The sequence below is a fragment of the Pseudomonas sp. R11F genome (assembly GCF_050312575.1).
Lineage (GTDB): Bacteria > Pseudomonadota > Gammaproteobacteria > Pseudomonadales > Pseudomonadaceae > Aquipseudomonas > Aquipseudomonas palleroniana.
This window is the reverse complement of record NZ_JBNPJU010000010.1, coordinates 1-56,643: the sequence shown is the minus strand read 5'-3', so window position 1 is coordinate 56,643 and position 56,643 is coordinate 1. Positions and strand designations below refer to the sequence as shown.

Annotated in this window: 52 protein-coding genes (1 of these 52 only partly in view); 27 read left to right on the top strand and 25 right to left on the bottom strand. The window is 61.3% G+C overall.

The genetic code is table 11. The annotated features are described in order from the left end of the window. Together ACQRBV_RS02355 and ACQRBV_RS02350 are read right to left on the bottom strand one after the other, a co-directional pair. Positions 1–1,087: the 5' end (the start) of a putative bifunctional diguanylate cyclase/phosphodiesterase gene (locus ACQRBV_RS02355; protein WP_411984448.1), read on the bottom strand. It extends 1,178 nt beyond the left edge of the window; 1,087 of the gene's 2,265 nt are visible here — the first part of the coding sequence; the start codon lies at positions 1,085–1,087; its stop codon lies off the left edge, out of view. A gap of 138 nt (positions 1,088–1,225) precedes the next feature. After that, on the bottom strand, positions 1,226–1,591 hold the full coding sequence (locus tag ACQRBV_RS02350; protein ID WP_060753795.1) for a YkgJ family cysteine cluster protein: 366 nt from the start codon (positions 1,589–1,591) through the stop codon (positions 1,226–1,228). 253 nt (positions 1,592–1,844) lie between these two features. On the opposite strand from ACQRBV_RS02350, the gene ACQRBV_RS02345 reads away from it, so the two are divergent. Then, the gene (locus ACQRBV_RS02345; RefSeq protein WP_161549744.1) at positions 1,845–3,191 is read left to right on the top strand and encodes a spinster family MFS transporter; all 1,347 of its coding nucleotides are present in this window, start codon (positions 1,845–1,847) and stop codon (positions 3,189–3,191) included. Between the two features lie 107 nt (positions 3,192–3,298). Here ACQRBV_RS02345 and rapA read toward each other — a convergent pair whose 3' ends face one another. Continuing rightward, positions 3,299–6,145 carry an RNA polymerase-associated protein RapA gene (gene rapA, locus ACQRBV_RS02340; protein WP_060753793.1) on the bottom strand — a complete coding sequence of 949 codons (2,847 nt, stop codon included), beginning with the start codon at positions 6,143–6,145 and terminating at the stop codon, positions 3,299–3,301. Between the two features lie 219 nt (positions 6,146–6,364). Between rapA and ACQRBV_RS02335 the strand changes: the two genes are divergently transcribed. Continuing rightward, positions 6,365–6,706 carry a hypothetical protein gene (locus ACQRBV_RS02335; RefSeq protein WP_060753792.1) on the top strand — a complete coding sequence of 114 codons (342 nt, stop codon included), beginning with the start codon at positions 6,365–6,367 and terminating at the stop codon, positions 6,704–6,706. Here the strand turns inward: ACQRBV_RS02335 and ACQRBV_RS02330 are convergent. The 3 genes from ACQRBV_RS02330 to ACQRBV_RS02320 all read right to left on the bottom strand — a co-directional run bounded on the left by ACQRBV_RS02330 (position 6,703) and on the right by ACQRBV_RS02320 (position 9,314). Then, positions 6,703–7,884: an aminotransferase class V-fold PLP-dependent enzyme gene (locus ACQRBV_RS02330; RefSeq protein ID WP_411984449.1), complete on the bottom strand. Its 1,182-nt coding sequence runs from the start codon at positions 7,882–7,884 to the stop codon at positions 6,703–6,705. The genes ACQRBV_RS02335 and ACQRBV_RS02330 overlap by 4 nt on opposite strands. Then, positions 7,881–8,351, bottom strand: coding sequence for a RidA family protein (locus ACQRBV_RS02325; RefSeq protein ID WP_411984450.1), 471 nt, complete (start codon positions 8,349–8,351; stop codon positions 7,881–7,883). The genes ACQRBV_RS02330 and ACQRBV_RS02325 overlap by 4 nt, the downstream gene beginning before the upstream one ends. Before the next feature lie 90 nt (positions 8,352–8,441). Next, the gene (locus ACQRBV_RS02320; protein ID WP_411984451.1) at positions 8,442–9,314 is read right to left on the bottom strand and encodes a LysR substrate-binding domain-containing protein; all 873 of its coding nucleotides are present in this window, start codon (positions 9,312–9,314) and stop codon (positions 8,442–8,444) included. A 99-nt stretch (positions 9,315–9,413) separates the two neighbouring features. Between ACQRBV_RS02320 and ACQRBV_RS02315 the strand changes: the two genes are divergently transcribed. Together ACQRBV_RS02315 and ccoM are read left to right on the top strand one after the other, a co-directional pair. After that, complete coding sequence (locus ACQRBV_RS02315) at positions 9,414–9,620, top strand: hypothetical protein (protein WP_143038184.1); 207 nt, start codon at positions 9,414–9,416, stop codon at positions 9,618–9,620. 143 nt (positions 9,621–9,763) lie between these two features. Next, positions 9,764–9,880 (top strand): cytochrome c oxidase subunit CcoM, encoded by a 117-nt coding sequence (gene ccoM, locus ACQRBV_RS02310; RefSeq protein ID WP_017137226.1) that lies wholly within the window; start codon positions 9,764–9,766, stop codon positions 9,878–9,880. Positions 9,881–10,056: 176 nt separating this feature from the next. On the opposite strand, the gene ACQRBV_RS02305 is transcribed toward ccoM, so the two are convergent. Then, complete coding sequence (locus tag ACQRBV_RS02305) at positions 10,057–11,532, bottom strand: inorganic phosphate transporter (protein ID WP_411984452.1); 1,476 nt, start codon at positions 11,530–11,532, stop codon at positions 10,057–10,059. 329 nt (positions 11,533–11,861) lie between these two features. Beyond that, on the bottom strand, positions 11,862–12,062 hold the full coding sequence (locus tag ACQRBV_RS02300; RefSeq protein ID WP_003172389.1) for a hypothetical protein: 201 nt from the start codon (positions 12,060–12,062) through the stop codon (positions 11,862–11,864). 559 nt (positions 12,063–12,621) lie between these two features. Between ACQRBV_RS02300 and pcaR the strand changes: the two genes are divergently transcribed. The 11 genes from pcaR (at position 12,622) to pcaC (ending at position 23,521) form a co-directional block, all read left to right on the top strand. After that, a complete protein-coding gene (gene pcaR, locus ACQRBV_RS02295) occupies positions 12,622–13,464 on the top strand; it encodes a pca regulon transcriptional regulator PcaR (RefSeq protein WP_060753787.1) in 843 nt (280 codons plus the stop codon). Between the two features lie 144 nt (positions 13,465–13,608). Beyond that, complete coding sequence (locus ACQRBV_RS02290) at positions 13,609–14,949, top strand: MFS transporter (RefSeq protein ID WP_060753786.1); 1,341 nt, start codon at positions 13,609–13,611, stop codon at positions 14,947–14,949. A gap of 172 nt (positions 14,950–15,121) precedes the next feature. After that, positions 15,122–15,979 (top strand): CoA transferase subunit A, encoded by an 858-nt coding sequence (locus tag ACQRBV_RS02285; protein ID WP_198762039.1) that lies wholly within the window; start codon positions 15,122–15,124, stop codon positions 15,977–15,979. After that, positions 15,979–16,758 (top strand): CoA-transferase subunit beta, encoded by a 780-nt coding sequence (locus ACQRBV_RS02280; protein ID WP_090366317.1) that lies wholly within the window; start codon positions 15,979–15,981, stop codon positions 16,756–16,758. Before ACQRBV_RS02285 ends, ACQRBV_RS02280 begins: the two co-directional genes overlap by 1 nt. Then, entirely contained in the window at positions 16,755–17,960 is a 1,206-nt protein-coding gene (pcaF, locus tag ACQRBV_RS02275; protein WP_244701901.1) for a 3-oxoadipyl-CoA thiolase, read from the top strand. The genes ACQRBV_RS02280 and pcaF overlap by 4 nt, the downstream gene beginning before the upstream one ends. 18 nt (positions 17,961–17,978) lie before the next feature. Further along, entirely contained in the window at positions 17,979–18,683 is a 705-nt protein-coding gene (gene pcaH, locus ACQRBV_RS02270) for a protocatechuate 3,4-dioxygenase subunit beta (RefSeq protein WP_411984453.1), read from the top strand. A gap of 1 nt (position 18,684) precedes the next feature. After that, complete coding sequence (gene pcaG / locus ACQRBV_RS02265; RefSeq protein ID WP_060753781.1) at positions 18,685–19,251, top strand: protocatechuate 3,4-dioxygenase subunit alpha; 567 nt, start codon at positions 18,685–18,687, stop codon at positions 19,249–19,251. 186 nt (positions 19,252–19,437) lie between these two features. After that, positions 19,438–20,733 carry an MFS family transporter gene (locus ACQRBV_RS02260; protein ID WP_060753780.1) on the top strand — a complete coding sequence of 432 codons (1,296 nt, stop codon included), beginning with the start codon at positions 19,438–19,440 and terminating at the stop codon, positions 20,731–20,733. A 9-nt stretch (positions 20,734–20,742) separates the two neighbouring features. After that, complete coding sequence (locus ACQRBV_RS02255; RefSeq protein WP_411984454.1) at positions 20,743–22,107, top strand: 3-carboxy-cis,cis-muconate cycloisomerase; 1,365 nt, start codon at positions 20,743–20,745, stop codon at positions 22,105–22,107. A gap of 10 nt (positions 22,108–22,117) precedes the next feature. Further along, the gene (pcaD, locus tag ACQRBV_RS02250; protein WP_205344793.1) at positions 22,118–22,909 is read left to right on the top strand and encodes a 3-oxoadipate enol-lactonase; all 792 of its coding nucleotides are present in this window, start codon (positions 22,118–22,120) and stop codon (positions 22,907–22,909) included. Positions 22,910–23,128: 219 nt separating this feature from the next. Next, positions 23,129–23,521: a 4-carboxymuconolactone decarboxylase gene (gene pcaC, locus ACQRBV_RS02245; protein ID WP_060753777.1), complete on the top strand. Its 393-nt coding sequence runs from the start codon at positions 23,129–23,131 to the stop codon at positions 23,519–23,521. On the opposite strand, the gene ACQRBV_RS02240 is transcribed toward pcaC, so the two are convergent. The 5 genes from ACQRBV_RS02240 to ACQRBV_RS02220 all read right to left on the bottom strand — a co-directional run bounded on the left by ACQRBV_RS02240 (position 23,522) and on the right by ACQRBV_RS02220 (position 31,701). Next, positions 23,522–24,421, bottom strand: coding sequence for a polysaccharide deacetylase family protein (locus ACQRBV_RS02240; RefSeq protein WP_411984455.1), 900 nt, complete (start codon positions 24,419–24,421; stop codon positions 23,522–23,524). It abuts the gene before it with no gap. Between the two features lie 83 nt (positions 24,422–24,504). Beyond that, positions 24,505–25,755, bottom strand: coding sequence for an OprD family porin (locus tag ACQRBV_RS02235; protein ID WP_411984456.1), 1,251 nt, complete (start codon positions 25,753–25,755; stop codon positions 24,505–24,507). A 178-nt stretch (positions 25,756–25,933) separates the two neighbouring features. After that, positions 25,934–27,391 carry an AdeC/AdeK/OprM family multidrug efflux complex outer membrane factor gene (adeC, locus tag ACQRBV_RS02230; RefSeq protein ID WP_205344795.1) on the bottom strand — a complete coding sequence of 486 codons (1,458 nt, stop codon included), beginning with the start codon at positions 27,389–27,391 and terminating at the stop codon, positions 25,934–25,936. Then, positions 27,388–30,549, bottom strand: coding sequence for an efflux RND transporter permease subunit (locus tag ACQRBV_RS02225; protein ID WP_161549735.1), 3,162 nt, complete (start codon positions 30,547–30,549; stop codon positions 27,388–27,390). The genes adeC and ACQRBV_RS02225 overlap by 4 nt, the downstream gene beginning before the upstream one ends. Positions 30,550–30,552: 3 nt before the next feature. Beyond that, a complete protein-coding gene (locus tag ACQRBV_RS02220) occupies positions 30,553–31,701 on the bottom strand; it encodes an efflux RND transporter periplasmic adaptor subunit (protein WP_060753772.1) in 1,149 nt (382 codons plus the stop codon). A gap of 265 nt (positions 31,702–31,966) precedes the next feature. Here ACQRBV_RS02220 and ACQRBV_RS02215 point away from each other — a divergent pair, with 265 nt between their 5' ends. Further along, positions 31,967–32,599 carry a TetR family transcriptional regulator gene (locus tag ACQRBV_RS02215; RefSeq protein WP_060753771.1) on the top strand — a complete coding sequence of 211 codons (633 nt, stop codon included), beginning with the start codon at positions 31,967–31,969 and terminating at the stop codon, positions 32,597–32,599. A 317-nt stretch (positions 32,600–32,916) separates the two neighbouring features. Here ACQRBV_RS02215 and ACQRBV_RS02210 read toward each other — a convergent pair whose 3' ends face one another. Genes ACQRBV_RS02210 through ACQRBV_RS02200 form a run of 3 tightly spaced genes read right to left on the bottom strand, consistent with a single transcriptional unit; the run spans position 32,917 to position 35,506 of the window. After that, positions 32,917–33,972, bottom strand: coding sequence for an alkene reductase (locus ACQRBV_RS02210; RefSeq protein ID WP_104995748.1), 1,056 nt, complete (start codon positions 33,970–33,972; stop codon positions 32,917–32,919). A gap of 27 nt (positions 33,973–33,999) precedes the next feature. After that, on the bottom strand, positions 34,000–35,166 hold the full coding sequence (locus ACQRBV_RS02205) for an MFS transporter (protein WP_411984457.1): 1,167 nt from the start codon (positions 35,164–35,166) through the stop codon (positions 34,000–34,002). 13 nt (positions 35,167–35,179) lie between these two features. Continuing rightward, entirely contained in the window at positions 35,180–35,506 is a 327-nt protein-coding gene (locus ACQRBV_RS02200) for an ArsR/SmtB family transcription factor (RefSeq protein WP_060753768.1), read from the bottom strand. A gap of 153 nt (positions 35,507–35,659) precedes the next feature. Between ACQRBV_RS02200 and ACQRBV_RS02195 the strand changes: the two genes are divergently transcribed. Further along, positions 35,660–36,277, top strand: coding sequence for an ACP phosphodiesterase (locus ACQRBV_RS02195; RefSeq protein WP_090366296.1), 618 nt, complete (start codon positions 35,660–35,662; stop codon positions 36,275–36,277). A 5-nt stretch (positions 36,278–36,282) separates the two neighbouring features. Here the strand turns inward: ACQRBV_RS02195 and ACQRBV_RS02190 are convergent, their stop codons facing one another. Together ACQRBV_RS02190 and olsB are read right to left on the bottom strand one after the other, a co-directional pair. Further along, entirely contained in the window at positions 36,283–37,074 is a 792-nt protein-coding gene (locus tag ACQRBV_RS02190) for a lysophospholipid acyltransferase family protein (RefSeq protein ID WP_060753766.1), read from the bottom strand. Continuing rightward, positions 37,074–37,829 carry an L-ornithine N(alpha)-acyltransferase gene (olsB, locus tag ACQRBV_RS02185; protein ID WP_060753765.1) on the bottom strand — a complete coding sequence of 252 codons (756 nt, stop codon included), beginning with the start codon at positions 37,827–37,829 and terminating at the stop codon, positions 37,074–37,076. The genes ACQRBV_RS02190 and olsB overlap by 1 nt, the downstream gene beginning before the upstream one ends. A gap of 188 nt (positions 37,830–38,017) precedes the next feature. Between olsB and ACQRBV_RS02180 the strand changes: the two genes are divergently transcribed. The 5 genes from ACQRBV_RS02180 to ACQRBV_RS02160 all read left to right on the top strand — a co-directional run bounded on the left by ACQRBV_RS02180 (position 38,018) and on the right by ACQRBV_RS02160 (position 42,819). Beyond that, complete coding sequence (locus ACQRBV_RS02180) at positions 38,018–39,091, top strand: serine hydrolase domain-containing protein (protein WP_205344798.1); 1,074 nt, start codon at positions 38,018–38,020, stop codon at positions 39,089–39,091. Further along, on the top strand, positions 39,088–39,402 hold the full coding sequence (locus ACQRBV_RS02175; RefSeq protein WP_104995753.1) for an amidase: 315 nt from the start codon (positions 39,088–39,090) through the stop codon (positions 39,400–39,402). Before ACQRBV_RS02180 ends, ACQRBV_RS02175 begins: the two co-directional genes overlap by 4 nt. Before the next feature lie 125 nt (positions 39,403–39,527). Then, complete coding sequence (locus ACQRBV_RS02170; RefSeq protein ID WP_411984458.1) at positions 39,528–40,970, top strand: amidase; 1,443 nt, start codon at positions 39,528–39,530, stop codon at positions 40,968–40,970. A 111-nt stretch (positions 40,971–41,081) separates the two neighbouring features. Then, the gene (locus tag ACQRBV_RS02165; RefSeq protein ID WP_161549730.1) at positions 41,082–41,660 is read left to right on the top strand and encodes a YceI family protein; all 579 of its coding nucleotides are present in this window, start codon (positions 41,082–41,084) and stop codon (positions 41,658–41,660) included. Position 41,661: 1 nt separating this feature from the next. Beyond that, positions 41,662–42,819: a phospholipase D-like domain-containing protein gene (locus tag ACQRBV_RS02160; RefSeq protein ID WP_411984459.1), complete on the top strand. Its 1,158-nt coding sequence runs from the start codon at positions 41,662–41,664 to the stop codon at positions 42,817–42,819. Positions 42,820–42,961: 142 nt separating this feature from the next. Here the strand turns inward: ACQRBV_RS02160 and bglX are convergent, their stop codons facing one another. Continuing rightward, entirely contained in the window at positions 42,962–45,253 is a 2,292-nt protein-coding gene (bglX, locus tag ACQRBV_RS02155; protein WP_411984460.1) for a beta-glucosidase BglX, read from the bottom strand. 242 nt (positions 45,254–45,495) lie between these two features. On the opposite strand from bglX, the gene ACQRBV_RS02150 reads away from it, so the two are divergent. The 4 genes from ACQRBV_RS02150 (at position 45,496) to ACQRBV_RS02135 (ending at position 48,808) form a co-directional block, all read left to right on the top strand. Then, the gene (locus ACQRBV_RS02150) at positions 45,496–46,107 is read left to right on the top strand and encodes a LemA family protein (protein ID WP_060753758.1); all 612 of its coding nucleotides are present in this window, start codon (positions 45,496–45,498) and stop codon (positions 46,105–46,107) included. An 18-nt stretch (positions 46,108–46,125) separates the two neighbouring features. Continuing rightward, positions 46,126–46,857 (top strand): TPM domain-containing protein, encoded by a 732-nt coding sequence (locus ACQRBV_RS02145; protein ID WP_090366281.1) that lies wholly within the window; start codon positions 46,126–46,128, stop codon positions 46,855–46,857. Between the two features lie 28 nt (positions 46,858–46,885). Next, a complete protein-coding gene (locus ACQRBV_RS02140; RefSeq protein WP_060753756.1) occupies positions 46,886–47,503 on the top strand; it encodes a TPM domain-containing protein in 618 nt (205 codons plus the stop codon). Between the two features lie 87 nt (positions 47,504–47,590). Beyond that, complete coding sequence (locus ACQRBV_RS02135; protein WP_104995757.1) at positions 47,591–48,808, top strand: class I SAM-dependent methyltransferase; 1,218 nt, start codon at positions 47,591–47,593, stop codon at positions 48,806–48,808. A 44-nt stretch (positions 48,809–48,852) separates the two neighbouring features. On the opposite strand, the gene ACQRBV_RS02130 is transcribed toward ACQRBV_RS02135, so the two are convergent. From ACQRBV_RS02130 to ACQRBV_RS02105, 6 genes are all read right to left on the bottom strand, one after another. Beyond that, positions 48,853–49,797, bottom strand: a complete 945-nt coding sequence (locus ACQRBV_RS02130) for a DMT family transporter (protein WP_161549727.1) — start codon at positions 49,795–49,797, stop codon at positions 48,853–48,855. A gap of 116 nt (positions 49,798–49,913) precedes the next feature. Then, on the bottom strand, positions 49,914–52,472 hold the full coding sequence (locus tag ACQRBV_RS02125) for a TonB-dependent receptor (protein WP_411984461.1): 2,559 nt from the start codon (positions 52,470–52,472) through the stop codon (positions 49,914–49,916). Positions 52,473–52,599: 127 nt separating this feature from the next. Continuing rightward, a complete protein-coding gene (locus ACQRBV_RS02120) occupies positions 52,600–53,568 on the bottom strand; it encodes a FecR family protein (protein WP_411984462.1) in 969 nt (322 codons plus the stop codon). Continuing rightward, entirely contained in the window at positions 53,565–54,104 is a 540-nt protein-coding gene (locus ACQRBV_RS02115; RefSeq protein ID WP_411984463.1) for an RNA polymerase sigma factor, read from the bottom strand. The genes ACQRBV_RS02120 and ACQRBV_RS02115 overlap by 4 nt, the downstream gene beginning before the upstream one ends. A gap of 131 nt (positions 54,105–54,235) precedes the next feature. Beyond that, positions 54,236–55,108, bottom strand: coding sequence for a dihydrodipicolinate synthase family protein (locus ACQRBV_RS02110; protein WP_104995762.1), 873 nt, complete (start codon positions 55,106–55,108; stop codon positions 54,236–54,238). A gap of 28 nt (positions 55,109–55,136) precedes the next feature. Further along, positions 55,137–55,919, bottom strand: coding sequence for an aldolase (locus ACQRBV_RS02105; RefSeq protein ID WP_060753749.1), 783 nt, complete (start codon positions 55,917–55,919; stop codon positions 55,137–55,139). 106 nt (positions 55,920–56,025) lie between these two features. Between ACQRBV_RS02105 and ACQRBV_RS02100 the strand changes: the two genes are divergently transcribed. After that, positions 56,026–56,553: a helix-turn-helix domain-containing protein gene (locus ACQRBV_RS02100; RefSeq protein ID WP_060753748.1), complete on the top strand. Its 528-nt coding sequence runs from the start codon at positions 56,026–56,028 to the stop codon at positions 56,551–56,553. Positions 56,554–56,643: the final 90 nt, after the last annotated feature.

Here is a 56,643-nt window from a genome sequence, read left to right as displayed (position 1 = left end):
CATGGCTGCGCACGGAGCTCTTGATATGCCCGGCCAGTACTCTGAGCAACTGGTCGCCGGCGTCATGTCCCAGGCTGTCGTTGATTCGCTTGAAGTGGTCGATATCGAGAAAGATCATCGCCATCATGCCTTTGGTGGCGGTTTTTTCTGCGACTTTCTCCGCAAAGATCTGGTTGAACCCACGGCGGTTGAGCAGGCTGGTCAGTGCGTCGAAATGTGCGACTTGTTGCAGCGACGCACGTGCCTGGTCCAGCTCACTGAGCAGTGCGTTGACTCGGCGCAGGTCGCGCTCCTTTTGCTGCAGTTTCTTGTCGGCCAAGGCCGCGCTGATGCTGCTGCCGATCACCAGTAGCGTAATCACCGCCACCGACAGGCCCAGTTGAATCGGGTTGTGGTCCTGCGCTAACGACAGGTCGGCCCCCGTGGGCACGACCATCTGCATGGCGGCCATGCCGGTGAAGTGCATGCTCAGAATGCCGGCGCCCAGCACCAGGCTGGCGGCGTACTTGAGCAGTTGATGAAATACCCCGGCGCCGGTGCGCAGGTAGCTGGACAGTAACAACGCGGCGAGGCTGGCGCCGATGGCGATCGCCACCGACGTAATGAGCAAGCCCGATTCGAAGTACATCACGGCTTGGGAACGCATGGCCGACATGCCGACATAATGCATCAGCGCGATGCCGAGCCCCATCCAGGCCGACGCCAGGAGGTATTGATGGAACCGCAGGTGCGGATGACTGAGGGTTTGCATGGCGAACAGCGAAGCGATCAGGGCGATCACCAGAGAGACGAACGTGAGGATCAATTCGTAATGAATAGCGATCGGGGCCTGGAAAGCCAGCATGCTGATGAAGTGAGTCGACCAGATGCCGCCCGCCAGGCACCCGGCACCCAGCCAGCGCCAGTGTTTACGGGCGGTGGGGTCTTCCACATGGCCGACTCGCTCGGCCATATCCAGCGTGCCGAACCCGGCCGCGCAAGCGACCAGGTAAGCCAGCAGCACCAGAAAGGGGTTATGACTGCAATTGAGTAATAAATGCCCTTTTTCTGGAAGCTCGGTGAAAAAGTGCATCCCAAGCCATTCCATAGCATGCCTCGTCATAGAGTCACGTCACAGCCTGAGGCGATGACCTATGAAGGCGAGTATAGAAGCTCCGCGGGATTCATCATGGATAATGGCACTTTGCTTTGAACTTTTTTCGCATGGTGCCCATAGCGTTTGATGCTAAGCGCTGATCGGCAATTCCCGCGCGACAGGTGCTTCCAGTGGGGCCAGGCCGAATGCGGCACGTGCGGCATCGCAGTCGACATTGTGTTCACCCTGGCTCCACGATGCGTCGAACTCACGGCACGGGCTCGAGCGCTGCTCGTAAATCGTGCAGCGGGTCTCTTTGCCCACTTCGCCCTCGAGGCTGCAGCAGCGTGCGGGTTTCTGGTCTGTACCGATCATCGCCACGCGGGTGGGGTTGATCTGTACCACCAAGTCATCGGGTACCGTACCGCCGGAGGAAGCGCACTCACCCCAGAAGAAAGACACACGAAAGTATGAACAGCAGGCACCGCAATTCAGACACGGACTGGCTTCGGACATGGGCGTCATCGATAAGAAAAGTAGAAGTAGGGTGTTTCGGAAGGCTCGCCATTCTATCCGGGCCGTAGCCGTTGGGAAGAGGGGGGCGCACTTATATTTTGTGTAGGCAAAGTCCCATTGCGACGGGCGAAATCATGCCCTATCAGCTTTACGAATCATTACAGACAACCACCGCCAGCCTGACTATGTTGCAGGTACCTGAGCAGGATGCACCGGACATCGCAGCTCTTATAACAATAAAAGAGACGGACCCATGCAGAACTCGACCCAAGCGGCGAATGCCTGGCGCATTCTGTTCCTGCTGTTCCTGGCCAACCTGTTCAACTTCTTCGACCGTACCATTCCCGCGATCATCATCGAGCCGATCCGCATGGAGTGGCATCTGAGCGACTTCCAGCTCGGTATCATCGGCACGGCCTTCACTATCGTCTATGCGATTGCCGGCTTGCCGCTGGGGCGTATGGCCGATACCGGTTCACGCAGCAAACTGATGGGCTGGGGCCTGTTTGCCTGGAGCGGGCTCACCGCGATCAATGGCATGGTTGGCAGTTTCTGGAGCTTCCTGCTGGTACGCATGGGGATCGGCATTGGCGAAGCCAGCTACGCGCCGGCGGCCAACTCGCTGATTGGCGATCTGTTTCCAGCGCACCGCCGGGCACGGGCCATGGGCATTTTCATGCTGGGCCTGCCATTGGGCCTGGTGCTGGCGTTTTTCACCATTGGCGCGATGGTCAAGGCTTTTGACAGCTGGCGCGCACCGTTCTTCATAGCCGCCGTGCCGGGGCTGATCCTGGCGATATTCATGTTCTATATCAAGGAACCTGAACGCGGCGCGGCGGAAACCGTAAAGGTCTCCCAGGAGCGCGTCGACCGCCCGATCCGTCGCGTGCTGGCGGTGCCGACTTTCCTGTGGCTGGTGCTGGCCGGGCTGTGTTTCAACTTCGCCACCTATGCCTGCAACTCGTTCCTGGTGCCCATGCTGCAGCGCTACTTCCTCATGCCATTGCAGGAGGCGGCCGTGGCTACCGGGGTGATCGTCGGCCTGACCGGCCTGGTGGGCTTGACCTTGGGCGGCTGGATTGCCGACAAGATCCATCAGCGGGTCGCCAATGGTCGTCTGTTGTTTGCCGCGTGCAGCCTGATCATTTCCACGGTGACCACCGCCTGGGCCTTGCATGCCGGGCGCATCGAGATCGGTGTGTTTATAGCCCTGTTCAGTGTCGGCTGGCTGTTCGCCTATAACTTCTACACCTGCGTGTACACCGCGATCCAGGATGTGGTCGAGCCGCGCCTGCGGGCGACGGCGATGGCGCTGTTCTTTGCCGGCTTGTACCTGCTGGGAGGGGGCATGGGGCCGATCGTGGTGGGCGGCCTGTCGGACCATTTCGCCCATTCGGCCATGTACGCGGCGGGAGCTGAGCAAATGACCGAAGCTTATAAAGCGGTGGGGTTGCATGACGCCATGTACCTGATCCCGGTGGCGCTGTTCTTGACCATGCTGTTTCTGTTCCAGGCGTCACGCAGTTTTGTGCGGGATGCCAAGCGGATGAAGGAAGGCTTGAGTGCGGTGGAGGTGCCGGCTTCGGCGGCGACTGTCTAATACTGCGCTGCCACGTTGAAACAGGGCGCTGGCTCCCGATGAGGCGCACAAGATGAATGAAAAAAGGCCCGCATTGCGCGGGCCTTGTTTTTTGCTTCAAACCGCGATTAGCCGGCAACCAGGACGCGGATCGCTTCCAGCCGCAGTGCCGCCTTGTCGAGCATGGCCAGGCCTTGTTCGCGTTGGTTGCGCAGGGCAACCAGTTCGCTGTCACGCACCGTCGGGTTGACGGCTTGCAACGCGGTCAGGCGTGCCAGTTCTTCTTCGGTATCCGCCGCCAGGCGACGCTTGGCCTCGGCCACGCGTTCGGCGTGTTGCGGGGTGATCTTCTCTTCACCTGCGTTGATGCGTGGCGTCAACTGGTCGCGCTGGGCCTGGATGAACTTGTTGGCGCTGGCCCGCGGCACGCTTTCCAACTGGTCGTTGAGGGTCACGAAGGACACCCGGCTCGACAGGTCGTTGCCATTGGCGTCCAGCAGGCAGCGCAGGGCGGCCGGCGGCAGGTAACGGCCCAGTTGCAGCGCACGTGGCGCAACCACTTCGCTGACATAGAGCAGTTCCAGCAATACGGTGCCGGGCTTGAGCGCCTTGTTCTTGATCAGCGCCACGGCGGTGTTGCCCATGGAACCGGACAGCACCAGGTCCATGCCGCCTTGCACCATCGGGTGCTCCCAGGTGATGAACTGCATATCTTCGCGCGACAGCGCCTGGTTACGGTCGTAGGTGATGGTCACGCCTTCGTCGTCGCCCAGGGGGAAGCTGGCGTCGAGCATTTTTTCGCTGGGCTTGAGGATCAGCGCGTTTTCCGAATGGTCTTCGCTGTCGATGCCGAACGCGTCGAACAGGGTTTCCATATAGATCGGCAGGGCGAACTGGTCGTCTTGCTCAAGGATAGCTTCCACCAGCGCCTCGCCTTCACCCGCGCCACCGGAGTTGAGCTCCAGCAGACGGTCGCGACCGGTGTGCAGCTCTTCTTCCAGGCGCTCGCGCTCGGCGCGGGCCTCGTCGATCAGCGCTTGCCACTCGCCGTCATCGGCGTTTTCCAGCAGCGGCAGCAGGCGCGGGCCGAACTGATGCTGCAAGGCGTTGCCGGTCGGGCAGGTGTTGAGGAACGCGTTCAGCGCTTCGTGGTACCACTGAAACAGGCGCTCTTGCGGGCTGGTTTCCAGGTACGGCACGTGCAGTTCGATCACGTGTTTCTGGCCGATCCGGTCCAGACGGCCGATCCGCTGTTCCAGCAGGTCGGGGTGGGACGGCAGGTCGAACAGCACCAGGTGGTGGGAGAACTGGAAGTTGCGGCCTTCACTGCCGATTTCCGAGCAGATCAGCACCTGGGCGCCGAACTCTTCATCTGCGAAGTAAGCGGCGGCGCGGTCACGTTCGAGGATGTTCATGCCCTCGTGGAATACCGTGGCCGGTATACCGGAACGCACGCGCAGGGCGTCTTCCAGGTCCATGGCGGTTTCGGCGTGGGCGCAGATCACCAGGACCTTGGTGCGCTTGAGCATTTTCAGCTGGTCGATCAGCCACTCGACCCGTGGGTCGAAGCGCCACCAGCGATTGTCTTCCTCGATATCCGGCTGCGACTGGAAGCTGACTTCCGGGTACAGCTCGGCGTGTTCGCCTAGCGGCAGCTCCAGGTACTCGTCCGGGTTCGGCAGCGGGTAGGCGTGCAACTTGCGCTCGGGGAAGCCTTGTACGGCGGCGCGGGTGTTGCGAAACAGCACGCGGCCGGTGCCGTGGCGGTCGAGCAGCTCACGCACCAGGCGCGCACTGGCTTCGGTGTCGCCATCGTTGACGGCGGTGAGCAGGGCTTCGCCTTCGTTGCCGAGGAAACCCTGGATGGTCTTGTGCGCGGCAGGGGAAAGGCGGCCCTTGTCCAGCAGCTCCTGCACGGCTTCGGCTACCGGGCGATAGTTGTCGCTTTCTGCGCGGAAGGCTTGCAAGTCGTGGAAGCGGTTCGGGTCCAGCAGGCGCAGGCGTGCGAAATGGCTGTCCTGGCCCAGTTGTTCCGGGGTGGCGGTGAGCAGCAGCACGCCGGGGATAACCTCGGCCAACTGTTCGACCAGCGCGTACTCCGGGCTGACCTTGTCTTCATGCCACACCAGGTGGTGGGCTTCGTCGACCACCAGCAGGTCCCAGCCGGCGGCGAACAGCGCGTCCTGGGCCTTTTCGTCGTCCACCAGCCATTCCAGTGCGACCAGCGCAAGCTGGGTGTCTTCGAACGGGTTGGCGGCATCGCTTTCGATAAAACGTTCTTCGTCGAACAACGCCACTTGCAGGTTGAAGCGGCGGCGCATCTCTACCAGCCACTGGTGCTGCAGGTTTTCCGGCACCAGGATCAGCACGCGGTTGGCGCGGCCCGACAACAGCTGGCGATGGATCACCAGGCCGGCTTCGATGGTCTTGCCCAGGCCCACTTCATCCGCGAGTAATACCCGTGGCGCGATACGGTCAGCGACTTCACGGGCGATATGCAGTTGGTGAGCAATAGGTTGCGCTCGCACGCCACCCAGGCCCCACAGCGAGGACTGCAATTGACGGCTGGTGTGTTCCAGGGTGTGGTAACGCAGCGAGAACCAGGCCAACGGGTCGATCTGCCCGGCGAACAGACGGTCGCTGGCCAGGCGGAACTGGATAAAGTTGGAGAGTTGGGTTTCCGGCAGGGTGACCTGCTCGTTCTGCCCATTGAGGCCGTGGTAGACCAACAGGCCGTCGGCATCGTCGACTTCCTGCACGGTCATTTTCCAGCCTTCGAAATGGGTGATGGTGTCACCCGGCGAGAACCTCACGCGAGTGAGGGGCGCATTCCGTAGCGCATACTGACGAGTGTCGCCAGTGGCCGGATAGAGCACGGTCAACAAGCGCCCGTCCTGTGCCAGAACGGTGCCTAACCCCAGCTCTGCTTCGCTGTCACTAATCCAGCGTTGCCCCGGTTGATACTGCTGCGCCATGCTGCCTGACTCCCGCCGTGAAAAAGCCGACTATCTTAACGGAACACGGCCCTCAGCCAAAGGATTCTGACAAAAACTACTCTGTTTGAGCGGCGCTTCAACAGTTGAATCGACAGATGGCGGGCACTCACGAGTGTCGACTGGGTCACAGCTTGGCGACTGGCCGTTCAAGTCGCCCGGCGGTCCGCCGACAGCCTGTTGATCAGGAGAATAAAGCCTATGTTGCCACCCATGCTGCCCGTCAGCGTTGTGCCGGTCACGTCGCAGCTCGACCCGGCGCGCCAGAAGCCGGATATCCCGCCGGTGGTGCCCGTACAAGCAGGCTCCAACGAGAGCACGATCGACCTGAAAAAGGGTGATGCGGAGCAATCGGGCTTTCTGCTGCGCGAAGAACAGCGCCGCCAGCAAGAGCAACAAAAACGTCGGCGCGAAGCCGACGAAGATCCTGAACAACACTTGGCGATTCCAGGTGATGTGCTCAATGCCGACAACACGGTGCCGGTCGTCCCGTTGATCGAAGATGCGCCGCGCCAGGGGTTGTGGGTGGACGTCGAGGTCTAATCGCTCAAGGCCCGCAGTGCCGCTATCAGCAACTCGATGTCGTGATCGTTGTTGAGCGGGCTGACCGAGATTCGCGCAATGCTGTTCAAGCCGCGAGCCTGCATGTCCAAGGGCGTATAGGCCACGCCGTTGGCGCCGATATTGATGCGTTTGAGTCCCAGGCATTGCTTGAGCTCGAAGGCGTCCCAGCCGGCGAGGTTGAAGGCGATCAGACCTGAGTGGGTGGTGCCTGAGTCGTGCAGGGAAAGGCCGGGGATCTCACGCAACTCTTCACGAATTCGCTTGCTGAGCTGTAAGACTCTTTCCCAGGTTCGCTCCACGCCGAGTCGGTTGGCCTCTTGCAGCGCATTGCCCAACCCTGCCAACAAGGCATAGGACGCCTCACTGGTTTCAAAGCGTCGGGCGTCGTTGCGCAAGTCGAAGCCTTTGGCGGTCCAGGGGGCTGAAAACACGTCGCGTTGAGCCGGGTTCAAACGTTGAAGGAAGTCGGGTCGTATATAGAGCAGCGCCGTGCCGCGTGGCCCGCGCAGGTGTTTGCGGCCCGCCGATTTGAGCACGTCGCAGCGCAGCGCCTGTACGTCCACCGGTAGCTGGCCGACCGCTTGGCCTGCGTCGATGAAGTATGGGATGCCATGGCGCCTGGCCACAGCGCCTATCGCCTGGGCCGGGTTGATAAGACCGCCATTGGCGGGAAGCCAGGTCAGGTCGATCAACTTCACGTTTGCATCGATCATCGATTCCAGGGCGATTGGGCAGACTGCGCCGCTTTCGTCACAGGGAATGACCTCCACCCGCGCACCCGCTTGCACGGCCAGGTCCATGCTGGCGAGGTTGCCCCCCCATTCCTGCCGGCCGACGAGAATGCGATCGCCAGGCTGCCAGGCGCCCAAGGCTTGAAATGCCATGCTCCATGCGGTCGAGCCGCTGCTGGCAAACGCTATTGAAGAGGCCGGTGCATTAAGCAATTGCCCGGCCGCTTGGCGAGCTTTTTCCACCAGCAGCGTGCCATGCTCGCCGGCTTCCATGGGGCCGTCGCGGGCTTCGCGTTGCAACTGGTCGATGATCGCGTCGAGGGTCGCCTGGCTCGGCAAGGAGGCACCGGCATGATTGAAGTGCACGATGCCCGACCGGCAGCCCGGTGTTGCGTCCCGCAGGTGTTGGACTTCGAGCGGGCTCATGGTTGCAACTCGAAAATCGCATCCACCTCCACGGCGACGCCGGCCGGCAAGCTCGATACGCCCACGGCGGTGCGCACGTGCCGGCCCTTGTCGCCGAGGGCGTTGACCAACAGGTTCGAGGCGCCATTGGCGACCGCGCTCTGCTGCTGGAAGTCGCCGCTGCTGGCGATAAAGACCCCGACGCGCAGGGTGCGTGCCAGGCGCGACAGATCATCGTCGAGGGCACGGCTCAGTTGTGCGAGCAGCCCCAAGGCCGCCAACTGCGCCGCCTGGGTGCCTTCTTCGGCGCTGAGGGATTCGCCAAGGCGGCCGAGGTAGGCGGGGTTGCCCTCGAGCATTGGAATCTGCCCGGAGACCCACAGCTGGTTACCGCTGATAACGTAGCTGAGGTAGTTGGCCGCAGGTTGGCTGGCCGCCGGTAGCGTCAGGCCAAGGGCGTGCACGTGTTGGCGGATCGAGTCGCTCATGGTGAATCCTCCTGGTTCAAGAGGCTTCAGCATGTCGGGCGTGGCAGTGGGCGACAAACGCGTAGATCTCACTCGACGTATCGAAAAAGCTCATGCGTGGCGGCAGGCTTCCTGCAACCATTGGCTGAAGCACTTGACCGCTTCGTGGGTGGAACCGTGGGGGGTGATCAGCCAGTAGCCTATTTCGCTGCGATAGGGCGGCCAGTCGAAGGCTTCGACCAGGCTACCGTCCTGGAGCCTGCGCTCGATCAAGCGGTGGCGGCCCATGGCGATGCCCTGGCCGGCCACGGCGGCTTCGACCACGATGTTGTAGTCATGCAGCACGACACGCGGGTGATCGGCCAGGTCCAATTGATAGTGCGCGGACCAATCCGTCCATTCGAACGGTCGATGGGAGGTGGCCATCAACAGCGGTGCTTTATGCAGTTGGCTTGCCTTGAACGCGGGGCTGCACACGGGTGAGATCGCCTCATCCATCAGGCGCACGGCCTGCACATCGGGCCAGTCGCCTTTGCCATAGCGGATGGCCAGGTCGACCTCGGCGGCGGCGACGTTGGCCAGTTGAATCGACGGCAGCAATTCCACCTGAATGTGCGGGTAGCGGTTGAGAAAGTCGGCCAGCCGTGGGGCCAGCCACAGGGTGGCGAAAGAAGCCAGCAGGCCGATGCGTAGCACGGTGTGGCGCGGGGCGACCCGTTGTACGCGGGTCGCCGCAGCGATGGCATCCAGGGCAGGGCGTATTTCGTTGTAGTAATGCTCGCCATCGGTAGTCAGGTCGATCGCACGGGTACGACGGATAAACAGAGGTTTGCCCAGATGCTGTTCAAGTTTTTGTACCTGATGACTCAGGGCACTCTGGGTCACCGACAACTCGTTGGCCGCCTTGATAAAGCTCAAGTGCCGCGCCACCGCCTCGAACGCGCGCAGGGCCAGCAATGGCGGGAGATCCTTGTGCAGTGCCACTTGAATACGTCTCCTGGGGCAGGGGGAAATGCCGATTTTGGGCGATGACCTGCCATTTGTCGCTCGTTGATTTGCCGTGGCGCGAGGGAGGCCGCATTATTGAGCGATTCCCGCCACGACGTAAGCCAAGCCATGAGTGAAGACCCCAAGCTGATCGACCTGAATGCCGAACGTGCCAAACGTATCCATGACCTGAATGACAAGCGCCTCAATGAAGTGCGTCAGGCATTCGAACAGGCAATGCCGTTGCTTGGGAAAAAGCCGAAAGTTAAGAAAAAACCGAAGAATAATCCGAAAAAGCGTTGAAACTGCCGGCATCCATTGATGCAGGTCAGTTATTGCCCTCCTTTACGCCCAGTTGCGTGGGACATTGATCCCCGTCAATTTTCCATTGCGCCTTCTCCTTTAACTTAGCCCTATCGCAACAGGGCACGAGCAGGAGGCCGGTCATGTTTTTCGATAATGTGGTGTTCGCCGGAGTGCTGACTGTAAGCCTCATGGTGTTGTTCTTTGTAGGGTTTGGGATTTTTATCTGGAAAGACGCTAACAAGCGTAAAGAACCGTAAGTCTTTCTGGATTACATGGGCACGCAAGGCATTTTGGGCGACTTCGGTCGCCCTTTTTTTTGTGTGTTGGTTTGTGTACATATTCACTTGGTAAAGAGATATGTCGCCAATCGAACGCGCATAAAAAAAGGCGCGATCCTCAGCGAGGTCGCACCTTCTTTTTCACCGCTGGGTTATCAGCTGCCCAGCGCCTTGGACGCCAGCCAGAACAACCCGGCCGACAAGGCTACGGTCGCCGGCAGGGTCAACACCCATGCCATCAGAATCGTTTTCACCGTGCCACCTTGCAGCCCACTCTTGTTGGCCACCATGGTCCCGGCTACGCCCGACGACAATACGTGGGTCGTCGAAACCGGCAGGCTGAAGATGTTGGCCAGGCCGATCATGCTCGCCGTGGTGATTTGCGCCGACATGCCCTGGGCATAGGTCATGCCCTGTTTGCCGATCTTCTCGCCGATGGTCAACACCACGCGCTTCCAACCGACCATGGTGCCCAGGCCCAAGGCCAGTGCAACGGCCAGGATCACCCAGAACGGGGCATATTCGGTGGTGGCGGTCAGGTCTTTGCGCAGTTTGTCCAGGTCGGACTTCTCACGCGCATCCAGGCCTGGCAGCTTGCCGACTTTCTTCGCGGTATCGTCCAGGCACAGCAGGTAACGGCGTACTTCGATACGGTGCTCGGCGGTCAGCGAATGGTAGTCGGAGACGCCTTTGAGGGTTTCCATCAGGGCGTTGATGGTCGGCTCGGTCTGTTGCGGATTGCATTGGAACTTGCCCGGCAGATCGTCCTTCACGCCTTTGCCCAGTGCGAGGAACTCGCCGAGCGTGGCGTTGTTGCGCTGGTAGAACTGGCTCAGATGCACGGTCGCGTCGCGAGTGCGTTCGATCTGGTAAGTGGTGCTGCCCAGGTCGAGTACGAACTGGGCCGGTACGATACCGATCAGCACCAGCATGATCAGGCCGATACCTTTCTGACCGTCGTTGGAGCCGTGCACGAAGCTTACGGCCATGGCCGAAATCACCAGGACCAGGCGGTTCCAGAACGGCGGATGCTTCTTGTCATCGAGTTTGCGACGCTGGTCCGGGGTCTTGTGCATCTTCGACACCGGGCGCCACCATTTCAGGCCGATCAGCACCAGGGCTGCGACCAGGAAACCGGCCATCGGCGAGAACACCAGCGAGGCACCGATATCCACTGCCTTCTGCCAGTTCACACCGTCAGCCAGGGGGATGTCGTTGATCAGGGCATTGGCCAGACCGACGCCGAGGATCGAGCCGATCAGGGTGTGGGAGCTGGAGGCGGGGATACCGAAGTACCAGGTGCCCAGGTTCCAGGTGATTGCCGCGGCCAATAGCGAGAAGACCATTGCCAAACCATGGCCGGTATTCACATTGATCAGCAATTCCACCGGCAGCAAATGCACGATGGCGTAGGCGACGCCGACACCGCCGAGCAACACGCCGAGGAAATTGAATACCCCGGAGAAGAACACGGCCAGGTGTGGCGGCATTGCTTTGGTATAGATGACTGTGGCCACCGCGTTAGCGGTGTCATGAAAGCCATTGATGAACTCGAAGGCGAGGACAAAGGCCAGGGCGAGCAACAGGCTCACTAGAACCCAAGCATCCAGTCCGCTGAATAAATCGATCATGAAGGTTTTCTGACCCGGTCGTAAGGGGGCGCGATTATGCCAGAAAACCTCAGTAATCGATGCATTAGCTGCTCATCGGTAACAATCTTCTTTGAAAAAAAACGCGGGCAGGGCGCTCATCCCAGGGTTTTCGGGGGCTTGGCAAGTCTTTGATTTATAAAGTTCGGGGCGATCGAGGCGGGTTTTTACCGGCAAACATCCTGTTTGAAACATTTGTATGAAATTTCGTTGGCAGCAGCAGGAAGCTGACCGTTTGGAACAGGGAGGTGCTCTCCGCCGTTGGTGGACCGGCGGAGACAGCAAAAACCGCAATGCTCATGTCGAAGTGCTTATGGCTCCTCGGCTTTGAGCTCCTGTTCGATCTTTTGAATTTCCTGGGCGAATGCCTGGTCCAGCAGGCTGGCTCGTTTGCGCCATGGCTTGCGTTCCGGCTCAGGTTGGGCGGCGTAGGTGGTGACTTCCCCGCCGTAAACGTCCTTGTAACGTTGTTCCTGGCGCTCAAGTTCCGCGCGCAGTTCGTCTTTCGTCACAGTGTTACCTAATTGAGTTGAGTGTATGTGTTGTGCAACGCGGTGCCTGAGAGTCGTCCCGGGGCTATGCCAAGTATGAACAGTGCAACCGTTCAAGTTTGAAGGAAAGGCCAGGGAACGTAATCTCTAAACCGACTATTTGTTTTTATTACCGGCGCGGCCTACAACCCGCTGCGCCTGATGAGCTCCAATCCCGACAGCGTTACCGGGCTGACCTCTGTACACGCTGCATTATAGCGGCGCACACGAATAACACTATCATCATGAAGTTAAAAAAACTCAACGCCGTGTGAGGGGGTTGTTACAAGTTTGCGTCTCAATTTTCGATATACCGCGTCATAAAGTCTGCCCTCAATCTCAATATCGGCGCAGTACGCTTCTTTCATGTTCATCGCTCAGTGTTAAGACTTGATGTACCCGGCAAATTGCGATAATCGGATGGTTGTCCGATAATCGCCCAATGTTGCCTTGGCGACCTTGTGCATCGGTCTGTGCGACTGGTAATAGCTAATCGCTGCCAACCCTCCCGGCGATTGAAAATAAGATAAAGGGCCCCGAAATGAACGATCAATTGCGCAATTCCTTCGCATCCGTCGCGCCGCCGATCGTGGCTTCACCGGCCAAGCGTATCCAGGCGTTTACGGGGGATCCGGATTTCATGACATCCCTGGCCCGAGGCTTGGCCGTGGTGCAGGCGTTCCAGGAGCGCAAGCGCCACCTGACGATCGCCCAGATCAGTCACCGTACCGAAATCCCCCGCGCCGCCGTGCGCCGTTGCCTGCATACCTTGATCAAACTCGGCTACGCCACCACGGATGGGCGTACCTATTCGCTGCTGCCCAAAGTCTTGACCCTGGGCCATGCCTATTTGTCCTCCACGCCTCTGGCGGTGTCGGCCCAGCCCTATCTGGACCGCATGAGCGAACAGCTCCACGAAGCCTGCAACATGGCGACGCTGGAGGGCGACGACATTCTTTATATCGCCCGTTCGGCCACCACCCAGCGTCTGATTTCCGTGGACCTGTCGGTGGGGGGGCGCCTGCCGGCGTATTGCACTTCCATGGGCCGCATTCTGCTGGCGGCGCTGGATGATTCCTCGCTCAAGGACTACCTTGACCACGCCGACCTGCAAACCAAGACCAGCCGCACCCTGACCACGCCGCAAGCCTTGCTCGAATGCCTGCAACAAGTGCGTCAGCAGGGCTGGTGCATCGTCGATCAGGAGCTGGAACAGGGGCTGCGTTCGATTGCCGTGCCGGTGTATGACGCCTCGGGCCAGGTGCTGGCCGCGCTGAATGTGAGCACCCACGCCGGGCGGGTCAGTCGCAACGAGTTGGAGCAGCGCTTCTTGCCGAGCATGCTCAGCGCCAGCCGCGAGCTGAGCACGCAGTTGTTTGCCTAAGTGTTCGGTGACCGCACAGATCCCGGCCTGATCAATTGACGGTGTTTCCCCTGGCTTATTAATGTGCGGCAGCGCTATCGCTGCCCCCAATAATAATCACGGCCTCAGGTCGTCGGCCCGCCCATCGGTGTGGAAATAACAATAATGAATCAGCCTTCTGTCGGCACCAACCTGGACGTACAGTCCTTTATCAATGCCCAGCCATTGTCTCGCTATCAGTGGCGCGTGGTGATCCTGTGTTTTCTGATTGTCTTCCTCGACGGCCTCGACACCGCCGCCATGGGCTTTATCGCGCCTGCGCTGTCCCAGGACTGGGGCATCGACCGCGCCAGCTTGGGCCCGGTGATGAGTGCCGCGTTGATCGGCATGGTCTTCGGCGCGCTGGGCTCCGGTCCGTTGGCCGACCGCTTCGGGCGCAAAGTGGTGCTGGTGGGCGCGGTGCTGGTGTTTGGCGCGTTCAGCCTGGCCTCGGCCTACAGCACCAGCGTCGATCAGTTGCTGGTGTTGCGCTTCCTCACCGGGCTGGGCCTGGGGGCGGGCATGCCGAATGCCACCACGCTGCTGTCCGAATACACCCCGGAGCGTCACAAATCGTTGCTGGTCACCAGTATGTTCTGTGGCTTCAACCTGGGCATGGCAGGGGGCGGGTTTATTTCGGCCAAGCTGATTCCGGCGTTCGGCTGGCACAGCCTGCTGCTGATTGGCGGCATCCTGCCGTTGATCCTGGCGCTGGTGCTGTGGGTATGGCTGCCGGAATCGGCGCGCTATCTGGTGGTGCGCAATCGCGGTAGCGACAAGGTGCGCAAAACCTTGTCACCGATTGCACCCGACCTGGTCGCCCAGGCCACCAGCTTCAGTGTGCCCGAGCAGAAAACCGTCAAGGCGCGCAACGTGTTCGCGGTGATTTTCTCCGGCACCTACAGCGCCGGCACGTTGTTGCTGTGGCTGACCTACTTCATGGGACTGGTGATTGTTTACCTGCTGACCAGTTGGCTGCCGACCCTGATGCGTGACAGCGGCGCCAGCATGGAGCAAGCCGCGTTTATCGGCGCGTTGTTCCAGTTTGGTGGCGTACTGAGCGCGGTCGGCGTGGGTTGGGCGATGGACCGGTTCAATCCGCACAAGGTCATCGGTACTTTCTATCTGTTGGCCGGGGTGTTTGCCTACGCGGTGGGGCAGAGTCTGGGCAATATCACCCTGCTGGCGACCTTGGTGCTGATCGCCGGGATGTGCGTCAACGGTGCGCAATCGGCGATGCCGTCACTGGCCGCACGTTTCTACCCGACCCAGGGCCGCGCCACCGGCGTGTCGTGGATGCTCGGCATCGGCCGCTTCGGCGCCATCCTTGGCGCATGGATGGGCGCCACCTTGCTCGGCCTGGGCTGGAACTTCGAGCAGGTACTGACCGCCCTGGTGATTCCGGCGGCGTTGGCCACCACGGCTGTCGTGATCAAAGGCATGGTCAGCCACGCCGACGCGACCTGAGCCCCTGCCACTTTGCCTGCGTTTGGCAAACGATTAGCTAGGCAACAATCGGTTCGATAATCGAACGCTGAGTCGATTATCGGATTGTTTGGCCGATTTTCCCGGCTTAATCTTCAAGCACTTCGGCGCCACCTCAGCGCCTTTTTCGATCCATATCGGGAGCCCGAACCCCATGGCTGAAATTCTCGCGCTGCGTGACGCGGTGAAGCAATTTGTGAACGACGGCGACACCGTCGCTCTGGAAGGCTTCACCCATCTGATCCCTACGGCAGCGGGTCATGAAATCATTCGTCAGGGCAAGAAAGACCTGACGCTGGTGCGTATGACGCCTGACCTGATCTACGACCAGTTGATCGGTGCCGGTTGCGCCCGCAAGCTGATTTTCTCCTGGGGCGGCAACCCGGGCGTGGGCTCCCTGCACCGGCTGCGCGACGCGGTCGAGAAGCAATGGCCGCAACCGTTGGAAATTGAAGAACACAGTCACGCCGACCTGGCCAATGCCTACGTCGCCGGCGCATCCGGCCTGCCGTTCGCGGTGCTGCGCGCCTACGCAGGTTCCGACCTGCCCAAGGTCAACCCGCTGATCAAGTCCGTGACTTGCCCGTTCACCGGTGAAGTGCTGGCGGCGGTGCCGTCGGTACGTCCGGACGTCACCGTGATCCACGCGCAAAAGGCCGACCGCAAGGGCAACGTGCTGCTGTGGGGGATTTTGGGGGTGCAGAAGGAAGCGGCACTGGCCGCCAAGCGTTGCATCGTCACCGTCGAAGAAATCGTCGATGACCTGAATGCGCCGATGAACAGCTGCGTCCTGCCGACCTGGGCCCTGACTGCGGTGTGCCATGTACCCGGTGGTGCGCACCCGTCCTACGCTCACGGCTACAACGAGCGTGATAACCGCTTCTACCAAGCGTGGGACCCAATCGCCCGCGACCGTGGGACCTTTATCGCATGGATTGATGAATACATCCGCGGTACCGCCGACTTCACTGAATTCCAGGCCAAGCTGGCCACCGCGCAGGAGGCCAAGTAATGGCTTACTCGACCAATGAAATGATGACCGTCGCCGCTGCGCGCCGCCTCAAGAACGGCTCCGTATGCTTCGTTGGCATCGGCCTGCCGTCCAAGGCCGCCAACCTTGCGCGACTGACCTCGTCGCCGGATGTGGTGCTGATCTACGAATCCGGCCCGATTGGCGCCAAGCCATCGGTATTGCCGCTGTCCATCGGTGACGGCGAGCTGGCGGAAACCGCCGACACCGTGGTCCCGACCGGTGAGATCTTCCGTTACTGGCTGCAAGGCGGGCGCATTGACGTTGGCTTTCTCGGCGCCGCCCAGGTTGACCGCTTCGGCAACATCAACACAACCGTGGTCGGTGACTACCACCAGCCTAAAGTGCGCCTGCCCGGTGCCGGCGGTGCGCCGGAGATCGCCGGTTCCGCCAAGAGCGTGTTGATCATCCTCAAGCAGTCGGCGCGTTCGTTTGTCGACAAGTTGGACTTCATTACTTCGGTCGGTCATGGCGAAGGCGGTGACTCGCGTAAACGCCTGGGCCTGCCGGGCGCGGGGCCGGTAGGCATTATTACTGACCTGTGCATCATGGAACCGGAAGAGGGCACCCATGAGTTCGTGGTCACCGCGCTGCACCCTGGGGTGACCCGTGAGCAAGTCATCGCCGCAACCGGTTGGCCTGTTCGTTTTGCCGAGCAGGTCGACACCACGGCCGAACCGACTGATCTGGAGCTGACCGCTCTGCGTGACCTTGAAGCCCGCACTGCCGCCGCCCATGGCCAAGCCCCCGGAGAAGCCTGATGCGCGATGTGTTTATCTGTGACGCTATTCGTACGCCCATTGGCCGTTTTGGCGGGGGCCTGTCCACCGTGCGTGCCGATGACTTGGCGGCGCTGCCGATCAAGGCCTTGATCGAGCGCAACCCATCGGTGGACTGGAACGCTGTGGATGAAGTGTTCCTCGGCTGCGCCAACCAGGCCGGTGAAGACAACCGCAACGTCGCCCGTATGGCGCTGTTGCTGGCGGGCCTGCCTGCAAGCGTTCCCGGTGTGACCCTCAATCGCCTGTGCGCCTCGGGCATGGATGCAATCGGCACCGCTTTCCGCGCCATCGCCAGTGGCGAAATGGAGTTGGCAATCGCCGGCGGCGTTGAGTCGATGTCCCGTGCACCGTTCGTGATGGGGAAGGCTGACGCGGCGTTTTCGCGCAACATGAAACTGGAAGACACCACCATCGGCTGGCGCTTTATCAACCCGTTGATGAAAGCGCAGTACGGTGTGGATGCCATGCCGCAGACCGCCGATAACGTCGCCGACGACTACAAGGTGTCCCGCGCCGATCAGGACGCCTTCGCCCTGCGCAGCCAGCAACGGACTGCTGCCGCACAAGCCGCCGGGTTCTTCGCCGAGGAAATCGTGCCGGTACGCGTTGCCCATAAGAAAGGCGAGACCGTCGTCGAGCAAGATGAACATCCACGGGCTGACACCACCCTGGAAGCCCTGAGCAAACTCAAGCCGGTCAACGGCCCCGACAAGACCGTCACCGCCGGCAATGCCTCGGGTGTGAACGATGGTGCGGCAGCGCTGATCCTCGCCTCCGCCGAAGCTGTGAAGAAACACGGCCTGACCGCCCGTGCACGTGTCTTGGGCATGGCCAGCGCCGGTGTCGCGCCGCGTGTGATGGGGATCGGGCCGGTGCCCGCGGTGCGCAAGCTGGTGGAACGCCTGGGCCTGGCGGTCACCGATTTTGATGTGATCGAGCTCAATGAAGCCTTCGCCAGCCAGGGTTTGGCGGTGCTGCGCGAGTTGGGTCTGGCCGACGACGCGCCGCAGGTCAACCCGAACGGCGGCGCCATTGCCCTGGGCCACCCGCTGGGTATGAGCGGTGCGCGTTTGGTACTGACCGCACTGCATCAGCTTGAGAAGAGCGGTGGGCGCAAAGGCCTGGCGACCATGTGTGTGGGCGTCGGCCAGGGCTTGGCCCTGGCGATTGAACGCATCTAAATAAGAGAGGATTGCTCCATGAGTGACAAGCCCGGATACCGGCGCCCGCAAGCGGGTACTCAACCGGATTACCTGCACCCGGCCTACCAGTCGACGAACCTGCGTTCGCCGTCCAAGCCGTTGGTGTTCCTGCCCCATTCGTTGTCGGAAATCACCGGCCCGACTATCGGTGCCGAGCGGGTCAGCCCGAAGGACAACGACCTCACCGCACAGCATGAAGGCGACCCCCAGGGCGAACGCATCATCATTCATGGCCGTGTGCTGGACGAAAACGGCTCGCCGGTGCCCGGTATTCTTGTGGAGATCTGGCAGGCCAACGCCGCCGGGCGCTACAACCACAAGAACGACCTGCACGACGCACCGCTGGACCCGAATTTCACCGGAACCGGCCGCACCGTCACCGACGCCGACGGCTGGTATCAGTTCCAGACCATCAAGCCCGGCGCCTACCCGTGGGGCAACCACCACAACGCGTGGCGGCCTGCGCATATCCACTTCTCGCTGTTCGGCCCGAGCGTGCTGACGCGGCTGGTCACGCAGATGTATTTCCCCGGTGATCCGTTGCTCGAATACGACCCGATCTACAACTGCGTACCGGACACCTCGGCCAAGCAGCGCCTGATCGCCCGTTTGGACCTGGAAAAAACCATTCCTTCCTATGCCCTCGGCTACCGCTGGGACATCGTCCTGCGCGGCCGCGACGCCACGCCGATGGAGAAATGAGATGACACTCAACGCGACTACGTCCCACACCGTCGGGCCGTATTACCACATTGGCCTGACCTGGCTGAACCGTGAAGACCTGACCGTGCCGGCCACCCTCGGCGAACGTGTGGCGATCAGTGGGCAGGTGGTGGATGGCAAGGGTAATGTCGTCAACGACGCCATGCTTGAAGTGTGGCAAGCCAATGCTGCCGGTAAATATGACCACCCGGAAGATGAGCAGGACAAGGCCGTCGACCCGAACTTCGAAGGTTTCGGCCGGGTGCCGGTGGATGCCGAAGGGCGTTTCCGCTTTACCACCATCAAGCCGGGTGCGGTGCCGGGGCTGAACGGCACGACCCAGGCGCCGCACCTGGTGGTCCTGGTGTTTGCCCGTGGGTTGGTGAAGCACTTGCTCACGCGGATTTATTTTGATGGCGAGGCGCTGAACGGGGACGACCCGTTGCTGGCCTGTGTGCCGGCTGAGCGTCGTAGCACCTTGATTGCCCGGCAGGATGCCGGTGGTGTCTATCAGTGGAATGTGATTTTGCAGGGCACAGACAAGGAAACGGTGTTCTTCGATTATTGAGTTGGCTTGAGGCCATTCGCGAGCAAGCCCGCTCCCACATTTTGATGTGTGAATACCTGCAAATGTGGGAGGAGGCTTGCTCCGGATGAAGCCGGTTCGGGCATTACTTCTCCAAAAGTCTGCTTGCGGAACATGGTTGTTGCAAAGTATGTCTAGGCTATAACCGTTCCCACTGAGTAAAAAAACATGACAACAACAACGAGTCACTACACCGGAGAAGAACGCAGCAAACGGATTTTTGCGATTGTCGGTGCTTCCTCCGGCAACCTTGTCGAATGGTTCGACTTCTATGTCTATGCCTTCTGCGCCATTTACTTTGCGCCGGCGTTTTTTCCGTCGGACAACCCCACGGTTCAACTGGTCAACACCGCCGGTGTGTTCGCCGCCGGGTTCCTGATGCGGCCCATTGGTGGCTGGCTGTTCGGTCGGGTAGCCGATAAGCACGGCCGTAAAAACTCGATGATGATCTCGGTGTTGATGATGTGCGCCGGCTCCCTGGTCATCGCCTTTTTGCCGACCTATAACGCCATTGGCGTCTGGGCGCCGATCCTGCTGCTGGTGGCGCGCTTGTTCCAGGGGCTGTCCGTGGGCGGCGAGTACGGCACCACCGCGACCTACATGAGTGAAGTGGCGCTCAAGGGCCAACGGGGTTTCTTTGCCTCCTTCCAGTATGTGACGCTGATCGGCGGGCAACTGCTGGCCGTGCTGGTGGTGGTGATCCTGCAACAGATCCTCACCGAAGAAGAGTTGCGGGCCTGGGGCTGGCGGATTCCGTTCGTGATCGGCGCCGTCGCGGCGGTGATTTCGCTGCTGCTGCGCCGCTCGTTGAAAGAAACCACCAGCAAGGAAATGCGCGAAGACAAAGACGCCGGCAGCATTGCCGCGTTGTTCCGCGACCACAAAGCCGCGTTTATCACGGTGCTGGGCTACACCGCCGGTGGCTCGCTGATTTTCTATACCTTCACCACTTACATGCAGAAGTACCTGGTGAACACCGTCGGCATGCATGCCAAGACGTCGAGCTACATCATGACCGGTGCGCTGTTTTTGTATATGTGCATGCAGCCGGTATTCGGCATGTTGGCGGACAAGATCGGCCGACGTAACTCGATGCTCTGGTTCGCCGGCCTTGGCACCCTGTTTACCGTGCCGATCCTGCTCACCTTGAAAACCGTCAGCAGCCCGTTCCTGGCATTCGTGTTGATCACCTTGGCCTTGGCGATCGTGAGCTTCTACACCTCCATCAGCGGCCTGGTCAAAGCGGAGATGTTCCCGCCCCAGGTGCGTGCCTTGGGCGTGGGCCTGGCCTACGCGGTGGCCAACGCGATCTTTGGCGGCTCTGCGGAGTTCGTCGCGCTGAGCCTCAAATCCATCGGCCTGGAAAACAGCTTCTATTGGTACGTCACGGCGATGATGGCAATCGCTTTCCTGTTCAGCTTGCGCCTGCCGAAACAGGCGGCGTATCTGCACCACGATCTCTAGGGATGAGTTATGACACTGCGCACGAGCAATCAACTGTTCGACGCTTACTTCACTGCTGACAGCATGGCCGAGGTGTTCTGCGACCAGGGACGCCTGCAGGGCATGCTGGATTTCGAAGCGGCGCTGGCCCGGGCCGAGGCCCGGGTCGGGCTGATCCCGCAGGCCGCCGTGGCGCCGATTGCTCAGGCGTGCCTGGCGTCGCTGTACGACGTCGATGCGCTCGGCGCGGCGATTGCCACGGCGGGCAATTCGGCGATTCCATTGGTCAAGGCGCTGGGCAAGTTGATTGCCGCTGAAGACGCCGGCGCCGAACGCTATGTGCACCTGGGCGCCACCAGCCAGGATGTGATGGACACCGGCCTGGTGCTGCAACTGCGGCGCGCTGTGGCGTTGATCGAAACGGACTTGGCGCAGTTGGGTGGCGTTCTGGCCGCTCAAGCGCAGCGTTATGCGAGTACCCCTCTGGCCGGGCGCACTTGGTTGCAGCACGCGACGCCGGTGACGCTGGGCATGAAAATCGCCGGATGGCTGGGGGCGGTGACACGCTGCCGCCAGCGTCTTGCCGAACTGAAGCCGCGCCTGCTGGTGCTGCAGTTTGGCGGTGCTTCCGGCACGCTCGCAGCGCTGGGCGAACAGGCCATGCCGGTGGCCGAGGCGCTGGCGGACGAGTTGCAGTTGAGCTTGCCCGAGCAACCCTGGCATACCCAGCGTGATCGCTTGGTGGAGTTCGCCGCCAGCCTTGGCCTGATCGCCGGCAGCCTCGGCAAACTGGGGCGCGATGTCAGCCTGCTGATGCAGACCGAAGCGGCGGAAGTATTCGAGCCCTCGGCGCCAGGCAAGGGCGGTTCGTCGACCATGCCCCACAAGCGCAACCCCGTGGGCGCGGCTGTATTGATCAGCGCCGCCACACGCGTGCCCGGCCTGGTCGCGACGATGTTCAGTGCCATGCCCCAGGAGCATGAGCGCAGCCTGGGCCTATGGCACGCCGAATGGGAAACCTTGCCCGAGATCTGTCGCCTGGTGTCCGGTGCCTTGAAGCAGGCGTTGCAGGTGAGCGAGGGGCTTGAGGTTGATGCGCAGCGCATGGCGCACAACCTCGACCTGACCCAAGGCCTGGTGTTGGCCGAAGCGGTCAGCATCGTGCTGGCCCAGCGTCTGGGCCGTGAGACCGCGCATCATTTGCTTGAACACTGCTGCAAACGGGCCGTTGCCGAAGGGCGCCATCTGCGCGCCGTGCTGGCGGACGAGCCGCGCATCACCGCCGAGTTGTCGGCGGCTGAACTGGACCGGCTGCTTGACCCGGCCCACTACCTGGGCCAGGCGCAAACCTGGGTGACCCGCGCAGTGGCCGACCATTTTGCATTGACCGCCTGAGGAGAACGCTGTGGCTTTTGTACAACTCGCCGAGGGCGAACTGCATTACCAACTGGACGGACCGGCCGACGCGCCGGTGCTGGTGCTGTCCAACTCCCTGGGCACCGACCTGCATATGTGGGACCTGCAGATCCCGGCCTTTGCCCGGCATTTTCGCGTGTTGCGTTTCGACACCCGCGGCCACGGCCAATCCCTGGTGACGCCGGGGCCGTACAGCATCGAGCAGCTCGGCCATGATGTGATCGCGTTGCTTGATGCGCTGGATATCCAGCGTGCGCATTTCTGTGGCCTGTCCATGGGCGGGTTGATTGGCCAATGGCTGGGCATTCACGCCGGTAAACGCCTGCACCGCCTGGTGGTGTGCAACACCGCCGCCAAGATCGGCACGCCCGAGGTCTGGAACCCACGCATAGAAATGGTCCTGCGCGACGGCGCGGCGGCGATGGTGGCCTTGCGCGATGCGTCCATTGCACGCTGGTTCACGGCGGATTTCGCCGCGGCCAACCCGCATCAGGCCAAGCTGATCACCGATATGCTCGCTGCGACTTCGCCCGAGGGTTATGCGGCGAACTGCGCGGCGGTGCGCGATGCCGATTTTCGTGAGCAACTGGCTTCGATCAATGTCCCGACCCTGGTGATTGCCGGCACTGAAGATGCCGTGACGCCACCGGCCGGCGGGCACTTTATTCAGAACCATGTGAAGGGCGCCGAATACGCCGAGTTCTACGCGGCGCACCTATCCAACGTTCAAGCGGGCGCGGCGTTCAGCGACCGCGTCCTGGACTTTCTACTGGCCCATTAATGTAGTGAGCGGGCTTGTCCTAATGCTAGTCAGTTAAGCGATAGAACGGACGATGAATAACTTGTGGGAGGGGGCTTGCTCCCGATGAGGGTATGCCAGTCAGCAGTTTATCGACTGACCCACCGCTATCGGGAGCAAGCCCCCGCCCACAGTGACAGCGTTAAACCTTAACTGACTGGCATTAGGGCAAGCCCGCTCACTACAAGTGAGGAATTTTTTGTGGACGAGAAACAACGTTACGCCGATGGCCTGCAGGTACGCCGCGAGGTACTGGGCGATGCCCACGTCGATCGCAGCCTCAATGCCCTGACCGAGTTCAACAGCGAGTTCCAGGAGATGATCACCCGTCATGCCTGGGGCGATATCTGGACCCGGCCCGGGTTGCCACGGCACACCCGCAGCCTGATCACCATCGCCATGTTGATCGGCATGAACCGCAGCGAAGAGCTGAAACTGCACCTGCGCGCCGCCGCCAGCAACGGCGTGACCCGTGCCGAGATCAAGGAAGTATTGATGCAGAGCGCGATCTACTGCGGCATTCCGGCGGCGAATGCGACGTTCCACCTGGCGGAGTCGGTGTGGGATGAGCTGGGGGTTGAGTCTCGGCAGTGATCAGTGGGAGTCGGCATCCCACACCCAATTCCATACCCCAGGCAGATGCACCGGCTCATTCACATCCTTGACCGTGCGTGCCAGCGCGGCGCGCTCCAGGGTGGCATGGTCGGTGTAGAAGGGTTCGGCGGCGGTTTTCATGCCGTTGATCCTGGCACTGTCCAGCAGGATCTGCAGATACTCCTGCATATGCCGTGCGGTGTAGCGGTTGATGTCGTGGAAAGTCACCACTACGGGGATCACCCCGTCCACCGTGGGCAGTTCGCCCAAGGCAATACGTTCGCGCACCACTGACAGTTGCCGGTACAGGTTGGCGCGGCGACGCGGGCTGCCATTGAATCCCCAGATCTTGCCGTCGTTGGCACTCAAGTCGGTCAGCAACACCTGCAGGTGGTGGCGCTGGTAGGCCGCGAAGGTGCGTTTGTCGTAGTTCCAGAAGGGCGGGCGTACCAGCAGGGGCGGGGTGCCCGTGATGGCGGCGATATCTGCCGAACCCTGGGTGAGGGTGCTTTCCAATTCGGCATCATTGAGCCAGCGATGGTTGGTATGAAACGCGGTAGCCGTGTGGAATGCCAGGATATGCCCGGCGGCATACTCACGCTCCATGGTCTTGTGACCACGCGGGTTGCCCCCCGAGCGCGAGGCTTCGGTCTGCAGGAAGAACACCGCCTTGATGCCCGGCAACACCGGGTTTTTCGCCAGGTCCGCGATTACCGAACGGCTCGGGTTGTTATAGCCCGAGGCGCTGGGGCCGTCATCGAAGGTCAGCAGAAATCGGATCGGCGCCTGGGCCTGCAAACGCTGCGCGGTCTGCGGCGTCAGGGCAATAGGTGCGCTGATGCAGCCGTTGAGGCTCAAGGCCATGGCTAGCAGGGCAGTCGCTAAGGCGAAGGCTTTCATGGTGGACGCGGGCTCGAATAAAGGCCGCTGCTGGGTGGTTCAGCAGCGGCAGGCGCGCACCATACAGTAAGTGTGACGCCGGTTTACAGCAGGCTGATCGGGTAACTGACGATCAACCGGTTTTCATCGAACTCGTTGTTGCTGTAGTCCCTGCGCATCGTGGAATTGCGCCAGCGCACGTTGAGGTTTTTCAGGCTTCCACTCTGCACGGTGTAGCCCACTTCGCTTTCACGCCCCCACTCCTTGCCGTCGGTGATCGTGCCGGTGTGCACGTTGCTGCCGCTGATGTAGCGGTTCATCAAGGTCAGGCCCGGGATGCCGAGGGCGGCGAAATTGTAGTCGTGGCGCACTTGCCAGGATTTCTCCTGGGCGTTGTCGTAGCTGGAATTGTAGCTGTCGTTGGCCAGGGTGCCGCCGCTGGTGCCGTTGACGCGCATCCAGGCACTGTCGCCGGTGAGTTTTTGTAGGCCGACGTAGAAAGTGTTGCCGCCGTAGCGCGCGGAAAACAGGCCGGACCAGGTCTTGTTGTCCAGGCTGCCGGCGCGGGCGCTGCCATCGTCCTTGCCATAGAAAAAGCCAAGGTTGGCGCCCAGGGTCCAGTCGCCCACGGGTTGGCTGTGGATCAGGTTGACGAATTGCTGGCGGTAGATGTCCTTGAGCTGGGCGTTCCACAGGCCGACCTGGGTGCGTTTGTCATTGAACGCGTATTCCGCGCCTTGGAAGTTGAAACGGTCGGAGGTGAACGCCGCTTTGCCGGTCATGGACATGTCGCTCATGCTGCTGTCGTCACGCGGGCTGTTGGCGCGGAACTGGCCGCCATACAGCGTCAGGCCGTCGATCTCTTTGGAAGTGATCTGCCCGCCGCGCAGGGTCTGCGGCAGCGAGCGGCCGTCGTCGGCCCGCAGGATCGGCAGTACTGGCATCCATTCGCCGACCTTCACTTCGGTCTTCGAAATGCGCGTCTTGAACGCTACGCCGAGGCGTCCGAAGTTATCGGCCGGGCGGCCATCGTGATCCAGCGGCAACAGTTGGGTGCCGCCGGTGCCGCGTCCACCGTCGAGCTTTTGTGAGTACAAGCCCAGCACGTCCAGGCCGAAACCCACGGTGCCCTGGGTAAAGCCGGACTTGGCGTCGAGGATGAAACTCTGCGTCCACTCCTGCGCGCCGCCCTGGCTTTTGGTCGGGTTGGTGAAATTGCGGTTGAAGAAGAAATTGCGCAGGTTGAGGTTGGCGCTGGCGTCTTCGAGAAAGCCGTGTTCTTCGGCGACCACGGGGAGGGCAAGGCTGGCGACAGCGGTGGCCAGCAACAGCTGGCGCGGGTGGAAAGTGCTCATGGCGTTGGACCTGTTGTTATTGGGGTTGTGCAGGTGGCGGCCATGGTGCTTGGCGCTATGGGAGCGTTGAAAGTGGGGGAGAGCGGGTTGTGTGCGATGATCGAACGAAAGCTGTTGAAGGCATGCAAAATAAAAAGCCCACCAAAAGGTGGGCTTCGTTTACGTCGCGCAGATCAGATCAGAACAGCTTCATCTTCGGCGCTTCTTCTTTCAACGGCTCGTTCTTCGCCGTCTGCTCGTTCCAGCCACCGCCGAGGGCCTTGTACAGGTTGACCTCGCTGGTCAGCTGCGCCAGGCGGTCGGTGATCAGCGATTGCTGGGCACTGAACAGTTGGCGCTGTGCATCGAGGAACGTCAGGTTGCTGTCGACACCAATGCGGTAGCGACGCTCGGCCAGGCGGTAGTAATCCTGGTTGGCTGCGACGAAACCACGTTGGGCGTCCAGTTGCTGCTTGTAGGTCGCACGTGCGGCGAGGCCGTCGGAGACTTCCTGGAAGCCGGTCTGGATGGCTTTCTCGTAGTTGGCTACGTTGATCTCTTTCTGGATCTTCGAGTAGTCCAGGCTTGCGCGCAGGCTACCGGCGTTGAAGATCGGAATGTTGATCTGCGGGGCAAACGACCAGGTGCCCGAACCGCCTTTGAACAGGCCGCCCAGGTTGGGGCTGGCGGTGCCGGCGCTGGCGGTCAGGCTGATGCTCGGGAAGAACGCTGCCCGGGCTGCGCCGATATTGGCGTTGGCGGCCTTGAGGTTGTACTCGGCCTGCACGATGTCGGGACGCCGTTGCAGCAGGTCCGACGGCAAGCCGGCCGGCACTTCGCTGAGCAGGTCATCCGACAGCGGCTTGCTGGCCAGATTGGCCGGCAGGCCGGTACCCAGCAGCAGGGTCAGGCTGTTTTCGTCCTGGGCCACCTGGCGCGTATAGCGGGCAAGCTGCACGCGCGCGTTTTCCACCGAGGTACGCGACTGGCTGAGGTCGAGGGCCGAGGCCACGCCGACTTCGTTGCTGCGCGAGGTCAACCGATAGCTCTCCTCGAAGGCGCCCAAGGTCTCCTGGGTCAGCTTGAGCAGTTCCTTGTCGGCCTGCCAGGTCAGGTAGGCGTTGGCCACGCTGGCCACCAGGCTGATCTGGGTACTGCGCCGTGCTTCTTCAGTGGCGAAGTACTTTTGCAGGGCTTCTTCGCTCAGGCTGCGTACGCGACCGAACAGGTCCAGCTCATACGAACTGATCCCGAGGCCGGCCGAGTATTGGCTGTTGATGCTCGCCTCGCCGGTCTGCGACAGGCGGGCCGGAGTGCGCGAGCGGCTGCCGCTGCCCGTGGCCGAAACGGCCGGGAACAGGTCGGCACGCTGGATCTGGTACTGCGCCGCATACGCGTCGATGTTCAGCGCCGCGACGCGCAGGTCACGGTTGTTCACCAGCGCGGTCTGGATCAGCTGTTGCAGGGCCGGGTCATGGAAAAACTGTTTCCAGCCTTGCTCTGCAGCGGCCTGGCCCGGCGCCTGGGCCGACGAATACGCCGGCCCCTGCGGGAACTGGGCAGCTACCGGCGCCTCGGGGCGCTGGTAGTCAGGTATCAAGGAGCAGCCACTGAGCACGAATGCGGTGACGGCCAGGGAAATTAGCGACTTGCTCATTGGCCAGCCTCTTTAGGAGTTTCAATGGCCACCGGCTTCTTGCGTTCGCCGGCGGAGGACACGGTAGCGTAGAACAGTGGCACCCAGAAGATCGCCAGGACAGTCGCCGTGATCATACCGCCGATCACGCCGGTACCGATTGCATGCTGGCTGCCTGAACCTGCGCCGGTGGAAATCGCCAGCGGCAGTACGCCGAGCATGAACGCCATGGACGTCATGATGATCGGGCGCAGACGCATGCGGGACGCTTCGATGGCGGCCTCGACGATGCCCTTGCCCTGTTCGTGGAGCTCTTTGGCGAACTCCACGATCAGGATGGCGTTTTTCGCCGCCAGACCGACGGTTACCAGCAGGCCCACCTGGAAGAACACGTCGTTGGACAGGCCGCGCAGGCTGGTGGCGATCAAGGCACCGATCACACCCAGCGGCACCACCAGAATCACCGCAATCGGGATCGACCAGCTTTCATACAGGGCCGCGAGGCACAGGAACACCACCAGCAGCGACAGGGCGTACAACGCAGGCGCCTGGGAGCCGGAGAGGCGTTCTTCATACGACAGGCCGGTCCACGAGTAGCCGACACCGGCCGGCAGACTCTTGGCAATGCGCTCGACTTCCGCCATCGCGTCACCGGTACTGTAACCAGGTGCCGGAGTACCGAGGATTTCCATCGCCGCTACACCGTTGTAACGCGAGAGCTTGGGCGAGCCGTAGATCCACTTGCCCGACGAGATGGCCGACAGGGGCACCATCTTCCCGGAGGTGCTGCGTACGTACCATTTGTCCAGGTCTTCCGGCGACATGCGGCTGGCCGCGTCACCCTGCACGTACACCTTCTTCACACGACCACGGTCGATGAAGTCGTTGACGTAGCTGCCACCCAGGGCAATCGCCAGGGTCTGCTGGATTTCCGACAGGCTGATGCCCTGGGCACTGGCCTTCTCGTCGTCAACGGTCAGCTCGTACTGCGGCTCATCGTTCACGCCGTTGGGGCGCACACCCGCCAGGATCTTGCTTTGCGCCGCAGCACCGAGGAACTGGTTACGCGCATCCATCAACTTCTGGTGGCCGACGCCGCCCTGGTCTTGCAGGAACACGTCGAAACCGGTGGCGTTACCCAGTTCCAGAACCGAAGGCGGCACGATGGCAAAGACCATGGCGTCCTTGAAGGCCCCGAAGAAGTAACCCTGGGCCCGTTTCGCGACCTCGAACACCGATTGCGAAGCATCCCGCTCGCCCCATGGCTTGAGCATCACGAACGCAAGGCCCGAGCTCTGGCCACGGCCGGCGAAGTTGAAGCCGTTCACGGTAAACACCGACTTCACGGCCTTGCCTTCGCCCGGCTCGCCTTCCTTGTCGTTGAGCAGGAAGGCACGCATGTCGTCGATGACTTTTTGCGTACGTTCAGCCGAAGAACCGACCGGCGTCTGCACCTGGGCAAAGATCACACCCTGGTCTTCCTCAGGCAGGAACGCGCTTGGAATACGGGTGAACATCCAGATCATGCCGGCCAGGATCAGCGCATACACCAGGAACGCTGGAATCTTGTGCTTGATCATGCCGCCCACGCCGCGCTCGTACTTCTGAACGCCGCGATCAAAGGTGCGGTTGAACCAGCCGAAGAAGCCGCGCTTGGGTTGGCCGTGTTTTTCCGGGTCGATCGGCTTGAGCATGGTGGCGCACAAGGCCGGGGTAAAGATCAGGGCAACCAGTACCGACAACGCCATCGCCGAAACAATGGTGATGGAGAACTGTCGGTAGATCACACCGGTGGAACCACCGAAGAAGGCCATCGGCAAGAGTACCGCCGACAGTACCAGGGCAATACCCACGAGGGCGCCCTGGATCTGGCCCATGGACTTGACCGTCGCCTCCTTGGGCGAGAGGTGTTCCTCGGCCATGACCCGCTCGACGTTTTCCACCACGACGATGGCATCGTCCACCAGCAAGCCGATGGCCAGGATCATGCCGAACATGGTCAGGGTGTTGATGGTGAAGCCGGCTGCCGCGAGGATGCCGAAGGTACCCAGCAATACCACCGGTACTGTCATGGTGGTGATGATGGTGGCGCGGAAGTTCTGCAGGAACAGGAACATCACCAGGAACACCAGCACGATCGCTTCGACCAGGGTGTCGACTACCCCGGAGATCGACTCGGTCACCACCGGGGTGGTGTCATACGGCACCACCGCCTTCATGCCTGGCGGGAAGAACGGTTCCAGGGAGGCCACGGTGGCACGGATCGCCTTGCCGGTGTCCAGGGCGTTGGCGCCGGCTGCCAGCTTGATGGCCATACCGGAGGCCGGCTTGCCGTTGAACTGTGCACTGATGCTGTAATTCTGGCCACCCAGCTCGATACGAGCCACGTCGCCCAGGCGAACCTGCGAGCCGTCGGCGTTCACCTTCATCAGGATCTTGGCGAACTCTTCGGCGCTTTGCAGACGGGTCTTGCCGATGATGGTGGCGTTCAGTTGGGTACCGGGCAGGGCAGGCAGGCCGCCCAACTGGCCGGTCGCGACCTGGACGTTCTGGGCCGAGATGGCGTTGCTGACGTCTACCGGCGTGAGCTGGTAGTTGTTCAGCTTGGCCGGGTCGAGCCAGATACGCATGGCGTATTGCGAACCGAACACCTGGAAGTCACCCACACCGGCGGTCCGGGAAATCGGGTCCTGGATGTTGGAAACGATGTAGTTGGACAGGTCGTCCTTGGTCATGCTGCCGTCTTCCGACACCAGACCGATCACCATCAGGAAGTTCTTCACCGACTTGGTCACGCGGATACCCTGCTGCTGCACTTCTTGCGGCAGCAATGGGGTCGCCAGGTTCAGCTTGTTCTGCACCTGAACCTGGGCGATGTCCGGGTTGGTACCCTGATTGAACGTCGCGGTGATGGTCATGCTGCCGTCGGAGTTACTGTCCGAGGCGACATAACGCAGGTTGTCGATACCGTTGAGCTGTTGCTCGATGACTTGCACCACGGTGTCCTGCACGGTTTGTGCGGACGCGCCTGGGTAGGTCACCTGGATGTCGATGGCGGTTGGCGCGATGGCCGGGTATTGGTTGATGGGCAACTTCAGGATCGACAGTGCCCCGACCAGCATGATCACCAGGGCGATTACCCAGGCAAAAATGGGACGGTCGATAAAAAATTTCGACATGAATTACTCCCCTTTACCAGCAGCGGCAGCAGGTGCTGCAGCCGTACCGGCGGGTTTAGCGTTATCAGCGTCCTTGACCTTGACTTCGATGCCCGGCTTGATGAACTGCAGGCCCTCGGTGATCACGCGGTCACCGGCCTTGAGGCCATCTTCCACCAGCCAGTAGGCGCCGGCAGTGCGGTTCGCCACCAGGACGCGCTGTTCGACCTTGTTGTCCTGGTTCACGACCAGTGCCGTCGGGATGCCCTTGAGGTCACGGGTCACGCCTTGTTGCGGCGCCAGGATAGCCTTGCTGTTCACACCGGCTTGCAGTTGGGCGTGGACGAACATGCCCGGCAGCAGGGTGTGGTCAGGGTTGGGGAACACGGCGCGCAGGGTCACGGAACCGGTGGTCTGGTCGACCGACACTTCCGAGAATTCCAGCTTGCCGTCCAGGCCGTAGGCGGTGCCGTCTTCCAGGGTCAGCTTGACCTTGGCGGCGTTGTCGCCAGCTTTTTGCAGCTGGCCGCTTTCCAGGTCGCGGCGCAGTTTCAGCATTTCAGCCGAGGACTGCGTGACGTCGACGTAGATCGGGTCCAGTTGCTGGATCACGGCCAGTGCATCGGTCTGGCCATTGCTGACCAGCGCGCCTTCGGTCACCGAAGAACGGCCGATACGCCCGGAGATCGGCGCGAACACTTTGGTGTAGCGCACGTTGATCTGGGCGGTTTGCACGTTGGCTTCGGCGGTCATGCGGTTGGCCACGGCGGTGTCGTATTCCTGGCGACTGACGGCCTGCTCATTGACCAACTGCTTGTAGCGGTCGCTGATGGACTTGGTCTGGGTCAGGCTGGCTTGGGCGCTTTTCAGGGTGGCCTCATACACCGACGGGTCGATCTGGTAGAGCTGCTGCCCTTCCTTCACGTCGCCGCCTTCCTTGAACAGGCGCTTGAGAATGATGCCATTGACCTGGGGGCGGACTTCCGCAATGCGGTAAGCCGTGGTGCGGCCCGGCAGTTCAGTGGTCAGGGTAAAGGCTTGCGGTTGAATGGTGACCACGCCGACCTGAGGGGTTTGAGCGGGCGGAGCCGCTTCTTCCTTTTTACATCCGCTGAGCAGCGATGCCAGGGCGACGGCAGTGACCAGAGCGGTAACAGCTGGCTTAAGTTGCATGAAGATCCTCGGGTCAGGCGCGCAGAATGCGCACAAGCAGTGTGGAAGGGTAAAAAACAAGCTGTGAGTAGATAAGTAGCTTGCTACGCAATATACTTACGTTCATGGTTGTTTGTAAACTCTTGACAGGCTTCGCGCAATGTTGACAAAGCACCGCTGAAAGCCTCGATTCTAGTACGTTCGGCGCCCCTGACGGCGTCGTCCCACAATTATTCAGATGCTCGTTACCGATCATCCCAAGTGTTCTGATTGAGGTTTTACTGCCATGGTTCGTCGCACCAAAGAGGAAGCTCAGGAAACGCGCAGCCAGATTCTCGAGGCCGCCGAGCACGCCTTTTATCAGCGCGGCGTCGCGCGGACCACGCTGGCGGACATCGCCACGCTGGCCGGCGTGACACGCGGTGCCATTTACTGGCATTTCAGTAACAAGTCGGACTTGTTCCAGGCATTGTTGGACACGCTGCACGAACCCTTGGACGAATTGGCCAGGGCGAGTGAAAGCGAGGATGAAGTCGACCCGCTGGGCTGTATGCGCAAGCTGTTGATTCATCTTTATCATCAAGTGGCCCTGGACCCGAAAACCCGGCGCATCAACGAAATCCTGTTTCATAAGTGCGAGTTCACCGATGAAATGTGTGACATGCGGCGCCAACGCCAGACCCACAGTCTTGAATGCAACCTGCGCATCGGCCTGACGTTGCGTAACGCGGTCAATCGGGGGCAACTGCCGGAAAACCTGGACACTACCCGTGGTGCCGTGTGCATCCACGCCTACATCCACGGCTTGATTGGCCAATGGCTACTGGTGCCTGACAGCTTCCAACTGCACCAGGACGCCGAGCGTTGGGTGGATGCAGGGCTGGACATGCTGCGCCTGAGCCCCAGCCTGCGCAATTAAGACAAAATGCGTAATTGCTTCCAGTTGTGTCAACGGCAAATTCCAGAAACAGTCAATCGCCCCTTCGCCTGATGGGCAGGATGACTTTATATACGGGCTGACCGGCGGTTGATAGGTAGCCGCCTAAGTATTTTGTAGCGATTTTGTTGCAAGCCTGTGAAGGAATGTTTCCTCATAGGCTATACAAAGCAAAATGTGGGAGGGGGCTTGCTCCCGATAGCACAGTGTCAGTCGCCTGATTCGTTGGCTGACACACCGCTATCGGGGGCAAGCCCCCTCCCACATTTTATTGTCGTACTACTTATTCAGAGTGACGCTCAAAGCGCCAGCGTCGGGTAGTCGATGTAACCCACCGGGCCTTTGCCGTAGAAGGTTTCCGGGTGCGCTTCGTTCAGCGGCGCATCGGCCTTCAGACGGGCCGGCAGGTCCGGGTTGGCAATGAACGGTACGCCGAAGGCCACCGCATCCGCCTTGCCGGCGGCCAGCCAGGCGTTGGCGCTGTCCTTGGTGAAGCGCTCGTTGGCGATGTACGGGCCGCCGAAGGCTTTTTTCAGCTGTGGGCCGAGGCTGTCGGCGCCTTCTTTTTCGCGGGAGCAGATGAAGGCGATACCTCGCTTGCCCAGTTCGCTCGCGACGTAGGTGAAGGTTTCCGCCAGGTTCTCGTCGCCCATGTCATGGGAGTCGGCGCGCGGAGCCAGGTGTACACCCACACGGCCGGCACCCCAGACTTCAATCGCAGCGTCGGTCACTTCCAGCAGCAGGCGCGCCCGGTTTTCCAGGGAGCCGCCATAGTTGTCGGTACGCTGGTTGGTGCTGCTTTGCAGGAATTGGTCGAGCAGGTAGCCGTTGGCGCCGTGGATTTCTACACCGTCAAAACCTGCAGCCTTGGCGTTTTCCGCACCCACGCGGTAGGCGTCGACGATGTCGGCGATTTCAGCGGTTTCCAGAGCGCGCGGGGTAGGGTAGTCGGCCAGTGGGCGCACCAGGCTGACGTGGCCTTTAGGCTGGATGGCGCTTGGGGCCACGGGCGTTTCGCCGTTCAGGTAGGACTCATGCGAGATGCGCCCTACGTGCCACAGTTGCAGGAAAATCTTGCCGCCCGCGCCATGCACGGCCTTGGTAACATTCGCCCAGCCACGCACTTGATCGTTGGACCAGATGCCCGGGGTGTCAGGGTAACCCACGCCCATCGGCGTGACCGAAGTGGCTTCGCTGAGGATCAGCCCGGCGGAAGCACGTTGCACGTAGTACTCGGCCATCAGTGCATTGGGAACGCGACCGGCATCGGCGCGGCAACGGGTCAGCGGCGCCATGATGATACGGTTGGACAGTTCCAGGTCGCCCAGTTTGATCGGATCGAAAATAGTCGTCATGGGAAATCACTCTCTCTATTAAGTTGATCAGTTGGTCGCAGGGGCCAGGTCGGCGTCGCCGCCCTGACGGAAAGTCATCAAGGTCACCAGCAGCGCGAGCACCGCCAGGGCACCGGCTGCCAGGGGCACACTGGTCAGGCCGAGGCCGTGGGCAATCACACTGCCGCCCACCCAGGCGCCGAGGGCGTTGCCGACATTGAAAGCGCCGATGTTCAGGGTGGACACCAGGTTCGGTGCAGCCTTGCCGAAGGTCACCACGTTGATTTGCAGTGCAGGGACGGCGGCGAACGCAGCGGTGGCCCACAGGAACAGGGTGATTTCAGTCGGGATCAGTGCGGTGCTGGTCCAGCTCAGTACGGTGGAAACCACTGCCATGCTGATGAACACGCCGATCAAGGTGGCGCCCAGGCGTTTGTCCGCCAGCTTGCCGCCGATGATGTTGCCCAGGGTGAGGCCCAGGCCGATCAGCAACAGTGTCCAGGTCACGCCCTTGGGCGACACGCCGGTGACATCGCCCAGCAACGGCGCGACGTAGGTAAAGAGTGTGAACATGGACGCTGAAAACAGCGCGGTCATGCTCAGCGACAGCCAGATACCGGCGCCCTGCAGCGCTTTGAGTTCGGCACGCATGTCGAGTTTTTCTTCATCACGCTTGGCGGGCAGGAAGCGCATCAGACCGATCAACGCCACTACGCCAATCACGGTGACGGCCCAGAAGGTCGAGCGCCAGCCGGCTGCCTGCCCCAGCGCTGTGCCCAATGGCACGCCAAGCACGTTGGCCAGGGTCAAGCCGGTGAACATCAACGCCACGGCCGAGGCACGCTTGTTGGCGGGCACCAGGTTGGCGGCTACCACCGAACCGATACCGAAGAAGGCCCCGTGGCACAGCGCAGTCACCACGCGGGCAAACATCAGCACGTTGTAGTCGCTGGCCAGGGCGCAGAGCAGGTTGCCGATAATGAAGATGCCCATCAGCACTACCAGGGCGGCCTTGCGTGGCAGCTTGGCGGTCGCCAATGCCATGAAGGGCGCGCCGATGGCCACGCCCAGGGCGTAGCCGGTCACCAGCCAGCCGGCACCTGGAATCGACACACCCAAGTCTGCCGCCACATCGGGCAACAAGCCCATGATGACGAACTCGGTGGTGCCGATGGCAAAGGCGCTCAGGGCCAGTATGAGTAGCGAGAGAGGCATTATCCTGTCCTTGTTACAGCGCTGCCTTATCGTCAGCGCTGAGTTCGGTAATGAGCGCAGCGAGGAAGGCTTGGATGGTTTCCTCGTTGCGTTTGAAAAAGTGCCACTGCCCAGCCTTCTGGCTGCTGATCAGACCGGCCCGTTGCAAGGTGGCCAGGTGGGCCGACACCGTCGACTGGGACAAGCCGCAGCGCTGGTCGATCTGCCCGGCGCAAATGCCGTATTCGTGGTTATGCAGTTGCTCGGGAAACTGCACCTTGGGGTCTTTAAGCCAGGTGAGGATGTCTCGTCGTACTGGGTGTGCCAGGGCTTTTATTATTTCGTCGAGGTCGATGGACATGGCGGTTGCTCGTTGCTTGCAGCGTTATATCGCGATGAGGCGAACTTTAAATCGTTGAATTCCGATATACCAATATGATTTTGGTCTTAATGCCGATCAATTCGGTATATCGGGTTATAACGATACGTTGGCGGCAGTGTTAGACTGCACGTCATGAATTATCTCGCACATCTGCACCTGGGCGGCCAACTTCCTGCGCAACTGTTGGGCAGCCTCTATGGCGACTTCGTCAAAGGCCGCCTGCAGGGCCAGTTCAGCCCGCAAATCGAATCGGCCATTGCGCTGCACCGCTCAATCGACCGCTACACCGACAGCCACCCACGGGTGGGGCAGGCGTTGTCGCGCTTCAGCCTGACCCGCCGGCGTTATGCCGGGATCGTCCTCGATGTGTTTTTCGACCACTGCCTGGCGCGGGACTGGTTGGTGTATGCCGACCAACCGCTGGAGCGCTTCACCTCGCAGGTGTATCGCGTACTGGCGGCCGAACCGCAGTTGCCAGGGCGCCTGGCGCAGATCGCCCCCTATATGGCGGCGGATGACTGGTTGGGGTCCTACCGCGAGTTTGCGGTGATGGAACAGGTGTTGCGGGGGATCTCACGGCGCCTGACACAGCCCGCAGAACTGGGCCATGCGATGCAGGAGTTGCGCATGCTCTATGAGCCGTTGAGTGAGGACTTCCGGGTGTTCTATCCGCAACTGCAGGCGTTTGCCAGCACCCAACTGGCAGCATCAGGCCAAGTGTGGGAGGGAGCAGGCCCCTCCCGCATTTGAACGATTCAGGCAGCGAATGCAGGCCGTGCATCCACCTGCTCGATCTCCGGCAGCGGCCCGAACAAGGCTTTCTGCACCGCTTGCTGCGCCTGGTACGCCAATGCCGCGCGTTCCTGGCCGGCACAGGCAATCGGCTTGAGCACATGAATCTCGACATCGCCCTGGTCATTGGCAAACAGGCGCATCAGGTGCGAGAGCAAATCATCATCGCCAATGAACGGTGCCAGCGGATCCACCTGGCCGCCGCGCAGATAACGGATGGCCACCGGTTGCAGTGACACCTCGGCATCAATGGCACTGGCCAGCAAGCGTCCGTGGAAGGTGCGCAGGCTGCGCCCGTCGGTGGTGGTGCCCTCCGGGAACATCAGCAGTGGGTGCTGCTGCTCCAGATGGCGGGTCATCTGCTTGCGGATCAACTGGCTGTCGCCCGAGCCCCGGCGGATAAACAGGCTGCCGGCCTTGGCCGCCAACCAGCCGGCGACCGGCCAGGTGCGCACTTCGGCCTTGGACAGGAACGACATCGGCGTGACCATGCCCAGCAGCGGAATGTCGGTCCAGGACACGTGATTACTCACCCACAGCATCGGCGTTTGCGGCAGCTCGCCGTGTACCGTCACGCGAAAGGGCAGGGCGTTAGTCAACCGCGCCATGAAGAATCGCGACCAGCGCTGGCGTCGCACCATTGAGTTGGCGACACCCAAGCGTTCGAACACCCCAAAGACACTGGCCATGCTCAAGCCCAGCGCCACCACCAGCAACACCCGTGCAATGCGCCCATAGACGCGCAGGCGGCTCATCACATCGCCGCCTTGAAGTGGCGGGCGTAACGCGGGCATAACTCATCGCGCTTGAGCAGGATGAATACGTCGGCCACCTGGAAGTCTTCATCCCAGCACGGCTCACCGCAGATCTTCGCACCCAGGCGCATATACGCCTTGAGCAGGGGGGGCATCTCGGCGATGACGTTGGACGGCAGGTCCAGCGCCGGCAGCGGCTTTTTCGGTTCGGCGCGCAAGTGTTCGTTGCACAGGTAGCGTTCGCGCAGGCGCTGCATGATCGCGTGGGCCTGGATGCCGCCATCGTGCATCGGGATGCTCGCGCAGCCCATCAGGTAGCTGTAGCCGCCCTCGTTGAGCACCTCGGCCAACTCGCCCCACAGTACCGCGATGGTGCCGCCGTTGCGGTAGGCGGGATCGACGCACGTGCGGCCGATTTCCAGGATCGGGCCTTGCAGATGCAACAAGCCGTGCAGGCTGAATTCTTCTTCACTGTAGAACCGGCCCAGAGTGCCGGCTGCCTGGTGGTCCAGCAAACGGGTGGTCGCCACCAGTCGACCGCTGTTCAAATCACGCACGCCGATGTGGCTGCAGTGAACATCATAATCATCCATGTCCAGGCCCAGTTCCGCACCTTTCAGCTTGGCGTTGAATTCGCCGCTGAACACGTTGAACCGCAGGGCCTGGGCTTCCTGCAACGCCTGTGCGCCAACCAGGCGTTCGGCTTGCAGGCGGCGTTCATTGCCGGTGTCGCTGATGCGGGCGATCTGAGTCATGGCGAATCTCCGAGTGCCGGCCACTTACCGGCCGGTCGACTTGTTTGTCCAAACTCAGGCTATGTAGCCTCGGTGTCATCTCCATGAAGTTACGGTGACGGTTGGATGACAGGCTGTTTGTCGCAAATCTGTCATCGGCCTCGGCTAGGCTCGCGGGCTTGAATGCCCCCCTCGTTGAGTCTGCGTTTATGGTCAGAGGCTTGCTGTGTGTCGCCCTGCTGTTCGTCACCGTTACCGCCCACGCCGAAACCTGGCCCGACAAGGAATGGGCCAAGGGCACAGCGCTTTCCGGCCCTGCTGTCGATGCATTGGATGCCTACGCATTCCCAGCCCGCGATGACGTCACCCGCAAAGGCATCCGCACCGATGCCTTGCTGGTGATCCGCGATGGCCAGATCATTTATGAGCGCTACGGCGCGCCCACCACGGCCAGCACGCCGCACCTGACGTGGTCCGTCAGTAAAAGCCTGATGGCCACTGTGCTCGGCGTGGCCTACGGCGAGAACCGCTTCAAGCTGAGCGACCCCGTGGCGCGCTTTTACCCGCCGATGAAACAACACCCCACGGTGACGATGGCCGACTTGCTGCACTGGGCCTCGGGCCTGGACTGGCAGGAGGACTATGAATACGCCCCGCTGAACTCCTCGGTGGTGGCAATGCTCTACACCCGCGGCCGTGGCGATATGGCCGACTTCGCCGCAGACACCGCGTCCGTCAACCCGCCAGGCCAGGCGTTCCGTTACTCCAGCGGCGACAGCAATATCCTCTCCGCCGCCCTCAAAGGCATGCTCGGTCACAAGGCCTATATGAGTTACCCGTGGGACGCGCTCTTCAAACCGCTGGGCATTCACAACGCCACGTGGGAAACCGATGCCAATGAAACCTTTGTCGCCTCGTCCTACGCCTACCTCACCGCCCGCGATCTGGCGCGGGTCGGCCTGCTGATGGCGCGCGACGGGCGCTGGGGTGATCAGCAGTTGCTGCGCAAAGACTGGGTCGCCTTCAACCGCCAGCCGTTCGACCGCTACAAAGCCGGCCAGGACGACGCGGTGCCGGGTGGGCATTGGTGGCTTAACAAAGGCGTGCCGCAACCCTGGCCCGACGCCCCTGCCGACACCTTTGCCGCCCTCGGTCACTGGGGCCAGGCATTGTTCGTGATGCCCGACGAACACTTGGTGATCGTGCGTTACGGCGACGACCGCGATGGTAGCTACCGCCATAACGAATTGCTCAAACGCGTGCTTGCGGCGGTGCAACCATGATCCGCCGTCGACCGTTTACCAGTCTGTTTCTACTGTTGTTGCTCGCCTTGCTGGGTTGGATCTGGCACGAGCGCGTCAACCTGCAAGCCTTCCCCGACATCATCGCGGCGTACACGGCCAAGGAATATTGTTCGTGCCGGTATGTGGAGAACAACCCGGCCGATTATTGCCGCGGGTATGTGAAGCAGTACGTGCCGATCAATGCGTTGAGCGATAACCCGCAGCGCAGTGAAGTCACCGCCAGTGGGTTGGGGCGCACCCATACTGCGCGGTGGATGGGGGACCGCCAGGGCTGCCGCCTGTTGCCTTGAAGTTTCACACCTGTATGCACACGCCGTTGTTGTCAGCTTGCACGCTGACGTTGCCGGTGTGCTTACTGTACGCATGAGGTAGCGTTTGCTAGGTAGCCGCTATCGTTTGCGAGTGAGGTGAGGCCTTGAGTATTGTTGATTGGGATGCCGCGCAACTGTCACGGGCGATCCACGCCCGGCAGGTCTCCTGCGAAGAAGTGATGCTGGCATTTCTGGCGCAGATCCAGCGTTTCAACCCGAGCGTGAATGCGCTGGTGTCGCTGCGCGAAGCCGATGAGGTGCTGGCCGAGGCGCGGGCCTGTGATCGCGAATTGGCCCAGGGCCGGTCCCGTGGCTGGATGCACGGCATGCCCCAGGCGATCAAGGACCTGGCGGCCACCCAGGGGTTACGCACGACCCTGGGTTCGCCATTGTTCGCCGACCATGTGCCGACAGAAGACGCGATCAGCGTGGCACGCGTGCGTGCCAGCGGCGCGATCATCATCGGCAAGAGCAACGTGCCGGAGTTCGGCCTCGGCTCACAGACCTACAACACGCTGTTCGGCACCACCGGCAACGCGTACGACCCCAGCCGCGTCGCAGGCGGCAGCAGCGGCGGGGCGGCCGTGGCCCTGGCGCTGCGCATGCTGCCGGTGGCCGATGGCAGCGACATGATGGGTTCGTTGCGCAACCCGGCGGCATTCAACAATGTGTTCGGCTTGCGCCCGTCCCAGGGCCGGGTGCCCCACGGGCCGATGCCGGAACTGTTCGTGCAGCAATTGAGCACCGAAGGCCCGATGGGCCGCAGCGTGACGGATGTGGCGCAACTGCTGAGCATCCAGGCGGGTTATGACCCACGGGTACCGTTGTCATCCAAGGACGATCCGCGCGTCTTGGGCCAACCCTTGGCGCGTGACTTCAAAAGTACACGCCTGGGCTGGCTGGGCGACTATAACGGCTACCTGCCGATGGAAGACGGGATCATGAGCCTGTGCGAATCGGCCCTCGGGGATTTCGCCACGCTGGGTTGCAACGTCGAACGCTGTCTGCCGGACTTTTCCATGGCGCGCCTGTGGCGTAGTTGGTTGGTACATCGCCACTGGTTGGTGCATGGCAACCTGGCTGGGGCCTACGCCAACCCGAAAAAACGCGCCTTGCTCAAGCCCGAGGCGCAATGGGAAGTGGAGGGTGGCCTGGGCTTGAGTGCCCAGCAGGTGTATCAGGCTTCGGTGGATCGCAGCGAGTGGTATCGCGCGTTGGCCAAGCTGTTCGAACGCTACGATTTCCTGTTGCTGCCCACGGCCCAAGTGTTCCCTTTCGATGCCCGACAACCCTGGCCGCGCCAGGTGGCAGGGCGTGACATGGACACCTACCATCGCTGGATGGAAGTGGTGATCGGCCCCACCCTGGCCGGCCTGCCGAGCATGAGCATTCCGGTGGGCTTTAACTCCCAGGGCCTGCCCATGGGCCTGCAGATCATCGGCCCGGCGCAGGCCGACCGTGCGGTCCTGCAATTGGCGTATGCCCATGAGCAACTGACGCAATGGGTGCAGAGGCGGCCGCCTGCGTGTCTAGCGGGGATAGGTTGATTGGTCGACGTAGGACCTGGCGTTGGCCTGGCGCGCCTCCTCCACAATGGATTTGCACCGTTCATGACATTGCGCTTAAGGTTCGCTCAGGTTTTCCCCCGCGAGTCGTTAATGTCAATCAAACCCTTGGCCTTCGCCCTCCTGGCCGCCACCGCCTTACCTGCCCATGCCGATTGGTACCTGGATAACGAGTCCTCGCGCCTGTCGTTCGTGACCACCAAAAACACTGAAATTGCCGAAGTGCATCGCTTCCTGGTGTTGCATGGCAAGGTGGATGGCAACGGCGCGGCGCAGTTGGAGGTGGAGCTGGAGTCGATCAACAGTGGCATCCCCCTGCGCGATGAGCGCATGCGTAATGACCTGTTTGAAATCAAGACTTTCCCCGAAGCCCGGATCAACGCGCAGATCAACCTGCAACCGATCAACGATCTGGCGCCGGGCGCACAGTTGGAGTTGCGTCTGCCGCTGGCGGTCACGCTGCATGGCAAGACCCAGACTTACAGTGCCGAGCTGCTCGCCACGCGCCTGGATGATCGCCGGTTCCAGGTCGTGACCCTGCAACCTGTGGTGGTGCACGCCGAGGATTTCGAGCTGATGCCGGGTGTTGCGGCCTTGCGTAAGGCGGCCGGGCTCACGTCTATAAGCCTGTCGGTGCCGGTGGGTGCGGTACTGATCTTTTCGGCGCGCTGACATGGGCGGCGCAGTGTTCCCCTGGCGCAGCGCCAACCGTTTCGAGTTGCTGATCGACGGGCCGAGTTTTTTCCCGCAGATGCTGGTGGGCATTGCCCGAGCTGAGCGGCAGGTGGACCTCGAACTCTATCTGGTGGAAGCCGGGGCGTGTGCCGAAGCCATGGTGCAGGCGCTGGTCGTGGCCGCCGAACGTGGCGTGCAGGTGCGTTGTCTGTTCGATGATTACGGCAGCCTGGCATTTACCCTGGGGCTGCGTAAGCGCTTGATCGACGCCGGTGTCGAGCTGCGGTTTTACAATCGCCTCAACTGGCGCCGGTGGATGGGCAACTTGTACCGCGATCATCGCAAGCTCCTGTTGATCGACCGGCACAACGCGTTTGTGGGCGGCACCGGGGCCACGGATGAGTTCTGGACGCCGGGCAACGACACCGCCGATTGGCACGAGGTGATGGTGCAAATCAGCGGTCCACTGGTGCAGGACTGGCAGGCGTTGTTCGACCGCCAATGGCAGGCCAATGCGGCGCGCCGGGAGTGGAAAGCCTCCCGCCATTTCGGTTTGCCGCGCTTGCCCAAGGTGCCGGCGACGGGCCCGGGCCTTGGCCGGGTGGCGTATGCCGATGCCCGTCAGCACCGCGATATCTTGCAATCATTGCTGCGCTCACTGAACCGTAGCCAGCAACGCATCTGGCTGGCCACTCCGTATTTTTTGCCGACCTGGGGCGTGCGTCGTGCCCTGCGTCGGGCGGCGGCGCGGGGCGTGGATGTGCGCTTGTTGCTCACCGGCCCGCGCACCGATCACCCGTCCGTGCGTTACGCCGGGCACCGCTATTACCCGCGCCTGCTGCGCTCGGGTGTGCAGATCTTCGAATACCAGCCGTGCTTCCTGCACCTGAAAATGGTGCTGGTAGATGACTGGGTGAGCGTGGGCTCGTGCAATTTCGATCACTGGAATCTGCGCTTCAACCTGGAAGCCAACCTCGAAGCGCTGGACCCGGCATTGACGCAGGCGGTGGCGGGCAGTTTCGAGCGTGACTTTGCACTGAGCCAGGCGGTGAGCCTGGAGGCCTGGAAGGCTCGGCCGTTGTGGCGACGGGTGAAACAGCGGGTGTGGGGGTGGATTGATCGGTTGGTGGTGAACTTGCTGGATAGACGCGGCTAACCAGGTCAATGAAATCAAATATGGGAGGGGCGGTGCGAGGATTCGGCTTGCTCCCGATTGCAGGGTGTCAGCCTCTGAAAATATTGACTGATCCACCGCTATCGGGAGCAAGTCGAATCGTCGCACCGCCCCTCCCACATTTTTAGAGCAGTTCGAACGTCTGCTGTTGCACATCCTGGGAGTCGAGCCCGATCTGCACGTTGAATTCACCCGGTTCCGCTGCGTATTTGAGCTGGGTGTTGTAGAACTTCAAGTCGTCCTCGGTGATGGTGAAGTGCAAGGTGCGTTCTTCACCCGCCTTGAGCATGACTTTCTGGAAATTCTTCAACTCCTTGATCGGGCGGATCATCGAACCGGCCACATCCTGGATATACAGCTGCACCACGGTTTCGCCATCCACCTTGCCGGTGTTTTTCAGCGTGACGCTGGCGTCGAGCTTGCCGGTCTTGTTCAGGGTCGTGGACGACAATGCCATGTCCGACAGGCTGAACGTGGTGTAGCTCAGGCCGTAGCCGAACGGGAACAGCGGCCCGGTGGTGTCATCGAAGTATTGCGAGGTGTAGTTGCCCGGTTTGCCTGGGGTGAATGGCCGTCCAATGGTCAGGTGGTTGTAGTAGGTCGGAATCTGGCCCACCGAACGAGGGAAGGTGATCGGCAGCTTGCCCGATGGGTTGTAGTCACCGAACAGCACGTCAGCGATGGCGTTGCCGCCTTCGGTGCCGGCGAACCAGGTTTCCAGGATCGCATCGGCCTGCTGGTTCTCATCGAGAATCGACAGTGGACGGCCGTTCATCAGCACCAGCACCAGGGGTTTGCCGGTGGCTTTGAGCGCCTTGATCAAGTCTCGCTGGCTTTGCGGGATGTTCAGGTCGGTGCGGCTGGAGGATTCGTGGGACATGCCCCGCGATTCACCCACGGCCGCTACTACCACGTCCGCGTCCTTGGCGGCTTTCACGGCCTCGTCGATCATCACCTGGGCAGGGCGGGTGTCATCCACCACTTCCGGTGCATCGAAATTGAGGAAGTTGAGGTAGTCGACCACCGCCTTGTCGTTGGTGATGTTGGCGCCACGGGCGTAGATGATCTTGCCTTTTTCGCCGATCACCGCGTTCATGCCGTCGAGCAGGGTCACCGATTGTTCCGGCTTACCGGCCGCAGCCCAACTGCCCATCATGTCGATCGGTGCCTTGGCCAGCGGGCCAACCAGGGCGATGGTCGCGGATTTTTTCAGCGGCAGGGTGTCATGCTGGTTTTTCAGCAGCACCAGGCTGCGGCGCGCGATGTCGCGGGCGTCGCTGCGGTGCAGGCGGCTTTCGGCGTAGGTGTCGGCCGGATCGTCCTCGGCCTTGCCGATGCGCAGGTACGGGTCTTTGAACAGGCCCATGTCGTACTTGGCGCCGAGCACTTCACGCACGGCGTTGTCGATGTCGCTCTGCTGGATTTCGCCGGACTTGAGCAAACCTGGCAGTTCCTTGCCGTACAGCGAGTCGTTCATGCTCATGTCGATACCGGCCTTGATCGCCAGCCTGGCGGCTTCACGCCCGTCCTTGGCCACGCCGTGCTTGATCAGCTCGACGATCGCACCGTGGTCGCTGACGGCCAGGCCCTTGAAGCCCCAGTCCTTGCGCAGCAGGTCGTTCATCAGCCAGGTGTTGGCGGTGGCGGGCACGCCGTTGATGGAATTGAGCGCCACCATCACGCCGCCGGAACCGGCCTTGATCGCCGCATGGTAGGGCGGCAGGTAGTCCTGGTACATCTTGACCGGGCTCATGTCGACGACGTTGTAGTCGCGGCCGCCTTCCACCGCGCCATACAGGGCGAAGTGCTTGACGCTGGCCATGAGGCTGTCGGCGTTGGCGGGGCTGGCGCCCTGGAACGCCTTGACCATCACTTCGGCAATGCGCGAGACCAGATAGGTGTCTTCGCCGAAACCTTCGGACGTACGGCCCCAGCGGGGGTCGCGGGAGATGTCGACCATCGGCGCAAAGGTGATGTCGAGGCTGTCGGCGGCGGCTTCCTGGGCGGCGATGCGCCCGGAGCGACCGATGGCGTCCATGTCCCAGCTGGAGGCGAGGGCCAGGCTGATCGGGAAAATGGTCCGGTGGCCGTGGATCACGTCATAGGCGAAGAACATCGGGATCTTCAACCGGCTGCGCATGGCCGCGTCCTGCATCGGACGGTTTTCCGGGCGGGTGATGGAGTTGAACGTGCCGCCGATGCGGCCCGCGGCGATTTCCTTGCGGATCAGCTCGCGGGGCATTTCCGGGCCGATGCTGATCAGGCGCAATTGGCCGATCTTTTCATCCAGGGTCATCTGCTTGAGCAGGTCGCTGACGAAGGCGTCCTTGTCTTTAAGCGCAGCAGGCTTTGTTTCTGCCCATACGGGGTGAGTGGCCAGAGTGGCAACAAGGCCGAGCAAACACAGCTTTTTCATGAATATCCTTTTTCGGCACACTGCACGGCGTAAATACGCCGTTCTGCCAAAATGTGGGGAGCCTATGTTGTTGTTCGAGTGTTATTGCTGAAAATGCACCACACTTCTGAACTCTTATTTGCGCTGGGCATCTTTTAGCTGATTGACTCGACGCAATCCAGTCGTGGTCGCGGATTATGCCTCAAGCGTGTGAGCGATAGGGCCAGCCGTCAAATTCATCTCGTTGCACCAGGAGAAACACCATGCAAGCAGCACACACCTACCGCTGGGGCTTCAAGGCCGCCGCTTTGTTTTTGCTCAGCACAGTGCTCAGCGGTTGCGGCATCAACACCATTCCCACACTGGATGAACAGGCCAAGGCCGCCTGGGGCCAGGTGCAGAACCAGTACCAACGGCGCGCCGACCTGATCCCCAACCTGGTGGAGGTGGTCAAGGGTTACGCGGCCCATGAGCAGGACACCCTGACCGCTGTGATCGAAGCGCGGGCCAAGGCCACTTCGATCCAGGTGGATGCCAGCACCCTCGATAACCCGGAAAAACTCAAGCAGTTCCAGCAAGCCCAGGACGGTTTGAGCGGTGCCCTCAGCCGCCTGATGGTGGTGTCCGAGCGCTACCCGGACCTGAAGGCCAACCAGAACTTCCTGGCCCTGCAATCCCAGCTTGAAGGTACCGAGAACCGTATCGCCGTGGCCCGGCGTGACTTTATCCAGGCGGTACAGGCGTACAACACCGAGATCCGCACCTTCCCGGGTCGCCTGTGGCACAGCATCATGTACAGCGATCTGCCGATCCGCGCGACGTTCGAAGCCACCAGTGCCGATGCCGATAAAGCGCCCCAAGTGAAGTTCAAATAAGGCTTCCCTGAGGTGTCGATGCGTTTATTAAGGATAGGCCTGGCGCTGTGCTGGTTGGCCTGTGTCGGTGCGGCCCAGGCGGCGCTGACCTTCCCGGCGCTGACCGGGCGGGTGGTGGACGACGCCCAGATGATCGACCCGGCGACGCGCCAGCAACTGACTCAGCAATTGCAGGCGCTGGAGCAAACCACGGGCGACCAGATCGTGGTGGTCACCGTGCCTGACTTGCAAGGTGTGCCCATTGAGGACTTCGGTTATCAATTGGGCCGCCAGTGGGGCATTGGCCAGAAGGGCAAGGACAACGGCGCGCTGTTGATCGTCGCCCGCGATGAGCGCAAATTGCGTATCGAAGTCGGTTACGGCCTGGAGGGCGTGCTGACGGATGCGCAGTCGTGGGTCATCATCAACCAGGTGATCGCACCGGCTTTCAAGGCCGGTAACTACAGCAAAGGCATCAGCGACGGCGTGGCGGCAATGCTGCAAGTGGTGGGCGGCGAACCGCTGGCCGTGCCGGCCCATGTGGCGGATGCCAACTTTGCCAAGGATAATCCCGGGTTTTCCATCGGCCTGTTTATTCTGCTGATTGGCGTGTTGTGGCTGTGCAATCGCATGGGGCTGCCGGTGGGGGCGATCCTGCTGGCCATTCTCAGCAACAGCGGCCGTGGCGGCGGCGGCGGGGGAGGCGGCGGCGGTGGTTTCCGGGGCGGCGGTGGTGGCTTCGGCGGCGGCGGGGCGTCAGGCGGCTGGTGATGATAATAATGAGAGAGCAAGCACAACCATGGCATTACTGACTGAGCACGAGCAGCGCCAAGTCGCGCAAGCGATTGCCCGCGTGGAAAAAGACACCGACGCGGAACTGGTGACCGTACTGGCCGCCCGCGCCGATGACTACGCCTACATCCCGCTGTTGTGGGCCAGCCTGATCGCGTTGGTGGTGCCCGGCGTGGTGCATTACCTGTCGGGCTATCTGACCATGTACACCTTGTTGCTGGCGCAATGGGTGACCTTCATCGTGTTGTGCTTGGTGTTCCGCCTGCCCAAGGTCACCACCCGGTTGATCCCGCGTTCGGTGCGCCACTGGCGCGCCTCCAACCTGGCACGGCGGCAGTTTCTGGAGCAGAACCTGCACCACACGCTGGGCAGCACTGGGGTGCTGATCTTTGTCAGCGAGGCGGAGCGGTATGTGGAGATCCTGGTGGATGAGGGTATTTCCAGGCACCTGGATAACAGCAGTTGGGATGGGATCGTCAAGGCGTTTACCCAGCAGGTGAAACAGGGGCAGACATTGGCGGGGTTTATCGCGTGCATCGAGGCCTGTGGCGAGTTGTTGAAGGTGCATGTGCCGGTGACGCAGACGCGTAACGAACTGCCCAATCGACTGGTGGTGCTGGAGTAAGGCGTACCACTGGTCAAATAACTCCGTGCCCTGAAGGGCTATCCCCCCTAAAATGCCCGGCATTCCCAGCCCGAGGCGTTTTTGTTCATGTCCGTCACCGCTCAACCCGCCAGCCCTGCGCCGGATCATCATGCCCAGTTCATCGAACTGTTGAACGCCAGCCTCGCGCAGAACGCCTTTATCAAACTGGTGCTGGCCAAGTACGTGGGCACGGAGGCCGAGCTGCAACGGCTGATCATCAAGCAGGTGGCGGTCAAGGAGCAGCCTTGCCTGTCTTTCGTCTACCGCTACAAGACGCGCGACATCACCAAGAATTTGCCCCTGGCCGAAGGCGTCAAGGCGATTGCCGAGCTGCTGCCGGCTTCGTTCAAAAACGCGCACTTGCTGTCGCTGACTGATGAAGCCCAGTTGGAATACAGCAAGAAGAACAAAAGCTCGCTGTTCAAAAGCAAGCCACAACAACTGCGGGAGGCTCCTTCCGCCGAGCATAACCGTGAGAAAAATCGTTTCCTCGACCTGAGCCGGCCGTTCCTTGCCGACCTGGGGGTGACCGACGCCAAACAGGCGCTGATCCCATCGATGTCGCGCAAGTGGAAGCAGATCAACAAATTCATCGAAGTCTTCAGCCATGCGTTGACCTCGTCACCGCTCAAGCTCGACCAGCCGGTGCGCGTCGCCGATTTCGGCTCGGGCAAGGGCTACCTGACCTTCGCCATCCACGACTACCTGCGCAACACCCTCAAGGCCGAGGGCGAAGTGACGGGCGTTGAGCTGCGTGAAGACATGGTCACCCTGTGCAACAACGCCGCCGCACGCCTGGAGCACCCGGGGCTGGTGTTCAAATGCGGTGATGTGCGCAGCGTGGCGCCCAGCGAGCTGGACGTGATGATCGCCCTGCATGCCTGCGATATCGCCACCGACTACGCGATCCACACCGGAATCCGCTCCGGCGCGTCGATCATCATGTGCTCGCCGTGCTGCCACAAACAGATTCGCCTGCAGATCCAGAGCCCGGTGCTATTGAAGCCGATGCTGCAATACGGCCTGCACCTGGGCCAACAGGCGGAAATGGTCACCGACAGCCTGCGTGCACTGTTCCTTGAAGCCTGTGGCTACGAGACGAAGGTGTTCGAGTTCATCTCCCTGGAACACACCAACAAGAACAAGATGATCCTTGCGGTCAAACGCGCCGAACCGTTGGACAACGCCCAGTTGCTGGAGAAAATTCAAGAGCTGAAGGCGTTCTACCACATCACCGAGCACTGCCTGGAAACCCTGCTGCGCACAGACGGGTATCTGGTCTAAACGCAGTCCGGTGTGGGAGGTGGCTTGCTCCCGATGGCAGAGTGTCAGTCAACGGATTGACGGGCTGATGCACCGCTATCGGGAGCAAGCCCTCTCCCACCTGGTTTGGAGACTGGTGCAGGCTGCACCGCGGTCTTGCGCCCCAGCATCACGGTCGCGATCACCCCGCAGGCAAACAGCCAGGTCACCGGCTCGATATGTTCGCCAAAGAACAACGCCGAAAAAGCGATGGTGAAGAAGATCTGCAGCAGTTGAATCTGGCTGACCCGGGCAATGCCACCCATGGCCAGCCCGGCGTACCAGGCAAAGAACCCCAGGAACTGCGAAAACAGCGACACATAGCCGAACGCCCACCAGGTGCGTAGCGAGATTGTTCCTTGATGTTGCGCCGCCAGGTACCACACCGGGCCGATCAACACGGGCGTAGACAGCACCAGTGCCCAGCAGATCACCTGCCAGCCGCCCATCTCCTTGGCCAGTCGGCCGCCTTCGGCATAACCCAGGCCGCCAACGGCAATCGCGCCGAGCATCAGCAGGTCGCCCGCCTGGATACTGCCGGCGCCGGTGATCAAGGCGTAACCCAGCACCAACCCACTGCCCAGCGCCGCACAGGCCCAGAAGGCTTTCGACGGCCGCTCATGGGACAGCCACGCTGCGTACAACGCCACGCACAGCGGTTGCAGGCCGTTGACCAACGCGCCATGGGACGCCGGCAAGGTTTGCATGGCCCAGGCCGACAGCACCGGGAAACCCAGGATCACGCCGGCCATGACCAGGCACAACCCACGCACTTGGCGCCAGGTCGGCCAGCGTTCGCGGCGCCACAACAACAGCGCGGCCGCCGGCACCGCCGCGAACAAGGCGCGACCCAGGCCGTTGAGCAACGGGTGGATTTCCTGCACCACGATGCGGGTGAAGGGCAGGGTCAGGCTGAAGATGATGACACCCAGCAGGCCGAGGGCCATGCCGGTGTTTTCGCGCGAGCTCATGGGGGCATCCGAAATAGAGAGAAGCCCATATCCAGAGGGCTTCCAGGGAAGCCCATCTAGCCACAACCCCCGTCGACCAGGGGCCTACAGCTGCGTGCGGATTTATCCGTACAGTTTTAGAAGAACCGCGTAATGCTGATCTTCGCGTCGCGGCCCTTGGTGTAGGCACGGTCGCCGCTCAAGGCCGGACGGAAGTTTTCGTTGAACAGGTTGTCGACGGTGAAGTTCACCTCGGTGCCTTTGAGGTAAGCCTGTTGGGGTTTCCATTTGGCGAACAGGCCCTGGGTGTTGTAACGCTTGTTGCCGTATTGGTCGTAGAACAGGTCGCCGACACTGCTGCCCGGGCCGCCGGAATATTTGTCGCTGGGCAGGCGGTCGGTCGCGCCGATGAACTGGCCCATCCAGCCCACCTGGGCATCCCAGGCCGGAATGTGGGTGCCCAGCACCAGTACCCACTTGGTCGGTGGAATGTCACGTGCCGGTACATCCGGCCCCCAGGGGTTGGTGTAGGCGCCTTCGTGGTCGCCTTTGGCATAGGCGAACGACACCGAACCGAACAGGTAGGTGGAGTTGTAGAACGACTCCAGTTCAAAGCCCTTGATGGTCATGCCGCCGATGTTGCGGTAGTTGGACAGCGCGCCCGGTGGGCAGGCGCTGGAAATCGTGCCGCCGTTGATGGCCTGGTTCTGGCAGCCCACCCCCGTGGCCTTGAAGATTTCGTCTTCGACCTTGTTATGGAAGAGCGTGGTGCGCAGTTGCAGATTGTCGTCCTGGGTGATGACGTGATCGAAGCTGGTCACGCTGCCCAGGCTGATCGAGGTGATGCGTTCCGGGTCGAGGTCGAGACTGGTAGCGGTGCGGCTGCCCAGGCCCTGGACTTCATATTGCTCGTCGATGACCGGCGCGCGCCAGGTCTTGCTCCAGTTGGCGAACAGCCCCAGGTGTGGGGTGACGTTCCAGAACAGCGCCAGGCGCGGCGACCAGCCGGTGTAGGTGCGGTCGCTGTAGTTGTGGCCGTAGGACGGATCCGGGTTGTTGTAGTACGGCGCATCATTGCCTTCGCCGCGGTTACGCACGTGGTCGTAGCGCAGCGATGGGGTGATGGTCACATCCCCGACGGTGACTGCATCCTGCACGAAGAAACTGTTGGTATCGACTTTGCCGTGGGGCATGAAGCCGGGCTGGAAATGCCCATAGTTGTAACGTGCGCTGTTATAGGTGGCACCGGGCATCCACATCTCGGTTTCGCGGATGTGCTTGCGGATCTGCCCACCCACCGTCAGCGCGTGTTGCAACGGCCCGGTGCTGAACAGGCTGACGTTGCGTACGTCCAGGTTCTTGTCGGTGTAGGACGTGTCCATCTTGCGTCCGCCGCTGGCGAGCTGGAAGAACGCGGTGGCGTCGCGCTCGTCCGTCTGCTCGGTGTTGGACTGGGAGTACTTGACGGTCAGGTCCACCAACGGGTTATCCAGCGGTGTGTATTCGTACTTGCCCGACCAGGTGGTGTCGGTGGTGTCGCGTTGGGCCAAAAAGCGTTTCAGTGCGTTTTCATAGCCGTAGCGGTCGATGTTGGCCTGGGTTGGCGGCGTCGGGTAGCTGGCGGCAGAGAACGGTGTCCAACGGTTACTGTGGGAGCGCGAGTAGGACAAGCCCACGCTGTGCTCATCGGTGAAGTGCGCGTTGACCTTGAACAACTTGCCATCCACATCCTGTGCCGAGTTGGGCAGGCGCTGGGGGTTGATCGGGTACTGGTTATTGTCGTTGGGCAGTTTGGCGGCCACCTTCATGTCGCCGCCGTCACGTTGGGTCAGGTAGGCCAGCGCGTCGAAACGGCCGTCGTCGGTGCGGCCATACACGGCACTGCTGTAGACCTGTTCGTGGTCGTTGCTGGAGTAGCCATATTTGAGCATGGCGCCGCTGTTGCGGCCGTCCTGGAGCAGGTCGGGGGCGTCCTTGGTGGTCATGTTGACCGTGCCGCCAAAACCGCCGTTGCCGGTGAACGGCGAGTGCGGGCCTTTTTCCACCTCGATGCTTTTGATCAGCTCGGGCTCGATAAACACCGTGCCTTGTTGATAGCGCTCAAAGCCGCTCTTGGTGGCGCCATCGACGGTCAGCGGCACGTCTTCGGCGTCACCGAAGCCCCGGATGTTGATGGTCTGGCCGCCGGGTTTGAGTGAGCCGCCCTGGCTTACGCCGGGCAAGGTCTGCAACAGGCTGGGGATGTTGTTGGACTGGTAGCGGTCGATATCGGCCTGGGTCAGGGTGGAGCGGTTGACGGTGGCGGAGTCGACTTCGTTGCCGGTGCCGATCACGCTGAGGGCGTCCAGTTGGATCGCGCCGCTTTGGGTGGTCTTGCCTTCGTCGGGACGCACCACGTAAGTCGTGCCGACTTTGATCAGGGTGAACTCGCCGTTTTGCAACAAGCTGCGAATCGCCACTTCCGGGGTGAAATCACCGCTGAGCGCCGGTGCCTGCGCGTTTTTGAGCAACGTTTCATCGAACAGCAGCTGGATTTTCGCCTGTTGCGCCACCTGGCTCAGGGACAGGGCCAGCGGCTGGGCGGGCAGTTGCAGTTTGAACGACTCAGCCTGGGCACTGAGGCTGAACGCCAGGCAGGTGGCAATGAGGCTGGGTCGAAGAAACAGGTGCGAAGCGTGGCAAGGCGCGCGAAACATGAAATCCCCCGGTGCGGCTGAACAGCCAAAAAGGTGTGCGTATCAAACACAGTCGGGAGGAAGACGGAGCAGGCAAAAAAAACCACACGTGCAAATGCAAAATATTCTCATGTGTGGGTTTTCTACCTTACTTACGTGGTTCGATTCTGACGATGCCATCGGCCGAGGCCACGGTTTTTACCGGCAGCAGGGCGGGTAACGCGTTGAGCAGGGCCTGCGGGTCATTCACATCCAGATTGCCCGAGACCTTCAGTTGCGCAACGGCACGGTTGACCTGCAACGGGGGCTGGGGGCGATAGAGGCTCAGTTCATCGATCAGGCTGGCCAGCTCGCGGTTGCGAAAGGACAGGTGCCCGCTGCGCCAGTCGGCGACCTCATCAGCGGTGAGGGTTTGCTGCTGCACGGTGCCTTTGGCGTATTGGTAGGTGGCGCGTTGCTGGGCGCCAAGCAGGGCCACCGGGCTTTTTGCGTCCGGTTCGAAGGCCACTTGGCCATGGGCAACGCTGACCACCAGTTGCTGCTGGCTGCGCCGCACGTCAAAGCCGGTGCCGACCACCCGTACATTCGCCTCGCCGGCTTGTACGTACAGCGGCCGCTCTTTGTCGGGTGCGACGTCGATGTACAGCTGGCCTTTTTCCAGGTGCAGGATGCGTTGGTAGGCGGTGAAATCCACTTGCAGGCGCGTGTTGGCATTCACATACAAGGTGCTGCCATCCGGCAGGTGCAGGGTGCGCATGCCTTTGGCATGGGCGGCCACCTGGCTGTGGTACAGCTCGCGGGGCGTGCCGATGTGGCTGGTCATCACGGCGCAGACCAAGGCGGCAGCCACGGCCAGGGCAGGGCGCCACACCGAGGGTTTGCGTTGGGGCAGCGGCACGGGCCTGCTGTGTTGCTGCAACTGGGCGAGGTCGTCCCACAGTTGTTCGAACTCGGCATAGGCGCGGGCATGGGCAGGCTCCGCTTGCCAGGCGGCAAAGGCTTTGCGGTCGGAGCGCCCCAACTCGTTGCGGTTGCGGGCAAACCAACTGGCGGCTTGGGCATCGATCGAGTCACTCGCTTCGATGCCCTGGACGTCGTTCTCGCTCAGGCGGTTCATTCTGGCTGCTCCGTGCCGGGTGCGTGTTGAAGGCGTCGCTTGCAGTGCAGCAGGGCAAAAGCGATGTGCTTTTCCACCATGCTGGTCGAAATCCCCATGCGCTCGGCGATCTGCGACTGACTCAAGCCTTCGAAGCGGTGCAGCATAAGGGCTTCTCGCCTGCGGGGCGAGAGTTCGGCGAGGACTTCTTTCAACTGATCCAGGCGTTGCACGCGAAGCGCGGCGGCCATGGGGTCGTTTTGCTCGTCGGCGAGTGGCTCGGTGTCCAGGTCGGAATGAACCGCGTGAGCGGTGTGGCGTACTTTCTGTTTGCGCCAGTGGTCACGCAGCAGGTTGCGCGCCATCTGGAACAGAAACGCCCGTGGTTGCTCGACCTTGGCCCGGTCGCGGTAGCCCAGCCATTGGGTGAAGACATCCTGGGTCATGTCGGCCGCGTCGCTGGCGTTGTCCGTGCGTTTGCGCAGGAAATGCAGGATATCTGCATAAAACCCGCGAAAGGCATCGGCCGACAGCGGGTCGGGCTTGGGACGAGACATGGATATCCTTCTTGACGAAGCGCGCTGTAGAAAAGTCGCGAATGATATCGAGAACTATTGTCATTTGTCTCTATGTAACGAATCTGTAGAGTCAAAATGTGGGAGCAAGCCCCCACATAAGCGTTGTGGTGTCAGCTCAGAAGTGTCTTCAAGTGTTCGATCCCCGCTTTGCCCAATGGGAACACCGGCAACCGTGGATCGCCTACCTCCAACCCGGTCAAACGCAGCCCGGCCTTGATCGTCGCCGGCAACCCGCCCTTGAGGATGAACTCCAGCAGCGGCAACTGGCGATAGAACAGTTCCCGCGCCAGAGTCAGATCATTGGCCAGTACCGCGTCATACAGATCCAGGTTCAATTGCGCGATCAGGTTCGGTGCCGCCGTGCACCAGCCCTTGGCACCTGCCGCAAAGGCTTCCAGGGCCAACGGGTTGCAACCGTTGTAGAACGGCACGTCGCTGTGCCGGCGCAGCTGGTGCATGCGCTGAATATCACCGGTGCTTTCCTTGACCATGTTCACGTTGGCGACCTGCTGGACGATCCGCAGGATCAAGTCCACTGACATGTCCGTGCCGCTGGTAGCCGGGTTGTTATAGAGCATGATCGGGATGCCGACGCTGTCGCCGATCGCCGCGTAATGCGCGAGGATCTCCGCCTCGCTGAGTTTCCAGTACGAGGCCGGAAGCACCATTACCACATCGGCGCCATTGGCCTCGGCATAACGGGCGCGGCGCACGGCTTTGGCCGTGGTCAGGTCGGATACGCTGACGATAGTCGGTACGCGCCTGGCGATTTTTGCCAGGCTGTAGGCGCTGACTTCATCCCATTCGGCATCGCTCAGGTACGCGCCTTCGCCCGTGCTGCCCAACGGTGCGATGGCGTGCACGCCACTGTCGATCAAGCGGTCGATGGAGCGGCCCAGGGCGTCGAGGTCGATGCGTTGGCCGTCGGTGCTGAACGGGGTGATGGTGTAGCCGATGATGCCGTGAATGTTTGGGGTGGACATGGGAAGGTCTCCGCTCGAAAAAGAGCAATCAGTTCAGGCAATCGGCGTGTTGACGCAGGTTCTGCCGGGCGTAGTAGTTGAATGCGGCACCAAAGCGCTTGGGCTTGGAAATCCAGTCGTGGGCCTCGCGGCCGAGTTGCGGCAGGATCGGTTTGATGGTGCCCGCCGACATCGCCAGTAGCTGCAATTTGGCCGCGCGTTCGATCAACTGCGCGATTACACAGGCTTCCTCGATGCTTGCCCCGGTGGAGAGCTGGCCGTGGTGCGAGAGCAGAATTGCGCGTTTGTCGCCTAACGCGGTGGTGATGATTTCCCCTTCTTCATTGCCCACCGGTACCCCCGGCCAAGCCTCCAGAAAAGCGCAGTCTTCGTAGAGCGGGCAGAGGTCCATGTGCGACACCTGCAGCGGTACTTCCAGCATCGACAGCGCAGCGACGTGGGTCGGGTGCGTGTGGATAATGCAGTTCACATCCGGTCGTCCACGGTACACCCAGGTGTGAAAGCGGTTGGCCGGGTTGGGGATGCCATGACCTTCCAGGACTTCAAGGTCTTCGTTGACCAGCAACAGGTTGCCGGCAGTGATTTCATCAAAGCCCAGGCCCAGTTGCTGGGTGTAAAACGTGCCGGGGGTGGGCCCGCGCGCGGTGATCTGCCCGGCCAGGCCGGAGTCGTGGCCGTGCTCGAACAGGATGCGGCACGTGAGCGCCAGCTTTTGCCGGTCGGTCCACGTATTATCCGCCAGGGTGTTTTGCATCTGGGTCAGCGCTTGCTTGACCAGTTGGTCTTTGGGGAGTGCTAATGTCTTGGCCATATCGGTGTCCTTTGGGTAAGTGCAAATGACACTAAAGATGCTATATGACACAAAGTGTCATTGGCAAGCGCCGCTTTCGCTTTATTGCATGGATTAATCGCAGCAAATGTCTATCCGTTTGAAATTATTGAGAAAAAAACTTGGCATAACCCTTGAGGCCTTGGCTGAAAAATCCGGGATGACCAAGAGTTACCTGTCCAAGGTCGAGCGCGGGCTGAACACGCCGTCGATCGCCGCCGCGTTGAAACTGGCCAAGGCGTTGAACGTGAAGGTCGAAGAGTTGTTCAGCGAAGACAGTGTGAACCTCGACAGCTACAGCCTGGTGCGCAGTCACGAGCGGCCGGACACTTCGCCGGGGTATGCCGTGTTGGCCCGTCAGGTCAGTGAGCGTAGCCTGCTGCCGTTCATCATCTACCCGCCGGCGGAGTTCACCGACAAGACCTTCAAGGAGCACGTGGGGGAGGAGTTTCTGTTCGTGCATGAAGGCCGGGTGGAAGTGGATTTCATGAACGAACGGGTGATTCTGGAGCGGGGAGACGCGCTGCATTTCAACGCGCAGAAACCCCACCGACTTCGATCGGTTGGAGACGTGCAGGCGCAGTTGCTGGTCGTCGTTCACAGCGCCGAAGAGTGACCACGGCAGTGACTTGCAATGCACTCCAGTGTGGGAGGGGGCTTGCTCCCGATAGCGGTGTGTCATTCACAGCTTTACTGACTGATCCAC

Excerpts from the sequence above, each read along its gene's own strand:
- ACQRBV_RS02350 (WP_060753795.1), bottom strand. The coding sequence starts at position 1,591 with ATGTCCGAAGCCAGTCCGTGTCTGAATTGCGGTGCCTGCTGTTCATAC.
- ACQRBV_RS02345 (WP_161549744.1), top strand. The coding sequence starts at position 1,845 with ATGCAGAACTCGACCCAAGCGGCGAATGCCTGGCGCATTCTGTTCCTG.
- rapA (WP_060753793.1), bottom strand. The coding sequence starts at position 6,145 with ATGGCGCAGCAGTATCAACCGGGGCAACGCTGGATTAGTGACAGCGAA.
- ACQRBV_RS02335 (WP_060753792.1), top strand. The coding sequence starts at position 6,365 with ATGTTGCCACCCATGCTGCCCGTCAGCGTTGTGCCGGTCACGTCGCAG.
- ACQRBV_RS02330 (WP_411984449.1), bottom strand. The coding sequence starts at position 7,884 with ATGAGCCCGCTCGAAGTCCAACACCTGCGGGACGCAACACCGGGCTGC.
- ACQRBV_RS02325 (WP_411984450.1), bottom strand. The coding sequence starts at position 8,351 with ATGAGCGACTCGATCCGCCAACACGTGCACGCCCTTGGCCTGACGCTA.
- ccoM (WP_017137226.1), top strand. The coding sequence starts at position 9,764 with ATGTTTTTCGATAATGTGGTGTTCGCCGGAGTGCTGACTGTAAGCCTC.
- ACQRBV_RS02305 (WP_411984452.1), bottom strand. The coding sequence starts at position 11,532 with ATGATCGATTTATTCAGCGGACTGGATGCTTGGGTTCTAGTGAGCCTG.
- pcaR (WP_060753787.1), top strand. The coding sequence starts at position 12,622 with ATGAACGATCAATTGCGCAATTCCTTCGCATCCGTCGCGCCGCCGATC.
- ACQRBV_RS02290 (WP_060753786.1), top strand. The coding sequence starts at position 13,609 with ATGAATCAGCCTTCTGTCGGCACCAACCTGGACGTACAGTCCTTTATC.
- ACQRBV_RS02285 (WP_198762039.1), top strand. The coding sequence starts at position 15,122 with ATGGCTGAAATTCTCGCGCTGCGTGACGCGGTGAAGCAATTTGTGAAC.
- ACQRBV_RS02280 (WP_090366317.1), top strand. The coding sequence starts at position 15,979 with ATGGCTTACTCGACCAATGAAATGATGACCGTCGCCGCTGCGCGCCGC.
- pcaH (WP_411984453.1), top strand. The coding sequence starts at position 17,979 with ATGAGTGACAAGCCCGGATACCGGCGCCCGCAAGCGGGTACTCAACCG.
- pcaG (WP_060753781.1), top strand. The coding sequence starts at position 18,685 with ATGACACTCAACGCGACTACGTCCCACACCGTCGGGCCGTATTACCAC.
- ACQRBV_RS02260 (WP_060753780.1), top strand. The coding sequence starts at position 19,438 with ATGACAACAACAACGAGTCACTACACCGGAGAAGAACGCAGCAAACGG.
- ACQRBV_RS02255 (WP_411984454.1), top strand. The coding sequence starts at position 20,743 with ATGACACTGCGCACGAGCAATCAACTGTTCGACGCTTACTTCACTGCT.
- ACQRBV_RS02240 (WP_411984455.1), bottom strand. The coding sequence starts at position 24,421 with ATGAAAGCCTTCGCCTTAGCGACTGCCCTGCTAGCCATGGCCTTGAGC.
- ACQRBV_RS02235 (WP_411984456.1), bottom strand. The coding sequence starts at position 25,755 with ATGAGCACTTTCCACCCGCGCCAGCTGTTGCTGGCCACCGCTGTCGCC.
- adeC (WP_205344795.1), bottom strand. The coding sequence starts at position 27,391 with ATGAGCAAGTCGCTAATTTCCCTGGCCGTCACCGCATTCGTGCTCAGT.
- ACQRBV_RS02225 (WP_161549735.1), bottom strand. The coding sequence starts at position 30,549 with ATGTCGAAATTTTTTATCGACCGTCCCATTTTTGCCTGGGTAATCGCC.
- ACQRBV_RS02220 (WP_060753772.1), bottom strand. The coding sequence starts at position 31,701 with ATGCAACTTAAGCCAGCTGTTACCGCTCTGGTCACTGCCGTCGCCCTG.
- ACQRBV_RS02215 (WP_060753771.1), top strand. The coding sequence starts at position 31,967 with ATGGTTCGTCGCACCAAAGAGGAAGCTCAGGAAACGCGCAGCCAGATT.
- ACQRBV_RS02210 (WP_104995748.1), bottom strand. The coding sequence starts at position 33,972 with ATGACGACTATTTTCGATCCGATCAAACTGGGCGACCTGGAACTGTCC.
- ACQRBV_RS02205 (WP_411984457.1), bottom strand. The coding sequence starts at position 35,166 with ATGCCTCTCTCGCTACTCATACTGGCCCTGAGCGCCTTTGCCATCGGC.
- ACQRBV_RS02200 (WP_060753768.1), bottom strand. The coding sequence starts at position 35,506 with ATGTCCATCGACCTCGACGAAATAATAAAAGCCCTGGCACACCCAGTA.
- ACQRBV_RS02195 (WP_090366296.1), top strand. The coding sequence starts at position 35,660 with ATGAATTATCTCGCACATCTGCACCTGGGCGGCCAACTTCCTGCGCAA.
- ACQRBV_RS02190 (WP_060753766.1), bottom strand. The coding sequence starts at position 37,074 with ATGAGCCGCCTGCGCGTCTATGGGCGCATTGCACGGGTGTTGCTGGTG.
- olsB (WP_060753765.1), bottom strand. The coding sequence starts at position 37,829 with ATGACTCAGATCGCCCGCATCAGCGACACCGGCAATGAACGCCGCCTG.
- ACQRBV_RS02180 (WP_205344798.1), top strand. The coding sequence starts at position 38,018 with ATGGTCAGAGGCTTGCTGTGTGTCGCCCTGCTGTTCGTCACCGTTACC.
- ACQRBV_RS02175 (WP_104995753.1), top strand. The coding sequence starts at position 39,088 with ATGATCCGCCGTCGACCGTTTACCAGTCTGTTTCTACTGTTGTTGCTC.
- ACQRBV_RS02165 (WP_161549730.1), top strand. The coding sequence starts at position 41,082 with ATGTCAATCAAACCCTTGGCCTTCGCCCTCCTGGCCGCCACCGCCTTA.
- ACQRBV_RS02160 (WP_411984459.1), top strand. The coding sequence starts at position 41,662 with ATGGGCGGCGCAGTGTTCCCCTGGCGCAGCGCCAACCGTTTCGAGTTG.
- bglX (WP_411984460.1), bottom strand. The coding sequence starts at position 45,253 with ATGAAAAAGCTGTGTTTGCTCGGCCTTGTTGCCACTCTGGCCACTCAC.
- ACQRBV_RS02150 (WP_060753758.1), top strand. The coding sequence starts at position 45,496 with ATGCAAGCAGCACACACCTACCGCTGGGGCTTCAAGGCCGCCGCTTTG.
- ACQRBV_RS02145 (WP_090366281.1), top strand. The coding sequence starts at position 46,126 with ATGCGTTTATTAAGGATAGGCCTGGCGCTGTGCTGGTTGGCCTGTGTC.
- ACQRBV_RS02140 (WP_060753756.1), top strand. The coding sequence starts at position 46,886 with ATGGCATTACTGACTGAGCACGAGCAGCGCCAAGTCGCGCAAGCGATT.
- ACQRBV_RS02135 (WP_104995757.1), top strand. The coding sequence starts at position 47,591 with ATGTCCGTCACCGCTCAACCCGCCAGCCCTGCGCCGGATCATCATGCC.
- ACQRBV_RS02130 (WP_161549727.1), bottom strand. The coding sequence starts at position 49,797 with ATGAGCTCGCGCGAAAACACCGGCATGGCCCTCGGCCTGCTGGGTGTC.
- ACQRBV_RS02125 (WP_411984461.1), bottom strand. The coding sequence starts at position 52,472 with ATGTTTCGCGCGCCTTGCCACGCTTCGCACCTGTTTCTTCGACCCAGC.
- ACQRBV_RS02120 (WP_411984462.1), bottom strand. The coding sequence starts at position 53,568 with ATGAACCGCCTGAGCGAGAACGACGTCCAGGGCATCGAAGCGAGTGAC.
- ACQRBV_RS02115 (WP_411984463.1), bottom strand. The coding sequence starts at position 54,104 with ATGTCTCGTCCCAAGCCCGACCCGCTGTCGGCCGATGCCTTTCGCGGG.
- ACQRBV_RS02110 (WP_104995762.1), bottom strand. The coding sequence starts at position 55,108 with ATGTCCACCCCAAACATTCACGGCATCATCGGCTACACCATCACCCCG.
- ACQRBV_RS02105 (WP_060753749.1), bottom strand. The coding sequence starts at position 55,919 with ATGGCCAAGACATTAGCACTCCCCAAAGACCAACTGGTCAAGCAAGCG.
- ACQRBV_RS02100 (WP_060753748.1), top strand. The coding sequence starts at position 56,026 with ATGTCTATCCGTTTGAAATTATTGAGAAAAAAACTTGGCATAACCCTT.